This is a genomic window from Rhizobium favelukesii, from assembly GCF_000577275.2.
Lineage (GTDB): Bacteria > Pseudomonadota > Alphaproteobacteria > Rhizobiales > Rhizobiaceae > Rhizobium > Rhizobium favelukesii.
Window position 1 is genome coordinate 2527035 of sequence record NZ_HG916852.1, and the last position, 56793, is coordinate 2583827.

General features: G+C 59.9%; 51 protein-coding genes, 2 tRNA genes and 5 pseudogenes (1 of these 58 cut by a window edge). 23 read left to right on the forward strand and 35 right to left on the reverse strand.

What is annotated here, in order from left to right; translation table 11 throughout:
• Positions 1–58, forward strand: partial view of an IS4 family transposase gene (locus tag LPU83_RS51120; RefSeq protein ID WP_197901934.1) — the 3' portion only. 1280 nt of this gene lie to the left of the window's left edge; the window shows 58 of its 1338 coding nt (coding positions 1281–1338); the start codon falls outside the window, past its left edge; the stop codon is at positions 56–58.
• Between the two features lie 37 nt (positions 59–95).
• Here the strand turns inward: LPU83_RS51120 and clpA are convergent.
• From clpA to LPU83_RS51155, 7 genes and pseudogenes are all read right to left on the reverse strand, one after another.
• Positions 96–2596: pseudogene (gene clpA, locus LPU83_RS51125) on the reverse strand (ATP-dependent Clp protease ATP-binding subunit ClpA).
• Between the two features lie 10 nt (positions 2597–2606).
• On the reverse strand, positions 2607–2960 hold the full coding sequence (gene clpS, locus LPU83_RS51130) for an ATP-dependent Clp protease adapter ClpS (RefSeq protein WP_007790346.1): 354 nt from the start codon (positions 2958–2960) through the stop codon (positions 2607–2609).
• A 260-nt stretch (positions 2961–3220) separates the two neighbouring features.
• Complete coding sequence (locus LPU83_RS51135; RefSeq protein WP_024318036.1) at positions 3221–3592, reverse strand: phasin family protein; 372 nt, start codon at positions 3590–3592, stop codon at positions 3221–3223.
• 231 nt (positions 3593–3823) lie between these two features.
• A complete protein-coding gene (locus tag LPU83_RS51140) occupies positions 3824–4246 on the reverse strand; it encodes a DUF3597 domain-containing protein (RefSeq protein ID WP_024318035.1) in 423 nt (140 codons plus the stop codon).
• Positions 4247–4501: 255 nt separating this feature from the next.
• On the reverse strand, positions 4502–4705 hold the full coding sequence (locus tag LPU83_RS51145) for a DUF3126 family protein (protein ID WP_007532353.1): 204 nt from the start codon (positions 4703–4705) through the stop codon (positions 4502–4504).
• Between the two features lie 130 nt (positions 4706–4835).
• Complete coding sequence (gene cysE / locus LPU83_RS51150; protein ID WP_037069840.1) at positions 4836–5669, reverse strand: serine O-acetyltransferase; 834 nt, start codon at positions 5667–5669, stop codon at positions 4836–4838.
• Between the two features lie 120 nt (positions 5670–5789).
• Positions 5790–6572, reverse strand: coding sequence for an alpha/beta fold hydrolase (locus tag LPU83_RS51155; RefSeq protein WP_024318033.1), 783 nt, complete (start codon positions 6570–6572; stop codon positions 5790–5792).
• A 155-nt stretch (positions 6573–6727) separates the two neighbouring features.
• On the opposite strand from LPU83_RS51155, the gene LPU83_RS51160 reads away from it, so the two are divergent.
• Complete coding sequence (locus LPU83_RS51160) at positions 6728–6973, forward strand: zinc-finger domain-containing protein (RefSeq protein ID WP_007790335.1); 246 nt, start codon at positions 6728–6730, stop codon at positions 6971–6973.
• Between the two features lie 24 nt (positions 6974–6997).
• Positions 6998–8149 (forward strand): FAD-dependent monooxygenase, encoded by a 1152-nt coding sequence (locus LPU83_RS51165; RefSeq protein ID WP_024318032.1) that lies wholly within the window; start codon positions 6998–7000, stop codon positions 8147–8149.
• On the opposite strand, the gene LPU83_RS51170 is transcribed toward LPU83_RS51165, so the two are convergent.
• On the reverse strand, positions 8150–9340 hold the full coding sequence (locus LPU83_RS51170) for a cystathionine beta-lyase (RefSeq protein WP_024318031.1): 1191 nt from the start codon (positions 9338–9340) through the stop codon (positions 8150–8152).
• 367 nt (positions 9341–9707) lie between these two features.
• Here LPU83_RS51170 and LPU83_RS51175 point away from each other — a divergent pair, with 367 nt between their 5' ends.
• The 4 genes from LPU83_RS51175 to LPU83_RS51190 all read left to right on the forward strand — a co-directional run bounded on the left by LPU83_RS51175 (position 9708) and on the right by LPU83_RS51190 (position 13976).
• Positions 9708–10733, forward strand: coding sequence for an amino acid ABC transporter substrate-binding protein (locus LPU83_RS51175; RefSeq protein WP_024318030.1), 1026 nt, complete (start codon positions 9708–9710; stop codon positions 10731–10733).
• Positions 10734–10823: 90 nt separating this feature from the next.
• A complete protein-coding gene (locus LPU83_RS51180) occupies positions 10824–12026 on the forward strand; it encodes an amino acid ABC transporter permease (protein ID WP_024318029.1) in 1203 nt (400 codons plus the stop codon).
• Between the two features lies 1 nt (position 12027).
• Positions 12028–13182, forward strand: a complete 1155-nt coding sequence (locus tag LPU83_RS51185; protein ID WP_024318028.1) for an amino acid ABC transporter permease — start codon at positions 12028–12030, stop codon at positions 13180–13182.
• 20 nt (positions 13183–13202) lie between these two features.
• Entirely contained in the window at positions 13203–13976 is a 774-nt protein-coding gene (locus tag LPU83_RS51190; protein ID WP_024318027.1) for an amino acid ABC transporter ATP-binding protein, read from the forward strand.
• Positions 13977–14140: 164 nt separating this feature from the next.
• Here the strand turns inward: LPU83_RS51190 and LPU83_RS51195 are convergent, their stop codons facing one another.
• Entirely contained in the window at positions 14141–14575 is a 435-nt protein-coding gene (locus LPU83_RS51195; protein WP_024318026.1) for a hypothetical protein, read from the reverse strand.
• A 227-nt stretch (positions 14576–14802) separates the two neighbouring features.
• On the opposite strand from LPU83_RS51195, the gene LPU83_RS51200 reads away from it, so the two are divergent.
• Both LPU83_RS51200 and LPU83_RS51205 read left to right on the forward strand, forming a co-directional pair.
• Complete coding sequence (locus LPU83_RS51200; RefSeq protein WP_024318025.1) at positions 14803–15864, forward strand: class I SAM-dependent methyltransferase; 1062 nt, start codon at positions 14803–14805, stop codon at positions 15862–15864.
• A 240-nt stretch (positions 15865–16104) separates the two neighbouring features.
• Positions 16105–16179, forward strand: a tRNA-Glu gene (locus LPU83_RS51205).
• Positions 16180–16313: 134 nt separating this feature from the next.
• Here the strand turns inward: LPU83_RS51205 and LPU83_RS75835 are convergent.
• Complete coding sequence (locus tag LPU83_RS75835) at positions 16314–16652, reverse strand: HNH endonuclease (protein WP_374046215.1); 339 nt, start codon at positions 16650–16652, stop codon at positions 16314–16316.
• A 45-nt stretch (positions 16653–16697) separates the two neighbouring features.
• On the opposite strand from LPU83_RS75835, the gene LPU83_RS51215 reads away from it, so the two are divergent.
• Both LPU83_RS51215 and LPU83_RS51220 read left to right on the forward strand, forming a co-directional pair.
• Positions 16698–18680, forward strand: coding sequence for an NHL repeat-containing protein (locus LPU83_RS51215; protein WP_037070321.1), 1983 nt, complete (start codon positions 16698–16700; stop codon positions 18678–18680).
• A 90-nt stretch (positions 18681–18770) separates the two neighbouring features.
• A complete protein-coding gene (locus LPU83_RS51220; RefSeq protein WP_037069846.1) occupies positions 18771–20630 on the forward strand; it encodes a mechanosensitive ion channel family protein in 1860 nt (619 codons plus the stop codon).
• Here LPU83_RS51220 and LPU83_RS51225 read toward each other — a convergent pair.
• The 4 genes from LPU83_RS51225 to LPU83_RS51240 form a co-directional block, all read right to left on the reverse strand.
• Complete coding sequence (locus LPU83_RS51225) at positions 20627–20776, reverse strand: hypothetical protein (protein WP_231052285.1); 150 nt, start codon at positions 20774–20776, stop codon at positions 20627–20629. The two genes, LPU83_RS51220 and LPU83_RS51225, sit on opposite strands and share 4 nt — an antisense overlap.
• Positions 20777–21552: 776 nt before the next feature.
• A complete protein-coding gene (locus tag LPU83_RS51230) occupies positions 21553–22884 on the reverse strand; it encodes an NAD(P)/FAD-dependent oxidoreductase (RefSeq protein WP_024318021.1) in 1332 nt (443 codons plus the stop codon).
• Positions 22885–22993: 109 nt separating this feature from the next.
• On the reverse strand, positions 22994–24220 hold the full coding sequence (locus LPU83_RS51235; protein WP_024318020.1) for an adenylate/guanylate cyclase domain-containing protein: 1227 nt from the start codon (positions 24218–24220) through the stop codon (positions 22994–22996).
• A 121-nt stretch (positions 24221–24341) separates the two neighbouring features.
• Positions 24342–25106 (reverse strand): TIM barrel protein, encoded by a 765-nt coding sequence (locus tag LPU83_RS51240; protein WP_024318019.1) that lies wholly within the window; start codon positions 25104–25106, stop codon positions 24342–24344.
• Positions 25107–25324: 218 nt separating this feature from the next.
• Here LPU83_RS51240 and LPU83_RS51245 point away from each other — a divergent pair, with 218 nt between their 5' ends.
• Positions 25325–26266: a lytic transglycosylase domain-containing protein gene (locus LPU83_RS51245; RefSeq protein WP_024318018.1), complete on the forward strand. Its 942-nt coding sequence runs from the start codon at positions 25325–25327 to the stop codon at positions 26264–26266.
• A 322-nt stretch (positions 26267–26588) separates the two neighbouring features.
• Here LPU83_RS51245 and LPU83_RS74160 read toward each other — a convergent pair.
• The 4 genes and pseudogenes from LPU83_RS74160 to LPU83_RS51270 form a co-directional block, all read right to left on the reverse strand.
• Positions 26589–26826 (reverse strand): annotated as a pseudogene (locus tag LPU83_RS74160) (hypothetical protein).
• A gap of 100 nt (positions 26827–26926) precedes the next feature.
• Entirely contained in the window at positions 26927–27448 is a 522-nt protein-coding gene (locus tag LPU83_RS51260; RefSeq protein WP_024318017.1) for a DUF992 domain-containing protein, read from the reverse strand.
• Positions 27449–27673: 225 nt separating this feature from the next.
• Positions 27674–28603, reverse strand: a complete 930-nt coding sequence (locus LPU83_RS51265) for a sugar ABC transporter substrate-binding protein (protein ID WP_024318016.1) — start codon at positions 28601–28603, stop codon at positions 27674–27676.
• 237 nt (positions 28604–28840) lie between these two features.
• Positions 28841–29875 carry a sterol desaturase family protein gene (locus LPU83_RS51270; RefSeq protein ID WP_024318015.1) on the reverse strand — a complete coding sequence of 345 codons (1035 nt, stop codon included), beginning with the start codon at positions 29873–29875 and terminating at the stop codon, positions 28841–28843.
• Positions 29876–30015: 140 nt separating this feature from the next.
• Here LPU83_RS51270 and LPU83_RS51275 point away from each other — a divergent pair, with 140 nt between their 5' ends.
• From LPU83_RS51275 to LPU83_RS51300, 6 genes are all read left to right on the forward strand, one after another.
• Positions 30016–31023: a LacI family DNA-binding transcriptional regulator gene (locus LPU83_RS51275; RefSeq protein ID WP_024318014.1), complete on the forward strand. Its 1008-nt coding sequence runs from the start codon at positions 30016–30018 to the stop codon at positions 31021–31023.
• A gap of 96 nt (positions 31024–31119) precedes the next feature.
• Positions 31120–31956 (forward strand): sugar phosphate isomerase/epimerase family protein, encoded by an 837-nt coding sequence (locus LPU83_RS51280; RefSeq protein ID WP_024318013.1) that lies wholly within the window; start codon positions 31120–31122, stop codon positions 31954–31956.
• A gap of 29 nt (positions 31957–31985) precedes the next feature.
• Positions 31986–33113, forward strand: coding sequence for an S-(hydroxymethyl)glutathione dehydrogenase/class III alcohol dehydrogenase (locus tag LPU83_RS51285; RefSeq protein ID WP_024312687.1), 1128 nt, complete (start codon positions 31986–31988; stop codon positions 33111–33113).
• Between the two features lie 493 nt (positions 33114–33606).
• Positions 33607–33921 (forward strand): MocE family 2Fe-2S type ferredoxin, encoded by a 315-nt coding sequence (locus LPU83_RS51290; protein ID WP_024319060.1) that lies wholly within the window; start codon positions 33607–33609, stop codon positions 33919–33921.
• A 6-nt stretch (positions 33922–33927) separates the two neighbouring features.
• Entirely contained in the window at positions 33928–35151 is a 1224-nt protein-coding gene (locus tag LPU83_RS51295; protein WP_024319059.1) for an NAD(P)/FAD-dependent oxidoreductase, read from the forward strand.
• A 44-nt stretch (positions 35152–35195) separates the two neighbouring features.
• Positions 35196–36332 carry a Gfo/Idh/MocA family oxidoreductase gene (locus LPU83_RS51300; RefSeq protein ID WP_051166791.1) on the forward strand — a complete coding sequence of 379 codons (1137 nt, stop codon included), beginning with the start codon at positions 35196–35198 and terminating at the stop codon, positions 36330–36332.
• Between the two features lie 484 nt (positions 36333–36816).
• On the opposite strand, the gene LPU83_RS51305 is transcribed toward LPU83_RS51300, so the two are convergent.
• From LPU83_RS51305 to LPU83_RS51315, 3 genes are all read right to left on the reverse strand, one after another.
• A complete protein-coding gene (locus tag LPU83_RS51305; RefSeq protein WP_024319057.1) occupies positions 36817–37050 on the reverse strand; it encodes a hypothetical protein in 234 nt (77 codons plus the stop codon).
• A 196-nt stretch (positions 37051–37246) separates the two neighbouring features.
• Entirely contained in the window at positions 37247–37855 is a 609-nt protein-coding gene (locus LPU83_RS75165; protein WP_309475157.1) for a BA14K family protein, read from the reverse strand.
• A gap of 189 nt (positions 37856–38044) precedes the next feature.
• The gene (locus LPU83_RS51315) at positions 38045–38302 is read right to left on the reverse strand and encodes a hypothetical protein (protein WP_141652641.1); all 258 of its coding nucleotides are present in this window, start codon (positions 38300–38302) and stop codon (positions 38045–38047) included.
• Positions 38303–38476: 174 nt separating this feature from the next.
• On the opposite strand from LPU83_RS51315, the gene LPU83_RS73065 reads away from it, so the two are divergent.
• On the forward strand, positions 38477–38617 hold the full coding sequence (locus tag LPU83_RS73065) for a hypothetical protein (RefSeq protein ID WP_167546208.1): 141 nt from the start codon (positions 38477–38479) through the stop codon (positions 38615–38617).
• A 154-nt stretch (positions 38618–38771) separates the two neighbouring features.
• Here the strand turns inward: LPU83_RS73065 and LPU83_RS51320 are convergent, their stop codons facing one another.
• Both LPU83_RS51320 and LPU83_RS51325 read right to left on the reverse strand, forming a co-directional pair.
• Positions 38772–39986: an IS701 family transposase gene (locus tag LPU83_RS51320; protein ID WP_082321218.1), complete on the reverse strand. Its 1215-nt coding sequence runs from the start codon at positions 39984–39986 to the stop codon at positions 38772–38774.
• A gap of 879 nt (positions 39987–40865) precedes the next feature.
• Positions 40866–41207: pseudogene (locus LPU83_RS51325) on the reverse strand (DNA cytosine methyltransferase); the annotation flags it as partial.
• Positions 41208–41576: 369 nt separating this feature from the next.
• Between LPU83_RS51325 and LPU83_RS74170 the strand changes: the two are divergent.
• Positions 41577–42290, forward strand: a complete 714-nt coding sequence (locus tag LPU83_RS74170; protein ID WP_231052284.1) for a hypothetical protein — start codon at positions 41577–41579, stop codon at positions 42288–42290.
• A gap of 425 nt (positions 42291–42715) precedes the next feature.
• Here LPU83_RS74170 and LPU83_RS51335 read toward each other — a convergent pair.
• The 7 genes and pseudogenes from LPU83_RS51335 to LPU83_RS51365 all read right to left on the reverse strand — a co-directional run bounded on the left by LPU83_RS51335 (position 42716) and on the right by LPU83_RS51365 (position 49516).
• Positions 42716–42791 (reverse strand) — tRNA-Lys (locus LPU83_RS51335).
• A gap of 124 nt (positions 42792–42915) precedes the next feature.
• Positions 42916–43827 (reverse strand): PhzF family phenazine biosynthesis protein, encoded by a 912-nt coding sequence (locus tag LPU83_RS51340; RefSeq protein ID WP_024313529.1) that lies wholly within the window; start codon positions 43825–43827, stop codon positions 42916–42918.
• 66 nt (positions 43828–43893) lie between these two features.
• Complete coding sequence (locus LPU83_RS51345; RefSeq protein ID WP_112334079.1) at positions 43894–44640, reverse strand: NUDIX hydrolase; 747 nt, start codon at positions 44638–44640, stop codon at positions 43894–43896.
• Positions 44637–45746 carry an endonuclease/exonuclease/phosphatase family protein gene (locus LPU83_RS51350; RefSeq protein ID WP_024313531.1) on the reverse strand — a complete coding sequence of 370 codons (1110 nt, stop codon included), beginning with the start codon at positions 45744–45746 and terminating at the stop codon, positions 44637–44639. Before LPU83_RS51350 ends, LPU83_RS51345 begins: the two co-directional genes overlap by 4 nt.
• Positions 45747–45814: 68 nt before the next feature.
• The gene (locus LPU83_RS51355) at positions 45815–46843 is read right to left on the reverse strand and encodes an ABC transporter ATP-binding protein (protein WP_024313532.1); all 1029 of its coding nucleotides are present in this window, start codon (positions 46841–46843) and stop codon (positions 45815–45817) included.
• Positions 46831–48521: pseudogene (locus tag LPU83_RS51360) on the reverse strand (ABC transporter permease). The gene LPU83_RS51355 and the pseudogene LPU83_RS51360 overlap by 13 nt, the downstream one beginning before the upstream one ends.
• Before the next feature lie 17 nt (positions 48522–48538).
• On the reverse strand, positions 48539–49516 hold the full coding sequence (locus tag LPU83_RS51365) for an ABC transporter substrate-binding protein (protein ID WP_024313533.1): 978 nt from the start codon (positions 49514–49516) through the stop codon (positions 48539–48541).
• Between the two features lie 162 nt (positions 49517–49678).
• Between LPU83_RS51365 and LPU83_RS51370 the strand changes: the two genes are divergently transcribed.
• The gene (locus LPU83_RS51370) at positions 49679–50737 is read left to right on the forward strand and encodes an aldo/keto reductase (protein ID WP_024313534.1); all 1059 of its coding nucleotides are present in this window, start codon (positions 49679–49681) and stop codon (positions 50735–50737) included.
• A gap of 25 nt (positions 50738–50762) precedes the next feature.
• Here the strand turns inward: LPU83_RS51370 and LPU83_RS51375 are convergent, their stop codons facing one another.
• Positions 50763–51983: an aminotransferase-like domain-containing protein gene (locus LPU83_RS51375; RefSeq protein WP_024313535.1), complete on the reverse strand. Its 1221-nt coding sequence runs from the start codon at positions 51981–51983 to the stop codon at positions 50763–50765.
• A gap of 196 nt (positions 51984–52179) precedes the next feature.
• Positions 52180–52632 carry a YidB family protein gene (locus tag LPU83_RS51380; RefSeq protein ID WP_024313536.1) on the reverse strand — a complete coding sequence of 151 codons (453 nt, stop codon included), beginning with the start codon at positions 52630–52632 and terminating at the stop codon, positions 52180–52182.
• Between the two features lie 152 nt (positions 52633–52784).
• On the opposite strand from LPU83_RS51380, the gene LPU83_RS51385 reads away from it, so the two are divergent.
• Together LPU83_RS51385 and LPU83_RS51390 are read left to right on the forward strand one after the other, a co-directional pair.
• A complete protein-coding gene (locus tag LPU83_RS51385) occupies positions 52785–53042 on the forward strand; it encodes a GlsB/YeaQ/YmgE family stress response membrane protein (RefSeq protein ID WP_024313537.1) in 258 nt (85 codons plus the stop codon).
• Positions 53043–53133: 91 nt separating this feature from the next.
• Positions 53134–53721 (forward strand): class I SAM-dependent methyltransferase, encoded by a 588-nt coding sequence (locus LPU83_RS51390; protein ID WP_024313538.1) that lies wholly within the window; start codon positions 53134–53136, stop codon positions 53719–53721.
• Positions 53722–53769: 48 nt separating this feature from the next.
• On the opposite strand, the gene ilvC is transcribed toward LPU83_RS51390, so the two are convergent.
• The 3 genes and pseudogenes from ilvC to LPU83_RS51405 form a co-directional block, all read right to left on the reverse strand.
• A complete protein-coding gene (ilvC, locus tag LPU83_RS51395; RefSeq protein WP_024313539.1) occupies positions 53770–54789 on the reverse strand; it encodes a ketol-acid reductoisomerase in 1020 nt (339 codons plus the stop codon).
• Positions 54790–54834: 45 nt separating this feature from the next.
• Positions 54835–55500: pseudogene (locus LPU83_RS51400) on the reverse strand (TetR/AcrR family transcriptional regulator).
• A 138-nt stretch (positions 55501–55638) separates the two neighbouring features.
• Positions 55639–56544 carry an AraC family transcriptional regulator gene (locus LPU83_RS51405; protein ID WP_024313541.1) on the reverse strand — a complete coding sequence of 302 codons (906 nt, stop codon included), beginning with the start codon at positions 56542–56544 and terminating at the stop codon, positions 55639–55641.
• Positions 56545–56793: the final 249 nt, after the last annotated feature.

Consider the following 56793-nt stretch of genomic DNA (forward strand, 5'->3'; position numbering starts at 1 on the left):
TGTCGTCAAAAAACTGCCTGCCAGATACCCGATAAGAGCCGTAAGCAAACCTAAGTGAACTGCATTAGGCCGTTGCAGCCGCCTTTTTGGTCGCTTTACTTCTTTGGAACCCGTGGAACCGCACTGCCCTTCTTGGGCGGGCTCTTCACCTCGGATTCGACGACTGCCTTTGCCTTCCTGGCCGTTGTCTTCTTCGGGCGAGCCTTCGTCTTCAGCTCGCCGTCATCCTCATCGTCGGCCTCGGGATGCGCGACTTCGGCTTCCGGCTTCGGCTTGATCGGCGCGCTATCCGACACGGCTTCGAGGATGATGCCGGGCTTGCCGTCTTCCTTCGGACCGACCGTGACGTTGACGACGCCGCCCTTGCGCAGCTTGCCAAAGAGGATTTCGTTAGCAAGCGGCTTCTTGATGACGTCCTGGATGACACGGGCAAGCGGCGGGCGCCCATCTTGTCGTCGTAACCCTTTTCAGCCAGCCAGGCGATGGCATCTTCGTGCAGGTCGAAGGTGACATTCCGTTCGGAAAGCTGTGCTTCGAGTTGCATGATGAACTTCTGCACGACCTTGTGGATGACTTCCGTCGGGAGCGCCGCGAACGGGATGATCGCGTCGAGGCGATTGCGGAACTCGGGCGTGAACAGGCGGGTCAACGCCTCCTCGTCCTCGCCCGTGCGCTTGGACGAACCGAAGCCGATCGCCGCCTTGGCCATCTCCGACGCACCCGCGTTGGTCGTCATGATCAGGATGACGTTGCGGAAGTCGATCTTCTTGCCGTTGTGGTCCGTGAGCGTGCCGTGGTCCATCACCTGCAACAGAATGTTGTAGATGTCAGGATGAGCCTTCTCGATCTCGTCGAGCAGCACAACGCAATGTGGATGCTGGTCGACGCCATCGGTCAGGAGACCGCCCTGGTCGAAGCCCACGTAGCCAGGAGGTGCACCGAGCAGGCGCGATACCGTGTGCCGCTCCATGTATTCCGACATATCGAAGCGCAGGAGTTCGACGCCGAGAGACGACGCCAGTTGCTTCGCAACCTCGGTTTTGCCAACGCCGGTCGGGCCGGAGAAAACGTAGGATCCGATCGGCTTGTTCGGTTCGCGCAAGCCCGCGCGAGCGAGCTTGATCGCGGTCGACAGCGCTTCGATCGCGTTGTCTTGACCGTAAACCACGGAGCGCAATTCCTGCTCCAGATTGGCAAGAACAGCTTCGTCGTCCTTCGACACCGTCTTCGCCGGGATACGCGCCATCGTCGCGACCGTCGCTTCGATCTCCTTCTCGGTGATCAGCTTGCGGCGCTTGGAGGGCGGCAGCAGCATCTGGGCAGCACCGGTCTCATCGATGACGTCGATCGCCTTGTCCGGCAGTTTGCGGTCCGAAATGTAGCGAGCCGACAGCTCGACGGCGGTCTTGATCGCTTCGTTCGAATAGCGCAGGTGATGGTACTCTTCGAAGTAGGGCTTCAGACCCTTCATGATCTCGATCGCATCGTCGATCGACGGTTCGTTGACGTCGATCTTCTGGAAGCGGCGAACCAGAGCACGGTCCTTCTCGAAGAACTGGCGGTATTCCTTATAGGTGGTTGAACCGATGCAGCGGATCGCGCCCGAGGAGAGAGCCGGCTTCAAGAGGTTGGAGGCATCCATTGCCCCGCCCGACGTCGCACCCGCACCGATGACGGTATGGATCTCGTCGATGAACAGCACAGCACCCGGATATTCTTCCAGTTCCTTGACCACCTGCTTCAGACGTTCTTCGAAATCGCCGCGATAGCGCGTGCCGGCCAGCAGCGTGCCCATATCCAGCGAGAATATCGTGGCATCGGCCAATGCTTCCGGCACCTTGCCCTCAACGATTCGCTTGGCAAGGCCTTCGGCAATCGCCGTCTTGCCGACGCCGGGATCGCCGACGTAGAGCGGGTTGTTCTTCGAACGGCGGCACAGGACCTGGATGGTGCGGTTGACCTCAGCCTGACGGCCGATCAGCGGATCGATCTTGCCGCCCTTGGCCTTCTCGTTGAGGTTCACGCAGTAAGCCTTCAGAGCGTCCTGCTGCTTTTTAGGACCGCCCTCCTCCTGCTCGCCGCTGCCACGCGCCGTTGGCTTGCTCTCGGATTCGCCGTCATCGGCGCCGCGCGGCGGACGCGATTCGGATGCGCCTGGACGTTTGCCGATCCCGTGGGAGATATAATTGACGGCATCGTAGCGGGTCATCTCCTGCTCCTGCAGGAAGTAAGCAGCATGGCTCTCACGTTCGGCGAAAATGGCAACGAGGACGTTAGCCCCTGTTACCTCCTCACGACCGGATGACTGCACATGGATCACCGCTCGCTGGATAACGCGCTGGAAGCCGGAGGTCGGCTTGGAGTCCTCGTCATAGCCGGTGACCAAATTGGAGAGTTCGTTATCGACATATTCAACAAGCGTTTTGCGCAGCGCGTCGAGGTCGACATTGCAGGCCCCCATAACCGCGGCCGCATCGGCATCGTCAATCAGGGCGAGCAGCAGATGCTCGAGCGTGGCATATTCATGATGCCGCTCGTTGGCAAAGGTCAGTGCCTGATGGAGCGCCTTCTCAAGACTAGGCGAAAATGTTGGCACGTTCAGATCCTCACTTCTTTTCCATGACGCATTGCAGCGGATGCTGGTGCTGTCGGGCGAAGTCCATCACCTGGCTCACCTTCGTCTCCGCTACCTCGTATGTAAATATTCCACATTCACCGACACCATGGTTGTGGACGTGGAGCATGATGCGGGTGGCACTTTCACGATCCTTCTGAAAAAAACGCTCAAGGATATGAATGACAAATTCCATCGGAGTATAGTCGTCATTCAAGAGGAGCACGCGGTAGAGATTGGGCTTCTTGGTCTTCGGCTTCGTGCGTGTGATGACCGAGGTTCCGCGATTTCCGTTGTCCCCGTTCCTTTCGCTGTCGTTTTGCATCCGGATCGGCGCTGCGATCATTTTCTTTCATTCCTCGATCGGTCCAGCGGGGCCTGGGAGGAGTGTTTCCCGCCGAATATTCGAAATACTAACTTAGTTCATCCTGGAGCGATTTTAAGCCCCTCGTTTCACACTGCAATCACAATTCGGCCGGTCTTGACGCAAAGACACAGAAACTGGCGATGGGCAGCCGACAGGCATCGTGAAAAAAGAAAAGACCGGCCGCAGATGCGTAGCCGGTCCTCGATTTTCAAGAGCTATGCGGCCTGTGCCGCGTATCTTTACGCCGCGGCTGGCGCAACAACTGCAGCCGCTTTCGTCGCCTTTGCGGCCGCTGCGGCAACAGGCGCTTCATATGGTTTGTAAGCGCTTTTGGCGAGATCGGAATACATTTCGCCGAGCTTGGTGGCTTCGGTCACGAAGGCTTCGTATGCGGTTTTCACATAGTTGCTCTGCAACTCGAACGCAGCTTCGAAGCTGCGCGCCCCCGAGAGGCTTTCAAAATGCGTGACCGTATCCTGGAACGACTTCTTGGAATATTCCACCGCCTCGGCGGCGATCGCCTGGAAACCCTTGGCAGTATCCGAGTAGCTCTTCAGCATCGTATCCATGGCTTCCTTGCTCTTCCGGTTGGCTTCATCGAAGTTCAACATGACCATCATCCTCCTTGGCCTCTGCGGCAGGTGAAGCGTAGCTGCAATGCACAAATAGTCAAGCGTCATTGTGCATTGCAAAACAATCTATGATTGCGTCCTCGAACCCCGCTTTTTGGACGGCGCAGGGCGGCGATATTTCGATATTTGATTTCACTAAAATATATCAGAAGCGCCGCAACCAGAAGCTTTGCTAAAAATGTCGCCGCGGCGCTACCGCCACTGAGCCGGTCAGTCGAGGAGGTCGGCCGGAACCTTTCCGCCGTTCTCGGCAAGGCGCTTCATCAGAGCCTTGTGCAGGAACATGTTCATCGTGGCGGTGTCGTGCGTGTCGCCGGTAAAACCAAGCTCGGCGGCAAGTTCCTTGCGCTCCGCAAGGCTCGCATCCATGCCGACTGCCTTCATCAGATCCACGATCGAGCGGCGCCAATCCAACTTCTGTCCACTCTTCTTCACCGCTGCGTCTAGCAGTGGCACGATGTCGATCGCGGCCGCGCCCGGCGAGGCAGCTGACGGTGTCGGCTGTGGTGTGGCTGCCGGCGCTGCGCTTGGCGCTGCTGCGGTCGGCGATGGCGCCGGCGTGGCAGACGGAGTGACCGGAGCGGCGACGGCCTCACCAAAAATCGCGTGCTTGATCTTGTCGAAAATACCCATTCTCGGCATCCTCCTTTGGCGCTAGAGCACATGCTCAGCGGAGGAGATGGAGCATTCGGCGGAGCGGTCCAGAGAAGGCGGCCTATTTTTCCGCTAAAGATTGCTCTGCCAAAAGAAACAATCGGAGGTTTGCAAGATCAAGGCTTGAGCCGCGTTCCAGCTCGATTGTTTGGGCTGCCTTGACAGGCCAGCAGCTCGCGGACGCGAGCCGAGGCAGACGGGCGGCGAAAAGGCACGCCGCCCGTCAATCACGGATCAAAGATCGACGTCTAGGATCGCCATCGAGAAATTATAGGAGCGGTCGCCGTCCTCGTCATCGATATAGACGACACCCAGAAATTCTTCGCCGAGATAGACTTCCGCGGAATCGTTCTTGCGCGGGCGTGCCTTGACGATCACCTGCGGGTTGAACGTGCGCTTGAAATAGGCGTCGAGCTTCTTGATTTCTTCGGGCTTCACACTGCATCTCCTGAGCGGTCTCGGTTGGCCGCTTTTTGCATGGGAAAGACGGCGCTGTAAAGGCACGGGGACAGACGCATGAACGCTAATCCCCGCCGATATGTCCCATGCTGTTAAGGCAACGAGCGGCTCAGATATCTGCGCCGATCACCTGATCCATTATTCGCGACGGTTCCGAACACCCTGCTTCTCCGACCACCTTGGCCGGCACGCCCGCCACAGTCGTCTTGGGCGGCACCGCCTTCAGCACGACAGAACCAGCGGCAACGCGCGAGCAATAGCCGATCTCGATGTTGCCGAGAATCTTGGCGCCGGCGCCGATCAGGACGCCGCTGCCGATCTTGGGATGCCGGTCGGAGCCTTCCTTGCCGGTGCCGCCTAGCGTGACGCCGTGCAGGATCGACACGTTATCACCGATGACGGCGGTTTCACCAACGACCAGCCCGGTTGCATGATCGAGGAAGATGCCCCTGCCGATACGCGCTGCGGGATTGATGTCGGTCTGGAAAACGCTCGACGATCTGCTCTGCAGATATAGCGCCAGATCGCGCCGGCCGCGGTTCAGCAGCCAGTGCGCCAGGCGGTGTGTCTGCAGCGCGTGGAATCCCTTGAAATAGAGCACGGCTTCCATGAAGCGCAGGCATGCGGGGTCGCGATCATAAATTGCCTGGATATCGACGCGCAGAATGGCACTCCACTCTGGCCAATCCTCGAGCATCTGATCGAAGGTCTGGCGCAGCAGGATTGCCTGCATGTCCGGATGGTCGAGACGTTCACAGATGCGGTAGATCACGCACTCCTCGAGTGACCGATAGTTGAGCACGGTCGAGTAGAGAAATGCGGCCAGCACCGGATCATTTTCTGCGGCAGCACGCGCTTCCTCGCGCAGGCTGTCCCAGATCGGATCCATCACCTTGAGAGGATTGCCCGTCTCAAGAGAGCGAATATCTGTCTTTGCGACCATGAAAGGTCTCCTCGTATGCCGTAGGATCGGCTCTATATAGGGCAAAAACCTGTTAACATAAATGGGTGGTCAGGGAATCGTTTCTGCGCCGTCCCGAACCGCCGCGACAAAGCCAAGTCACTATCCGGCGACTTCGGCGTAGAACTCCAGCACCGCCGTCTTGAAGATCCGGTCTCCGACAGCCAGCATGTGATCGCGACCGGGAATATCGAGCGCCCGTGCACGGGGCATCAGTGCTGCAAGCTCCTGGGCTGAACCCGCAATGTCGTCCTTCGTTCCAACGCCGATCAAGGTTGGAGCGTCGATCTTGGCCATATCGGACCGTGCGACGAGATCACGCGACCCCTTGATACAGGCAGCGAGCGCGTCGCGGTCGCTTTTCGTCTGATCGGCAAAAGCACGAAACATGCGTGCGCGATCATGGGTGACGTCTTCGAGGGAAGCCGTCAGCAAGGCATCCGCAATGGGATCCCAATCGCCGACGCCATCCGTCATGCCGATCCCAAGACCGCCGAGCACCAGCGAGCGGACGCGGTCGGGATGGGCAAGTGCCGCGAACACGGAAATGCGGGCTCCCATCGAATAGCCCATGATGTTGGCTTCCGGAATTCCCAGGTGATCGAGGAGCGCAACCGCATCGCTCGCCATATGCCAAGGACGATAGGCCTCGGCGTCGCGCGGCTTGTCGCTCGCACCGTGTCCCCGGTTATCTATGGCGATGACCCGATAACCCGCATCGCCCAATGTCTTCAGCCAGCCCGGATGAACCCAGTTTACGTTGGCGCTGGAGGCAAATCCGTGGATCAGCACCACCGGCACCCCCGACGGATCACCTTCGTCAAAGAAGGCGAGCTTCAGACCGTCATGCGTGAAGCTGGAAAAGGCGGGCGTATTCAAGTTCATCGGACTGTCCTTTTTTTCCGGACCATATTTTATAGGCCGCCGAACTGAAACCCTCGCGGTTGCAAAAACTGTGCGTCCCGCCTCTCTTTGGCTCTACACATTTGTAGTGAACGACTATAAGGTCCGCGCACGTTACAAAGCATTCGGAGACGAACATGGCCGGCCACAACATTCCCCACTTCCAGAACGACGGCGGACACCGCGTTATCGAAGTCGGCGTGAAGGAATTCATGTGCACCGGCGCCTCCGTTCCGTTCGATCATCCGCACATCTTCATCGACATGGGCGACGAGAACGAGAAGGTCTGCTCATACTGCTCGACCCTTTACCGCTTTAACGGTGCGCTGAAGGCAAACCAGACCAATCCCGCTGGTTGCGTCTTCCACGTCAAGGCTGCCTGACCCCAAATCGAGATCGGACAGCCTATGCCGGCTGAACATGCCGCCATTGTCGGCGCGGGCGTAGCGGGCCTTACAGCTGCGCTTGCGCTGGCGAAGCGTGGCATCAGTTCCGAAATTTTCGAGCAGGCGCCTGATCTGACCGAGGTCGGGGCCGGTCTGCAGATTTCGCCGAACGCTTCACGCATTCTGGCCGAGCTTGGCATCCTCGAGCGCCTGGCCGAAGCCTGGCTCGAGCCAGAATCCATTCGGCTGATGTCCGGAACCACGCTGCGTCAGCTCGCGGCCATTCCAGCCGGCGGATTTGCACGTGCCCGGTGGGGGGCTCCCTACGGCGTCCTGCATCGCTCCACGCTACAGCGAACATTGCTTGACGCCGTCGCCAAAGAGCCGCTCTGCCAACTGCATCTTGGAGCGCAGATCAAGGGTCGGGTATTGTCGAACCTATCACGCCGAAAGGATCTTCTGGTTGGCGCCGACGGCGTCTGGTCGCAGGTTCGCGAAAGCATCGAAGGCAGCCCCTCGCCCCGGTTCTCCGGCAATATCGCCTACCGCTTCACGGTTGGCGCCGCAAACGCGCCCACATTTCTTGAACGCAATGGCGTCTCGGCGTTCCTTGGTCCGTCGGCGCATCTCGTCTGCTATCCGCTCAGGGAAACCGACAGTTTCAATATGGTGGCGATCACGGCCGGCAATGGCGCGCCGCATGCCTGGATCACGCAGCCGACGCAAGCCCAGCGTCAGCAGCTGCTTTCGCGTTTTTCTCGGTGGCACCCTGCCATGACAGAGCTTTTCGGCAAGGCCGAAGACATGACCTTCTGGCCGCTCTACGAAACGACAAACGGCCGCTGGCAGGACGGCCGCGACTGCGTGCTTATCGGCGACGCAGCGCACGCAATGATGCCTTTTGCGGCCCAAGGTGCCGCGATGGCGATCGAGGATGCCTGTGAGCTCGCGATGTTCGTTGCGACGCGCCCGGTCGCCGAAGCTCTACCGTTGTTCGAAGCGCGCCGCACCCCGAGGATAGCGCGACTGCGCCAGCGCGGCGCGTTCAACCAGTTTGCCTATCACGCCCGCGGACCGATACGCATCGGCCGTGACGTCGTCCTAGCGCTGCGAGCGCCGCAAAGTCTCGCGGCGGATCTCGACTGGATTTACGGCTACCGCGCCGGCACCTGATCAGACGGCGTTGGCGGCTGCAAAGCCGCGCTCGATATCTGCCTTGATATCGACGACGTCCTCAAGCCCGATCTGCAGACGGATGACCGGCCCTTCGGCTGGCGCCTTGCAAATGCGGCGATCGTTCAGGTTGACGTGAACGGCGAGGCTTTCGAAACCGCCCCACGACCAACCGAGGCCGAAGATCTGCAGCGCGTCGAGGAAGGCGTGCGCCTTCGCCTTGAACTTTTCCGGGGCGTCGACGGCAAGCACGAAGGAGAAGATGCCGCTCGCGCCCTTGAAGTCGCGCTTCCATAATTCGTGCGACGGGAAGCTCGGTAACGCCGGATGCAGCACTGTCGCGACCTCCTCCCTGTCCTCAAGCCACTTGGCGATCGTGAGCGCGCTTTCATAGTGGCGCTCCAGGCGTACACCCATGGTGCGCAGCCCGCGCAGGATCTGATAGGCGTCGTCGGGCGCGCCACAAATGCCAAGCGTGATGTTCGCTTCTTGAAGCTGCGGCCAGTGTTTGGCGTTTGCCGAGACCGTCCCCATCAGGATATCGGAGTGCCCGGACGGATATTTGGTGGCGGCGTGAATGGAGATGTCGGCGCCGAAGTCGAGCGGCTTGAAGTAGACCGGCGTCGCCCAGGTGTTATCCATCGTCACCACCGCACCGTGCTTGTGCGCGATTGCGGCAATCGCCGGAATATCCTGCATTTCGAAGGTATTCGAGCCTGGCGCTTCCGTATGGACGAGCTTGGTGTTCGGCTTGATCAGCGCTTCGATAGCCGCGCCCACCAGCGGATCGTAGTAATCGACCTCAACGCCGAGGCGCTTCAGCATCGTATCGCAGAAATGCCTGGTCGGCCCATAAACCGAATCGACGATCAAAGCGTGGTCGCCGGCCGAGAGGAATGCCAGGAACGGAACGGTAACCGCAGCGAGGCCCGACGGCACGAGAATCGTTCCGGCCGACCCTTCCAGGGCATCGATTGCCTCACAAAGGGCATCCGTCGTCGGGGTACCGCGCGTTGCGTACGTATACTTCTGGCCACGGGTTTCCATTGCTCGCGCGTTCGGGAAGAGGACCGTGGAGGCATGGACAACGGGCGGGTTGACGAAACCGTGGAATTCGGCCGGGTCGTTGCCGAGGTGGGAAAGGCGCGTGTTGATGCCAGCGTTGTGAAGCGGGCCTTCTCTGTCTTTCATGTTGGAAATGCCTTTGGCGGAGGGATGCAGTCGGCAACTTTTGAACCGAGCGAAACCATCGGTCAACCCCGAAGCAGGACCGGGCAACGCATCCCTGCCATGCAGGTTATTCAGATATATCAGTGATTTTGCGCGATTTTTTTCGGCAAAAGGCCGCCATTTCGATAGCCATCTGCCTCTTTTGCGCGCCGCGAATAGGGAATTGCCGAAATATCACGCAATCTTTCAACGCGACACTTGACCATAGTGACATTTGCGACTGTGATAGCACCACTCGCGCCGGGAGGGTGTCGGGTCATCTGGGAGGTTTGCTTGCTTCGGCGAACGCTCCCACAAAAAGATAAGACAAAGGAAAAGGTTGGGAAAAATGAAGATTAAGCTTCTGTCCGCCGCGATCGGCGCAGCAGTTTTCGGGCTTGGCGCCTCGGCAGCGTCTGCCACTACGCTCGAAGACGTAAAGGCAAAGGGTTTCGTTCAGTGCGGCGTCAACACAGGCCTTCTCGGTTTCGCGCAGCCTGACGCTTCCGGCAATTGGGCCGGCTTCGACGTCGACTTCTGCAAGGCAGTTGCTTCGGCCGTTTTCGGCGACCCGACCAAGGTAAAATACACGCCGCTGTCGGCCAAGGACCGTTTCCCGGCGCTGAAGTCGGGCGAAATCGACGTCCTGTCTCGTAACACCACGTGGTCAATCAACCGCGACACGGCGCAGGGCTTCAACTTCCGCCCGGTCACGTATTATGACGGCCAGGGCTTCATGGTTCGCAAGAGCCTGAACGTGAAGTCGGCGCTCGAATTGTCCGGCGCGGCCGTTTGCGTGCAATCCGGCACGACGACGGAATTGAACCTTGCCGATTATTTCAAGTCGAACAACCTCCAGTACAATCCGGTCGTTTTCGAGAAGCTTGACGAAGTCAACGCCGCCTACGACGCCGGCCGTTGCGACGTCTATACCACCGACCAGTCCGGCCTCTACTCGCTGCGTCTGACGCTGAAGAACCCCGACGAGCACATAGTCCTTCCGGAGATTATTTCCAAAGAGCCGCTGGGCCCGGCCGTTCGTCAGGGTGACGACCAGTGGTTCGACATCGTGTCGTGGACGGCTTATGCGCTCGTGAACGCCGAAGAGTTTGGCATCACGCAGGCAAACGTCGACGAGATGAAGAACTCGGCAAATCCCGACATCAAACGCTTCCTTGGCACGGAAGCCGATACGAAAATTGGCACCGACATGGGGCTCACCAATGAATGGGCCTACAACATCATCAAGGGCGTCGGCAACTATGGCGAAGTCTTCGAACGCAACGTCGGCCAGGGCAGCCCGCTCAAGATCGAGCGCGGCCTGAACGCGCTGTGGAACAAGGGCGGTATACAGTACGCCCCGCCGGTCCGTTGATCGACTGACGAAGGTGTGGGGAGGCGGTTTCCGCCTTCCCATCATAAAGAGAAAAGCCCGAAAACGGGCTCATAGGGGATTAGGCTCGGCATGACGCAAGAGGCTGTGCACACATCACATGTGCAAAGCACTGGCTGGAGTTTCCAGTCGGTGATCTACGACCCGAGGCTTCGGGGCATTTTCTTCCAAGTCCTGACCGTCGCGGTCATCGTCGGATTCGTGTGGTGGATTGCCCACAACACAGCTGAGAATTTGACCCGCTCCGGTACCGCCTCCGGCTTCGGTTTCCTGAACGGGCGCGCAGGCTTCGACATCGGCCAGTCGCTGATCGGCTATTCCAGCGACGCCACCTATCGCCGCGCGCTGCTGGTTGGCTTTCTCAATACCCTTCTGGTAGCAGTTACCGGCATTATTACGGCAACGATCATCGGTTTCATCGTCGGCATCGGCCGCCTGTCGCATAACTGGCTGATTGCCAAGCTGTGCACGGTGTATGTCGAGGTCTTCCGCAACATCCCGCCCCTGCTCGTCATCTTCTTCTGGTATCAGGGCGTTCTTGCCGTTCTGCCAGGGCCGCGCGATTCGCTGCATCTACCGCTGAACATGTTCCTCAACAATCGCGGACTCGCATTCCCCAAGCCGATCTTCGGTGAAGGTATGTGGGCGGTTGGCGCGGCATTCCTGGTCGGGATCGTGGCATCCGCGATTATCGCGCACTGGGCGCACAAGCGTCAGGCAGCCACGGGCAAGCAATTCCATACCATCTGGGTTTCCACCGGTATGATTGTCGGCCTGCCGATCCTGATATTCCTCCTTTCCGGCCTGCCGCTGTCGTTCGACGTACCGGTCGCCGGCAAGTTCAATCTTACCGGCGGCTCCGTCGTCGGACCGGAATTCATGTCGCTGTTTCTAGCGCTGTCCTTCTATACGGCGGCCTTTATTGCCGAAATCGTTCGCGCCGGCATTCGTGGCGTGCCGAAGGGCCAGTCCGAAGCAGCAGGTGCACTTGGCCTGCACCCGGCGAGCGTCACGCGCCTCGTCGTGGTTCCGCAGGCTTTGCGCATCATCATTCCGCCGCTCACCAGCCAATACCTGAACCTGACCAAGAACTCGTCGCTCGCCATCGCCATCGGCTTCGCGGATCTCGTTGCCGTCGGCGGCACAATCCTCAACCAGACAGGTCAGGCGATCGAAATCGTGTTTATCTGGGCGGTCATCTATCTCACCCTCAGCATTCTCACATCGCTCGTGATGAATTGGTTCAACGCCAAGATGGCTCTGGTGGAGAGATAAGATGCCGACTTCCAACCAACCCTTCGTCAGAACCAACTTCCTCGACGCCGAACCTGCACCGCGCAGCGAAAGTGGCCCGCTGGCCTGGATTCGCAAGAACCTGCTGGCAACTCCCAAGGACATCGTGCTGACGGTTCTCGCCGTTGCCCTCCTCGCCTGGGCGTTGCCGCACATGATTAACTGGCTGTTCATTCAAGCCGTCTGGACCGGAACAGATCGCACGTTCTGCGCAACGGCCGTTCAGGGAGGCACTCAGCCCGACGGCTGGAGCGGCGCCTGCTGGGCATTCGTCGATGCGAAGTTCGACCAGTTCGTGTTCGGTCGATATCCCCTCGACGAGCGCTGGCGCCCGACGATCGTCGGGATCTTGTTCGTGCTCCTGCTGGTGCCAATGCTCATACCCAAGGCGCCGTTCAAGGGCACCAACGCGATCCTGCTTTTCATCGTCCTGCCGCTTCTTGCCTTCTGGCTGCTTTACGGCGGCTTTGGCCTTGAGATCGTCGACACGCCGCTCTGGGGCGGCCTGATGGTGACGCTGGTGCTTTCGTTCGTCGGCATTGCCGTGTCGCTGCCGTTCGGCATCATCCTGGCGCTTGGTCGCCGCTCAAACATGCCTGTCATCAAGATGGTCTGCGTCGCCTTCATCGAGATCATCCGCGGCATACCGCTGATCACGGTGCTCTTCATGGCGAGCGTGATGCTGCCGCTGTTTCTGCCTACCGGATACACGATCGACAAACTGCTGCGCGCCCTGATCGGTGTTGCGATCTTTGCGTCTGCCTATATGGCCGAGGTCATCCGCGGCGGTCTGCAGGCGATCCCGAAGGGCCAGTCCGAAGGCGCCGACTCACTCGGGCTCGGCTACTGGCAGAAGATGCGCCTCATCATCCTGCCGCAGGCGATCAAGCTGGTCATCCCCGGCATCGTCAACACCTTCATCGGCATGTTCAAGGACACGTCGCTGGTATCGATCATCGGCATGTTCGATCTGCTTGGCATTGTCCGGTTCAACTTTACCGACGCCAACTGGGCAAGCGCAGTGACGCCCTTGACAGGGCTGATTTTCGCAGGCTTCGTTTTTTGGCTGTTCTGCTTCGGCATGTCGCGTTATTCAGGCTTTATGGAACGCTATCTCGATACCGGCCACAAACGATAAAAGATTAAGGGAACGAACGCATGGCTGAGGCTCAACCAAAGAAGATGACCGTTTCGGCAACCGATGTTGCTGTCGACATCATCGGCATGAACAAGTGGTACGGCGATTTTCACGTGCTGCGCGACATTAGTCTGAAGGTGATGCGTGGCGAACGCATCGTCATTGCCGGCCCCTCGGGCTCCGGAAAGTCGACAATGATCCGCTGCATCAACCGTCTGGAGGAACACCAGAAGGGCCAGATCATCGTCGATGGCGTCGAACTCACCAACGACCTGAAGAAGATCGATGAAGTGCGCCGCGAAGTCGGTATGGTCTTCCAGCACTTCAACCTCTTCCCGCATTTGACCATTCTGGAAAACTGCACGCTGGCACCGATCTGGGTGCGCAAGATGCCGAAGAAGCAGGCGGAAGAGATCGCCATGCACTTCCTGAAGCGCGTCAAGATCCCGGAGCAGGCCCATAAGTATCCGGGCCAGCTCTCGGGCGGTCAGCAGCAGCGCGTGGCGATCGCCCGTTCGCTCTGCATGAACCCGAAGATCATGCTTTTCGACGAGCCGACCTCGGCGCTCGACCCCGAAATGATCAAGGAAGTCCTGGAGACCATGGTCGGACTGGCCGAGGAAGGTATGACCATGCTCTGCGTGACGCACGAAATGGGTTTTGCCCGTCAGGTCGCCAACCGCGTCATCTTCATGGACCAGGGCCAGATCGTCGAACAGAATTCGCCGGCCGAATTCTTCGACAATCCGCAGCACGAGCGCACCAAGCTCTTCCTCAGCCAGATTTTGCACTAGGCCGATTGGAGCACCGAATTCAAGGGCCGTCGGACTTCCGGCGGCCTTTTTGTTTAGAGCACTTCTGGCCGACCAGTTTGAGCACATCGCCACCGTAGCGCGTAAAACAAAAGGCCCCAATAACGGACCCAATAACGGGGCCTTTCGAGATGCGCAACGGTCCATCAGCTCTTCAGCTTGGCATTGCAGAGGCTATAAAAGCCGCCACCCTTCTGAATCCATTTCAGGCCATTGAGCGTGTTGGCGTCCTTGTTCTGATGGTAGGAGTCGACGCAAGTGTGCATCCGGCCCTTGCCAGGTGTTTCCTTCGCATACTTCGGTGCAACGGCTGTCGGGAACGAAACGCCCTTGGGCGCCGTCATCGTCGGCTTTGCCGGCTCTTCGCCGCTATTGAGCGTAACATCCGGCTCGGCCGTCGCATCCGGGCCGCATTGCGCCTTGCGGAAGTCATTCCACTTCATGTCCTTCGCAGAGCCGTCAGCCTGCGCCGACTTATACTTCGCGCTGCATTCCTTCATGCTCAGCGCCGAGGACGGCGTTGCAAACGCCAGCGCCCCGAGCAGGGAAACGGATGCAAGAATAGTGAAATGCTTGATCATGATCTTTCCTCCAAGCCTCCAGGGCGATCGAACTATCAATCCGACCCATTTTCTTGTCAACGCGACAATTGGCGCAACCAACACGTTAAATATGTCCATTGATCGCCCTGCATTTGCAAACGGAAAATGTATCACCGCAATGCCATCCTGTCGCCTTCGCGGCAAACGCTGACGGTGATATAGTCCACCGGGGCTGGTCCTTTCCTGCATTCTCGATGGAGGAAGACATGCGCGAACCTGACATGCAGAAAGTGGATGCACTCGTCGGTCGGTTGATCGGCGACGTAGGCGCGGCCGTATCCGGAGCGCTGGTGGTGCTTGGCGATGACCTCGGCCTGTTCAAGGCCATGGCCGACGGAAAGCCACGCAACTCGTCTGATGTATCGAAGGAAACCGGCATAAAGGAGCGGTACATCAGGGAATGGCTGTCCGCGCTCGCGGCCGCCGACTACCTCAGCTATGACGAGAAAACCGATCGCTTTCACCTGACGCCGGAGCAGGCAATGGTTTTTGCCGAGGAGGACAGCCCTGCCTTCTTCGCTGGCGCTTTTCAGGTCGTGCAGGCCTTGTGGATGGACGAACCCAAGGTGGCCGACGCCTTCCGTACCGGGAAGGGCGTGGGATGGCACGAGCATAGCACTTGTCTGTTCCGAGGTACGGAGCGCTTCTTCCGCACTGGTTACAACAACAATCTCGTTGCCGACTGGATTCCGGCACTGCAGGGCGTCGAAGCCCGCCTGAAGGCCGGCGCGAAAGTCGCCGATGTCGGCTGTGGCCATGGCGCTTCGACGATCTTGATGGCTCAAGCATACCCAGCTTCGAAGTTCTTCGGCTTCGACTATCACGCGCCGTCGATCGAGCGGGCAAAGGCCGCGGCCAAGGAAGCCGGTGTTTCCGACCGCGTCACGTTCCAACAGGCTCCGGCGGCTGGCTTCCCTGAAGGGAGTTACGACCTCATCGCCATGTTCGACTGCCTGCACGACATGGGAGATCCGGTCGGCGCCGGCAAGCATGTGAAGGAATCGCTTTCGGCTGACGGTACCTGGCTGATCGTCGAGCCCTTCGCCCATGACTGCCTGAAGGACAACCTCAATCCGGTGGGCCGTGTCTACTACGGCGCATCGACGATGATCTGCACACCGGCCTCGCTCTCTCAGGAGGTCGGGCTGGCGCTCGGCGCGCAAGCCGGCGAGACCAAGCTGAGGAAAGTCGCCCTCGATGCCGGCTTCAAGCATTTCCGCCGCGCCACCGAAACACCTTTCAACATGGTCTTCGAGGTGCGCGCCTGAGGAAAATTGCGACATTGGCGACGTGGCAGGCTCCGGCCGGCCACGTCCGCTGAAACTTTCCACATGGCCGCGAACAGCGTGTGGCACAAGAAATAACATAGTGATATCAAAACGATAATCATAGCACTTCGAACGCCATAAGCGCGAAGCAAAGAAAAAATCGCGCCATTGTGATTTTTTCTTGTTTTGCCGCTTGCGGGATTCAAAGTGCCTGACTATAAGGGCGCCACCACGAAGGAAGCGCCCTTCGTCTATCGGTTAGGACACCAGATTTTCATTCTGGGAAGAGGGGTTCGACTCCCCTAGGGCGTACCAAATTACTAATATAAATCAAATACGTAGAGATGATCTACATTAGCCGGGTAATAGCCGTCACCCTGGGGCACGCCGGGGGCACATGAAATGGCCGGCGCATTTTCTTGGGGCAAGGAACGCGCCGCAAATGAGAGCTAAACCTCCTGAGGATCTGGCACCATTTTTGTCTTCTCCTTGCCGGTAGTGCGCGGATAGTCGACCAATCTTCCAATGCTGCCTATTACCGAACGCCGCAGGCGACCACGGTCTGGGTCATAGTGCAGCTGGCGGTGGCAGTTCGGGCAGCAACCAACCGCGTTGTCGGCTGTATCGGGACCGCCTTCTGCCAGAGGTCGCACGTGGTGGACTTCCAGGTAGGGCTCGCCGCCTTCACGATCGAATGGTGCCGGCCGTCTGCAAACCTCGCGCGGCCTCCTGCCCCAAAGGGCAATATGCGCACGCCAATTCTCCAGACTATGATGAGGAGCAAGCACATCCTTCGCGGAATGGTTGGTTCGCGCGAACGGGAGGTCCTCGAAATGATCAGAGTACGTTGGGTGGCAGCGTCTGTGGCCGCACTTGCTGTGTGTTCGCTCTCGCAAGCCAGTTTTGCAGACGACCTTGCCGGCGCGGTGAGGCTCGGCGGGCAGGCCGTTTCCGGAGCCAAGGTGATACTATGGCGCACAGCCGGCAACGCGGCGCCTTCGTCGCTCGCCGAGGCATCGACAGACGCGAGCGGCGCGTTCGAGATGCCGGGCTTTCCTGAAGGCAAGGCTGGCGGCGTCTACTATCTGACAACCAGAACAGGGCCAAGCGACGCGGTGGCCCTGCTGTCCGTGCTGGGCGAGAAAGCGCCTCCGGCGGTCGTGGTCAACGAACTGACGACGGTCGCGTCAGTGTTCACCAACGCGCGCTTTATTAACGGAACCGCGATCAGCGGCAACGACGTAGGGTTGCGGATCGCGGCGGGCAACGTGCCGAACCTCGTCGATCCTTCGACCGGAACCTGGGGCAAGGTGGTCTTGAACCCGTTGAACAGTTCCCAGACGGCGACGCTGGCGAAACTGAACACCCTGGGAAATCTGATCACCGCCTTCGCGACCACGGCCGACGCAGCGTGGAGGACCGAATTCCTGAAAACCGCGACAGCAGACGGCGCGGCGGCGCCGACGGACACCTTGCAGGCAATGGCCGGTATCGCCCGCCGGCCCTGGGTCAACACAACGGCGCTCTACGGCCTGTTTGACGCAGCCTACCCACAGCCGAAGGACGGCGCGCGGCGTGACGCGCCCCTTCTGCCCTATCTCTTTCATGCGCCGTCGGATTTCGCCCTGTCGCTCTGGTTCGATGGTGGCGGGGCGCTCGCCGCAGGCAAACAGTCGATTGACGCTGATGGCAATATCTGGAGCGGTGTCAACTGGATGCCCGGCTCGCAATCCGGCGTTGCCGCCAATATCGGCGGAGGCACAGCGAAGTACGCCCCTGACGGCACCGCGCTGTCGCCCGCCATCACCGGGTTCACCGGCATGGGGCTCGATGGCGTCGGCTGGGGCACCGGGGTATCGGAGGACAAGGTCTGGATCGGTGGTCTCAACGGGACGATCCTGCTCATGGGCCTCGATGGAAAACCGATCGGTCAGGAAAGCGATTTCCCAATGGCTGGCCAGCTCGGCGGCCTCATGGGGAGCGGCTTCTCCGAGAACGGCGACGTCTGGATGGCCGACGGCACGCGGAACCGCCTGCTGCACTTTCCCGGCGGTCGTGTGGCGGACGGGCGCATCGTCGAGGTACCCGGATTGAAATCCCCCTTCGGCGTCGCGATCGACGCTCAGAATCGGGTGTGGGTCAGTAACTCGCAGTCCAACACAGTCGTTCGGTTCGGTGTCGATGATCCGTCGAAGATCGAGAGATTCACGGTCGGCGGCAGCGTCCGCGGCGTGGCACTCGGTTCGAAGGGCAACCTATGGGCTGCCAGCAACGAGCCGCCGGAGTTTCCGCCGGAAAAAATCCCGGACGGCGTCCCGATCATGGTGCAGTTTGAGATCGCATTGAAGCACATGCTGACCGTGCTTGAGGAGAACCCGAAGTTGAAAACCGGCGTGCTCAATATGATCACGTCCGATGGCACCCAATCTACCTCGAAAGGATACGGTGACGGCGTCGTGAGCGTGCCGTGGGGCGTCTCGATCGACGGCGCCGACGACGTCTGGTTCGGCAACTTCTGGGGCCGCGGGGTTGGGCTGATGGCCGGGACCGATCCGAAGAGTCACGCGGCGGGGACGAAGACAGGCGATGTCATCCACATATTCCAGAGCGGCGCTATCCAGATGATCACCGACGTCGGCATCGACCCAGCGGGCAATGACTGGGCGGCACACAATTGGAACGACCTCGATGCAGTCGTCGCCAAGGATCCGACCGATCCGATCTTGACCAAGGGCGGCGGGCAGGGCGTCGTGGTCCTCTACGGTGTCGCCGCCCCCGTGAGGACGCCCCTGCTTGGTATGGTACGAAAGCCATAAGCATCAGCACACCGAGGCGTACCCGTCCCAACCGGGTGCGCCCGGCATCCGTGAAGGCATCAACATCGCCTCAAAAGCGGGACGGGGAATATGACCAAAGAGCTACCGGCCGGCGTGGACCTCAGTGCTGCGATATCGGACATTGAGCGGTCTGTCGACGGTTTTGCGGTGGGCCTCTATGCGCGGCTTTCTGCGTGGTTGGAAGTGCCTCCCGAGTTCGCGGCCTTGCGGGGGGCACTAGCGGACGCTTCGACGTCACTTCTCCTCCTTTCTTTCGAAATCATTCTGGTGACGGTGCTAACAGCCGGCACATTTCTTGTGGTCACTCGGCAAGTGAAGATTAGGAGTGCAGCGAGAGGTGCGTGGCAACGTTTCTTCTTCAGGGCGGCGGCTGCAGTCGCGGCCCTTGCCATTGGTTTTGCCATCGCGAGGTTGCTTGCCGATCCGGGGCTGCCCTTGACGACGCTTCGAGTCTGGACGGTCATCACAGTTATCGGCAGTGCCATTTTATTTCTGATGAAAGCCATTTTGATGGCATCCCGCCGCCCGGAATGCCGCGGCCGCTCCTTTCATATGTCGGCGCTGGCTCGTGACCTGCAACTGGTGATCGCTTGGACGATGATGGGGTTCGGGCTCCTTTTGACGTTGCAGCTTTGGCGGAGCGGCCCCGGCCTTATTGACCTAACCCGCACGTTCTTGGTTGGAATTCCCGCCTTTCTTCTATTTTCAAGAGCGGTTTGGCGGCACAAACGGGCGATGGCCAGTGCCGTTGCTGGGCCGGGTCCGAGGAGCCGTTGGCGCACCCGCCTTGCCAAATCATGGCCGGGAATAGTTATCGGATTCCTCGGCATCACATTTCTCAGCAGCCAGATCGCCCTCACATTGGGAGCGCCGCTCCCCGGACCGGCCGTGGCTTTGACGGCCCTCATGCTCTTTCTGACACCGCATCTTGATACAATGATTGCGAGCTGGGCACAGCGAGAGTTGGAATCTCCCAAAATCTCCATTCTCGCGGCCGCCGGGCGACAGACAGCGCGCTTCGCTATTTTAATCGGAGCAGTAGCGATGTTGGGAACAGTGTGGGCAACGCCGCTGGCACTCGGACTGGGCTTCGAATTGCGAAGCGTTGCACGCGAAGCGTTCCAAATAGCAGTGATTTCCCTTGTGGCGGCATTCCTTTGGAACGTGGTCGGAACGTTGAACGCTCGTGCCTTAATTCAAGGGCGTCCAGCACTCGAGGGTGACAACGACAAGCTGGTCGCGCCACGCTCCAGGCTCGGGACGATCGTCCCATTGCTCAGTGTGGTTGGAAAATCCAGCATTCTGATGCTGGCGTTGCTCTCTATCCTCGTGTCACTTGACATCAATGTTTGGCCACTGATCACTGGTCTGAGCGTTTTTGGACTCGCTATTGGATTTGGTTCGCAAACGCTTGTCAAAGACGTGGTGTCCGGCCTCTTCTTCCTGATCGATGACGCATTCCGTTTCGGCGAGTACATCGAAACGTCGGGTGCCAAGGGAACGGTAGAAAAGATTTCGATACGGTCCGTATCGCTGCGCAACTCGCGTGGCTCGATCGCCACGGTGCCCTACGGCCAGATAGGCAAGATTCAGAATTTCAGTCGCGATTGGGCCATCGAGAAGCTGACCTTTCGCGTTGCGTTCGACACTGATGTCGAATTGGTCCGGAAGCTCTTCAAGAAGATTGGCCAGGATATTGCTGCAGACCCGGAGCTTGCCCCTGACCTTATTGAACCGTTCAAGAGTAAAGGGATCGGCGACGTCGAGGATGGGACGCTGATAATCAAAGCCGCGTTCACGGCGAAGCCAGGCAAACAGTCCATGATCCGCCGCGCAGCCTTGACGGCAGTGCAAAACGCATTCCGTGAGAATGGTATTTATGCCGTGCCAAAGCCCCTGACACACCAAGCTGAACCGACAGCTGGTTAGCTGTCGACGATCTCGTAACCGGCTGCCTTGACGAAGGTATCGATAGCCTCGCGCTGACGTCTCTCACTGTCCTTGTCCTGCCCGACATTGGCCGAGCTGGAGGTCCGGAGATAGGCCACCGCCTTTATTCTTCCCTTGCTACTCAAGGTATCGATCCTCCTTGAGCAATTGATACACAAACTATAGGGAACGGATCCCAGCTAAAAGGCGGACGATGTCTGTGAAGGCTTGTATTTTCTCGTTCGGCTATGGCCAGTTCGATCTGGCGCAGGCGCAATTCTGCAATTTCGGCCGCCACCCTGCCTGCACCCTCCGGAACAAACCGCTGTATTAGCGGTCCTACCCTCTCGGCAAGCACGAGCATCAGGTCGATGGACGGCGGGACGGGATTGGCAGGACAGTAGCGCTCGATGCGCCATGCGCATTTCAGCGCGCGGACGGCGGAAGCCCTGTCGCCGCTTGCCTCCGCCTGCTCTGCCAACTGTCTCAGATCGGCAACCAGGCGTTCACGGAGCGCTCCATTGTTCGTGTGAGTGGTCCGCCGATCTTTACAGAATGCTTTTTACAGGGGCAGATCGGGGGCAGTTCACCCTGTCACGGCATGGCTCTTCGTTACAGAATACGGCACAAGAAAGTTAAGTGATTTCAATGGATGAGGCAATTTTGACGCCTCTTTGCACGCCTCGGCACAGGTGCAAAAGAGCTTCTCATTCTGTAAAGAGGGGTTCGATTCCCCTAGGGCGTACCAGACCTCTCAATTGCAGATTGCGCGCCTGATGGCACATGCGCGACACTCCATATTCACATGCGTGATCACACGCTCGTCACGTTTGCGATCCAGGCGCCGTGGCCGTGGCGGGCGCATTCGAGGTGGCGGCAACGCTGGTATAAACAGCGCGGAAGAAGCACTAGCGCAGCGCAATCAGAAGCCGCTGATGAGCTCTACCTTCGAGCCGTCGGTAAAGCGCGAGAATCGGAACGCGCTCAGGTCGACGGCAGGCGCCCGGCCCGTCACGATATCAGCCATCAATCGTCCCGCTGCCGGCCCAATGCCGAAGCCATGCCCGGAAAATCCGGTTGCGATATGAAAGCCGGGAATGGCGTCGACAGCCGAGATGACAGGCACGGCATCCGGCGTGACATCGATGTAGCCGCCCCAACGCTGCGCGATTTCCGCCCTCTCGAACACGGGAAACGCCCTCTTCAGGCCGCCGAGCGCATCCTGCGTCAATCTCTTCGAGGGCACAGGATCGAGAACCCGATGATATTCGAAGGGACTTGCATCATCCATCGACCAGCGTCTCGGAATGCGCAACTCGTCGACGAAGCGACCGGCGAGGCGGAAGGAAAGCGACTTCCACTCCGACCGTAATGCCGGCAGGAAGGCAGCAGCATAGCGAAACGAGGCCGGCACGATGTCGACGATGTTGTGGTGCCCGCAGGCCACGGTATAGCCACCGTCCTGTCGCTTGCGGATCGCGAAATCCTTTGCCCAGATCGTCTGCTCCGGCCCGCCTTCCAGCGGCTTCGTGCGCATCACGCTGTTCAGCACCTTGAGCTGCGGCAGGTCGATCCCGAAGCGTCCGGCAAACAGGCTGGACCATGCCCCGCCCGCCAAAACCACAGCCTTGCAGGCGATTGCCCCGCGCTCCGTTACCACGCCGCTGACGGCTCCCGCCGAGGTTTCGACGCCGCGTACGGCGCATTCCGTCAGAATCGTCGCCCCCTTGTCGCGTGCAGCCTCAGCGATCGCCGGTGCCGCCTTTTGCGGCTCCGCCCGGCCATCGGCTGGTGTGTAGAGCGCTCCCGACATATCTAGCCTGGAGCCGGGAACCACGTCGCCGAATTCACGCGCCGTCAGGATGCGGGATTCGATCTGGTAGCCGTCCAGATTGGTGCGCCAGCGCTCGTGGTCGGCCAGTTCCTTCTCGTTGGCGCAGATGAAGACGATGCCGGCCCGCTTGAACCCGGTTTCGCGCCCCGTGCGCTTGTCGAGCCCCTCCCATATCCTGAGCGACTCGGCCATCAGCGGCACCTCGCGCGGATCACGCATCGAAATCCGCACCCAGCCCCAGTTCCGGCTGGACTGTTCCTTGCCGATCCCGCCCTTCTCGCAGAGTGTCACGCGCAGGCCGCGTTCGGCGAGCTCCAGCGCCGTGGAGCAACCGATGATGCCGCCGCCGATCACGACGACGTCGCACTCTTTCGGAAGTTCCTCGTCGCCATGGACGGGAACGACATACGGACCGGGCATGAAGGATGGTCTCCTGGCAGGGACTCAAAGATCGTTTGACTCCGGTAGCCTACGACCCCGCTACGCGTTTAGAAACCCTGCTCGCGCTTTGTCGGTATACCTGCCGCTCTCACGATTGCTTGAAGGCAAAGACATCGACGGGCTCGCCCAATCCCCGAAGGGGGAATGAGCCGAGGCTTTCCATGCCTTCCTTGCAAGACGCCATCTCGACGAACGCCCTGGAGAAGAGCACCGGACGCTTGATTTCCTTCGTCAGGCTTTCCAGGCGCGAGGCCACGTTGACCGCAGGCCCGATCACCGTGAAATCGAGCCGCCGTCGCGAGCCGATGTTCCCATACATGACGTCGCCGACATGTACGCCAATCCCGTAGCGCAGCACCTCACGGCCATCGCGCCCGTTCTGCTCGTTCAGGGTGGCGACAGCGCCCTCTGCCTCCTTGATTGCCACCAGCAGGTTCCTGCAGGCCATCGGATCGGCCAGCGGGAAGATCGCCAACATGCCGTCGCCCATGAACTTGAGGATCTCGCCGCCATGTTTCTCGATCGGCTCCGACATCGCGTCGAAATAGCCGTTCAGCAGGTCGATCACGTCGTCGCGCGGCCACTGATCCGAGATCGTCGTGAAATCGCGCAGGTCACAGATCAGGATCGCCGCACCGACGGTCGCACCGCTGCCGCGTGTCGTTGCCCCGGCAAGGATCTGTCCGCTGGCATGGGGACCAACGTAGGTTTCCAGCAAAGTCCGCGCGAGAATGTTCTTGATGCGAATCTCGGTGACAAGCGTCAAGGCAGGAAGAACGTCTTTGAGGAAAGCGATATGTTCCTCTGCGAAGCCGCCGGACCGATCGCTGGAGAAGGTCGCAATGTGCCGCTTGCCAAGCGTGTGTTCCATTGGCCAGGCGATATACTCCGTGAGCCCGTCACGTATCAGTTCGTCATAGAACTGATGGTGGCCGTCGCCGTCGCGCATCGTCTCGAGGTTTTTGCGGACCTCGGTCGCGCCGCTGAAAATCTCGTTCACCGGGCTGTTGCGGAACTGCGGTGTGTTCTCGACACCATAGCCAAATGTATCAATCTTGGCCTCTCCCAACCCGGCTTTCCAGAGAATGCGAGCACCGAGCCATTGCGGATGGAGCGTTCTGAAATGCAACGATGCCCGCGCGACAGGCACGCCCTCGTCACGCAGTCGCTGGCACATCTGCACGAATATGTTGTCGATGAAGCGCTCGTCACGCGTTTCATTGACCAGCCAATCGATAATCTTTCGCCGACGCGAGGGCCACGCACCTTCGCTCTGGTCCACGAAATACAAAGGTACGTCCGAAAGGGATTGCATGGTTACGCTCCACAAACACAGTCGCCTCACGATTGAGGGAAGACATTACTCATCCACTACATGGTGCACGACGCGTCAGATTGAAATGGCTGAGACCATCCGAGTATGAATCACGCTGCTCTTAACCGAGCATACGCCGGGTCTCTACAATTGTCGCGGCGCTCGCCGCCAACGGCCGATATTCCAGCCCGATCGCACCGTGGTATCCATGTTCGACGAGCCAATCGATGCGCCGTCTAAGGTCGATATCGCCGCTGCCCGGCTCGTTCCGGCCCGGATGATCGGCGATATGGACGTGGAAAACCCGGTCGATGTCCCCGCCAATCACCTCGGCCGTGGCCTCGCCCATCACGGCGGAATGATAGATATCATAGATGATGCCGATCTCCGGACGCCCCGTCGCCTTTACGATCTCGATGCCTTCAACCGTGGAATGAAGGAAATAGCCAACATGGTCGATCAACGTGTTGAGTGGCTCGAGACCAAGACGCACCCCGCTGCCCTCAAGAATCTCACCAGCGGCGGTCAGGGTTTCGATCAGCGCCGCCTTCTGCTCTTGGCGAGACTTGCCGGGAAGGTCATCGCCCGCCTGCGCAATCAATGTGTGAGCACCGAGGCGTCTGGCCGTTTCAATGGAACTTTTCAGGCCTTTCAGGAACGCGTCCTTATTGGCACGATCGGTGAGGGCAATCATCGGTTCGGCAACAAAACTACTGAGTTCCATGCCGGTTTCCGTCTGCGCCCATTCGATGCTGCCGATATCCTTGTTCGTCCACTTCCAGAATTCGACGGCCTCCGCGCCATGCGTGTGCGCAAGCCGGATCCTGTCCGCAAAATTGTCGGCTTCGGCTGCGAACAGCCATTCGATGCAAGCGGAAAGTCTCATGGCGGCCTCGCTGAATCGGGAGCTCTTTTGCAGACAATAGTCGAGCGGCGGCAACAGGCATATGGCAAAAGCCTTCTATGCTCCGTTTCTGTCTTGACGTCATATTCAGCGTTGCTAACGTGCAGATGCGTATTAATCTCCCAACTACGCCCGTCATAATTGACGGGCGTATCTTTTCCGGCTCGGCACAGAAGTCCACGAATTGCGACAGAGAGACGATGGCTGCAGTGGGCGTATCGTTTAGCAAAGCAGGCTTCGTTACTCTTGTTGCCGGCTTTCTGTCGGCACATCCCGAGATGGCTGTTTCCCAGCCGCCCGCCGCGACATCCCATCGCGTCTGCGTCTATTCGCTCGCGGTACCGAACTCCGGCGAGCGCCTTTGCATCACACGCGAGACATACGGCCGCGATCTCTGCGTCGCGATCGATCACTTCGCACGGGAAAACCACCTACCGGCGGAGTATTTCGCCCGCCTGATCTGGCGGGAAAGCCGCTTCCGGGCGGGCGCCATCAGTCCCAAGGGCGCGCAGGGTATTGCACAGTTCATGCCCGATACGGCCAGGCTGCGCGGGTTGAGGGATAGTTTCGATGTCCTCGAATCCCTCAAGGAATCAGCACGATATCTCGACGAGCTGCGGACACGTTTTGGCAATCTCGGCCTTGCCGCCGCAGCCTACAATGCCGGCGAGCAGGGACTGGCGGTCTATCTCGATACAGGTCTCCTGCCCTTCGAGACGCGCAGCTACGTCCTCGCCATAACCGCGAGTACGATCGAGCAATGGAAGAACGATCCTCCGGGCGATGCCGCGCAGTTTCTGAGCCCGGACAAGCCCTTCATCGATAGCTGCATCGAACTTGCCAGCAAACGCCGGCTGACCGAAACCGCCTCGGTTCAACAGGGCCCGTGGGCACCCTGGGGCGCGCAGCTTGCAGCGCATAGCAACGATGCAGCGGCCCTTCGCCTGTTTTCGGCGGTCGCGCGCCAGCTTCCGACGTCACTTGCGAGCGAAGAGCCGGTCGTCGTACGCGTCCGCGATCGCAGCTTCGGCTTCAGGCCGCGCTATGCGGCCCGTATCGGCAGGCAGACCCGCGCGGAAGCCGACAAGGTCTGCCTGAGCGTCCGCGCCGCCGGAGCGGCCTGCACCGTTTTCAGAAACTGAGGCACGGGTTGCGAACCTGTCGATGGACGGCAACGACAGGCCACTTTTCTCATGCGACGATGAACCTCGGCGCGAGTTTTGCGTTTCTCTTGCGGGAGGAACGCGCCATGCACAGCACGCCAAACAGACAGATCAGAAATCCGGGACCGCGGGGTCGGAGTGTCGCCAATCAAGGCAGACGAAACGGCGCCGATACTGCAGAAGAGCGCAAGCTACACAAACTCCAGGGACGCCATGCCACTGAACACGAAATTCAGCCCAATTCCACCGCTGGGCCGCCAAAACTTCGATAGCGGCAGCCAACCGAGCGCACAGCAGAGTATCAGTCCGTCAGGAAGTCCGGAGCGGTCTGCTGATAGGTCAACTTGAGTGTTCCATCAGGCTGGACCACGTATTTCTAAAATGTGCGATAGCCCCATTTTCCCAAGAACGTGTTCTTGACGACCGTTCCTGGAGGATGAGTGTGCGACGCGCCCATAGGTCAGGCTTCCCGGCATGGGCTCAAGCGGCGGCGCAGTCGCGTTGCAGCCGGAAAGCACCATTGCAGCGAATTGCGGCATATCTCACGGTTCCCTCCACTGCCGAACCCCAAAAAGCTGGCCGCGCGAGAATGCGGCCAGACTTATGCACGATCGCCAAACGATTGCCGGCGAGACATCCTTAGCCCTGCGGCGTCAACGTCATGGACGTCCCGGTTGCAGCAACGTTGAGGCCGAGCTGGCCGGTCACGCTCAGCGTCTGCAAGTGGACCGAGCCACTGGTGCCGCCAACGAGGATGTTGGCACCGACACCGGCAACGAGCGTCGCTTCAGCCGATGCGCCTTGGTAGAGGCCGCCCAGCGAGCCATGATGGTATCCCGTGGTCGGTGCAAACACCGCCCACACAATCCGGCCGCGCGTGGTAAACCCGACATCGACGCCCAACTTACGGATCGCACCTGTGTACCGATCCTGCGCCTCGCTGCCCGAGGTCGGGCTAAACACGCAATCGACCGATTTTGCCGAACCGAGGACGTAACCAACACCGCCACCGATATCGCAAGTCAGGATCCCGATCTTGACACCGTCACGCGCGTCGGCCTCAGGCGCTTGGTAGGTGGTCACCAAATCGGCCGCGATAACACTCGAGGCCAGGGCTTGCACCAGGGATGCGGCAGCAACAACGGTCGCGATCTTCTTCATCATTTTCTCCTTGTATTGGCCGGAGATAGATAGCGTATCGCTGCGGTTTACCAATGCCGTTGATGCATGGCTGCCCTTCGTATCTTGCAGCATGACGCTGTCTGAAAGCAATTCGTGCCGCCGCGACTGGCACCAGGCGCCTGTCCGGGCTGCCGAAACAGCGCGATCACGGCGAAGCCCAAGGCGCCGCCGTGATCCGTGAGCCCGATCGTGAGGCGACCCGAGCTAGTTGAGGTTTTCGAACTGAGCCATGTTCCGCTGGGTAACGAGCTGGAACGGGATCCAGACCTCACGATCCAGTTTCTCGCCCCTCGCCGCCTTGACTGCTGCGTCAATCGATCCCTTGCCCTGCCCTTTCGCGTCCTGGAACACGGTGACCTTGAGGTCTCCAGCCTTCATTGCCTGCAGGGCCTCGGGCGTGGCGTCGATGCCGGCGACGAGGATCTTGTCGGTCGATGCACCTGAATTCTTGAGTGCGGCAATCGCGCCCAGCGCCATTTCGTCGTTGTTGGCGATGACCGCATCGAATTCCAAACCCGACGTCAGCCAATTCGAGACCAGGTCGGCACCGTTCACTCGGCTCCAGCTTCCGACTTGCTCCTGAACCACTTTGAGGCCGCTGCATTCGGGTGTCTTGATGACGTCGTGCACATCCTGCGTCCGCTGACGGGCTGCCTGGCTGGTCAAGTCACCGATCATGATAACGACATTTCCCTTGCCGCCGAGCATCCGACAGACTTCCTTGGTCTGCAGGGTCCCGGATTCGATTTCGTTGGAGCCGACAAAGGCCTGCTGCTTGCCGAGCGTCGACAGATCGGTGGGCTGCACGTTCACGTAGATGAGGGGAATGCCGGCCTCTTCGGCAACCTTGCTGAGCGCGGGTGTGCCATCTGAATCGACGGGATCGACGATGATCGCGGATACGCCGCTGGTCGCAAAGTTGCGGACCTGATCGAGCTGCTTGTTGACGTCAGTCGTCGCGTCCTCGATCTGCAATTCCACCCCGATCGACTTGGCATAGGCGTCCATGCCGTTGACGATCAGCGTTTGGAAGTTATTCGACAGCGTGCCCATTGAAACGCCAATGCGTTCAGCAGCATGAGTTTGAGTTGAAAGCACCAGTGCGAGTGCGCTGGCGCTCAAGAATTTAAGCATGTTCTCCTCCCAGAGATGGTGCGGCACCCGATGTCCGCATCAAGACGGTAGCCGCGCTCAAACTCCTCGTCCGCGAAAATAATGATGAAAAAACCTCATCTTGGGAGCCGCGCCGGTCCTCCGGCCAGCAAAAAGCCAGGCTGTATTTGGACATGCAAAACCCCCGAAGGTTGATGTCCAACTTTCGGGGGTCAGTTCATATAGCCGGGCTTTTTGCTCAGGAGGAGGATCGAACTTTCAACTTGCCTGCTGCCGTCCGCGCGCCTTCTTTTCCTGGCGCCGGCGTGCCTGTTCCATAAACCGCTTGTCCATCCGCTCCTGCGCCTCGGCCGAGCCGTCGTGGAAAGTGCCGAACCACTTGTCGAGCGGGATCACGCCGTCAGCGTAGTTGCATTCGAAGTACTTGTGATGGAGGTAGTGGTCGTAAGCGTGGGTGTCGATCGCGCTGTCCTCGCCAAAGACGATCTTGTCGAAGCCGGCATGTCCGGGGGCCGGAGCAAGGCCGGCATGCGCAAGATGAAAGATCGCATGGACGGGGTTGGACGGCACGACCCAGTGGATCAGCACACCCGAAAAATAAAGCAGGTGTTCGACAGGATGCATTGCCAGACCGGACCAGGGGCCAGGATTGACGTTGTTGTGATGCAGCTTGTGGATGGCATGGTAGAGCGGCGGCCAGTGGATCAGACGATGAACCAGGTAGAAATGCAGGTCCCGAAACGTCGGGATCGAAAACATCACGATGGCACAGTAGACCGGATGGTCCGCGAACGAGACATAGGGAATGATACCGTTGGCGAAAGCCCAGAGCGTCAGCACTTCGAAAGCCGTCCAGATCGGCACGGCGCTGGCGAAGGTCCAGATGACGTTGTCGATGGTTTGATTTCCGAACAGAAACGCGTCGTTGCCGACCGACGGCCATTTCGCGTTGTATTTGAAGCTCGTCCCCTGCTTGCGTTGCATGTAAAGCCGCAGATGGAACATCCCGAAGAAGACGAGCACGAGGGCGGCGTTGCGGATCACAAGGTAGGCGATCCAGCCGACCGAAAAGCTCTTCATCGTCTCGAGCGACGGCGTCGCATACAGCCAGAGCAATGTCCCGATGACCGCATAGAGCACGTTCCAGGGCATCAGATATCCCGGATAGCCAAAGACCCACTTCAAAAATCGGATCGGCTGCACCGGCCACACAAATACAGGCGGGTAGGAAAGCAGTTTGAACGGCGCCCAGTCGCCACGCTTGTTGCGCTTGCCGAAAAGTGTATCGTCCATTGCCACTCCTCCGTATCGAATATTCCTTAAAATACCGAAGCAGCTCATGTCAGCCCACACATTGCTTGAGGTGTTTTCATCATTTTGCAACTATACTCATGTGCTGCCGCCGACCGATAGTTCGGCGGGAGGAGCCAAACATGTCCAAAGTGACTTTGAAGGACGTCGCCAGAGAGGCGAAGCTCGGATTAGCAACCGTCGAACGTGTCATCAATGGCCGAGGCGGGGTTACGGAGAAGACCATCGAAAAGGTCATTCGAGCGGCCAAGAAGCTGGAGTACGGGACGCGCCAGTCGCATTTCAACCGCGGCGCAATCCGCATAGAGGTCATCCTGGTCCGCCCCGAAACGAGCTTCTTTGCACGGCTGAACCAAGCCTTCGAACGGATCGCCGCATCACTGGACAAGAACGTCATACTGCACCGGACCTTCGTCAAGGAGAGTGATCCTGTCGGGATGGCTCGACACGTTGCCAATCCGGCTTTCCGGCGTTCCGGACTGATCATCTGTGCGCCTGATGACGCAAGGGTCAGCGCCAGTCTTCGCAAGGTGAGCGCCGCTGGCGTAAAAGTGGTTCAAATCGTTGCCTGTTGCGATCCGGATATTCCGTTCGTCGGAATTGACGACTACGCCGCCGGTCGTTGTGCGGCCTATTACATGACCGGCATGCTCGGCGCGGGACATGGCAGACTCGTTGCGCTCTGTCATAGCGGAGCCTACGCAAACCACCGCCAGCGCATCAAAGGATTTTCCGACTATATCGCCGAGAAAGGTTCTACCCAGCATTCCTTCACGCTGGTAATGTTTGGTCATGACGACGATCTTCAATCGGCTGAACTGTTGAACGAGGCGCTTCGCTGCAACCAAGATATTATCGGTGTCTATTCGGCAGGCGGCGGCGACGAAGGCGTGGCCATCGTCTTGCAACAATGGGCAAAGCAGAAAGATGTCTTCTGGGTCGGCCACGAGCTAACGGACAAGAAGAAGCGCCATCTGCAATCTGGCCTCATGGACATATGCATCGACCAGACGCCCGAAGTTCAGGCGCGCCGTTCCGTCGACATGATCCTGCGTAAGCTCGACATTGTCAGCACCGAGATCATTATCGATCCCGTGCGCTTCATGACGATCAACGCCCAGAACGTCTAGCCGTCATCGTGTTTGATCAGAACACCTCAAGGAACACACTCGCCAAGACCGCAATTTCGTGCTGTCTAGCCCCCAACCGAACCTGTGGAGGCGCCGATGCAGTCCCTGTCCGTCTTCCAGTCTCTCTGGGCAATGGAGCGCCGCAGCGCCATCCAGCCGGAACTCTCGCTTGAAGAGAGCATCGAGCGGATTGCGGAGACAGGTTTCGACGGTGTGAGCGCCCATTGGTTCGACCGCGGCTACGTCAGGCGCTTGCACTCGCTGCTAAGGTCACATGGACTGAAGGCTGAGGGTCAATGCTTCCCGAAGAGCGTGGACGATCTCAAGCCCGTGCTGGAGAACGCTGCCGAATACGATGTTGCCCACATATGTCTGCAACCCGACGTCCGGCTTCGCCGCATCGAGGACTGTCTTCCGTTGCTCGAGGGCTGGCAGCGACTGAGTGATGAGGCGAAGATTCCGGCCTATATCGAGACGCATCGCGACCGGATGACGACCGACCTCTTCTTCACGCTCGATCTCTTGGATCAACGTCCCGGTCTCCGGCTGCTCGGCGATCTTTCACACTTTCTTGTCGGGCGCGAATTTGCCTGGCCGGTATCGGCCGAGCACCATGCCATGATCCAGCGCATCCTCGACAGCTCGTGGTCCTTCCATGGACGTGTCGCCTCGCGCGAACAGGTGCAGATAGAAATCTCGTTCCCTCACCATCAGCCATGGGTCGATCTCTTCATGGACTGGTGGGACTATGGCTTTCGGAGCTGGCGCCGCCGGGCCGGGCCCGATGATACACTCGCCTTTACCTGTGAACTCGGCCCAAAGCCCTACGCCATCACCGGCCGTGACGGCGAAGACACCACCGACCGGTGGGAGGAAGCACTGCTGCTGAAGGAGCGGGTGACAGAACTCTGGGCACGCACCGCTGACAATTGACCGTAAGTAACGATCTGGGAGGAATACAAATGGACGTTCGCGCCGCCGTTGCCGTACAAGCTGGCAAACCGCTCGAAGTGATGACCGTGCAGCTGGAGGGACCGCGGGCCGGCGAAGTGCTGGTCGAGGTCAAGGCGACCGGCATCTGCCACACCGACGACTTCACGTTGTCGGGCGCCGATCCGGAAGGTCTGTTTCCGGCAATCCTCGGCCATGAGGGCGCCGGCATCGTCGTCGATGTCGGTCCCGGCGTCACGTCGGTGAAGAAGGGCGACCATGTCATTCCGCTCTATACGCCGGAATGCCGCGAATGCCCGTCCTGCCTGTCGCGCAAGACCAATCTGTGCACCGCGATCCGCGCCACCCAGGGCCAGGGCCTGATGCCGGATGGCACCTCGCGCTTCTCGATCGGCAAGGACAAGATCCATCACTACATGGGCTGCTCGACCTTCGCCAACTACACGGTGCTGCCGGAGATTGCCGTTGCCAAGGTCAATCCCGACGCCCCCTTCGACAAGATCTGCTACATCGGCTGCGGCGTGACGACCGGCATCGGCGCGGTGATCAACACCGCCAAGGTCGAGATCGGCGCGACCGCCATCGTCTTCGGCCTCGGCGGCATCGGCCTCAACGTCATCCAGGGACTTCGCCTTGCCGGTGCCGACATGATCATCGGCGTCGATCTCAACAACGACAAGAAGGAATGGGGCGAGCGCTTCGGCATGACGCATTTCGTCAATCCCAAGGAGGTCGGCGACGACATCGTGCCCTACCTCGTCAACATGACAAAGCGCGGTGCCGACCAGATCGGCGGCGCCGACTACACCTTCGACTGCACCGGCAACACCAAGGTCATGCGCCAGGCGCTGGAAGCCAGCCACCGCGGCTGGGGCAAGTCGGTCGTCATCGGCGTTGCCGGCGCTGGCCAGGAGATCTCCACCCGGCCGTTCCAGCTGGTCACCGGCCGCAGCTGGATGGGCACGGCCTTCGGTGGCGCCCGCGGCCGCACCGACGTGCCCAAGATCGTCGATTGGTACATGCAGGGCAAGATCGAGATCGATCCGATGATCACCCACACGATGCCGCTCGAAGACATCAACAAGGGCTTCGAGCTCATGCATTCCGGCGAAAGCATCCGAAGCGTGGTACTTTATTGAGGACCGACCTGGGTTCGGTATCGTTTGTACAGGGCTGAATCACACCCGAGAAGACCTGCCCATACCCGGCATGAACGCGCCGGCCACAAGGGCGCGCGCCCGCGATAACAGTCACGATCCACGTATGTGGGCGGCCGTTTGGCTGGAGACAGTCTCTGGCGGGCGGTCGCTCCCGTGGCAACGGCGGCGCGCCGTCCTCTGGATTATCGGCTGTAGGCTGGCTCGCCATGAGAGAGGACGTTTTTTTCATCACGAGCCGATCCCTTTCCGCGCTCGTCCTGAAGCCGCCCTCCGATGCCCCGCGGTGGTCCAACCTCTCGGGCGTTCTATCGGGCCCGCTCAGATGCTCACCACTGACAGCTTTGCGGATTGCCTTCGGGATATGTACCGAGGCACGCTGCCAGCGTCTGAGGTTTTTTGATCATTTTTTCTGCCGCGCCGGCCTGCGTTTTGGCCTAGCCTCAATCAAGCAATAAAAGCTTGGGAGGATCGGATGAGCGCGTGGATTAAGGCCTGTGGAATCGATGACATCGACAATGAGGACGTGATCCGTTTCGATCACGAAGACAAGTCCTTCGCCATATACAGGAGCCCCGATGACAGCTTCTACGCGACCGATGGGATGTGCTCCCACGAAAAGGTTCATCTCGCCGACGGGTTGGTGACAGAGAACATCATCGAGTGTCCAAAGCACAACGGCAGGTTTGACTACCGCACCGGCGAGGCACGCGGAGCACCCGTGTGCGTCAATCTCAGGACCTACCGAACGAAGGTGGAAGACGGCAGCGTCTATCTTGGCTTGGAGTGACGCGCGATGGAGGAATTTGTCATCGTCGGAGGGGGCCAGTGTGGCGCCAGAGCAGCGCTCGCACTGCGCGATCAGGGATTTGATGGTCGCGTCACCTTGATCGGAGAGGAACGGCACCTTCCCTACGAGCGTCCGCCCTTGTCAAAAGAGCATCTGATGTCTTCGGCGGGTATCGAGCCTCCTTTCATCGTCAGCAGTACCGTCCTCGCAGAGCGATCGATCGCGATGCTGACCGGCGATGCGGCTGTCAGACTGGACCGTGAAAGCCACTCCGTGCAATTGGCGAGCGGACGCCGCGTTTCCTATGACAAATTGCTGCTCGCGACAGGTTCGTCCCCTCGACGGCTCTCCTCCGTGGAAGGCATGGACCATGTTTTCTATTTGCGCACGCATGACGACGCGCAGCGCCTGTCGCAACGTCTTGTCGCCGGAGGGCACCTGGCGATCATCGGCGCCGGCTTCATTGGTTTGGAGCTGGCGGCAGCGGCCAGGAAAAGGGGCCTCGAGGTCACGGTCATCGAAGCGCTGCCGCGCATCTTGATGCGGGCGGTACCGGAGGAAATCGCAGCCAACGTTCATGCGCTCCACGAGGCGCATGGCGTACGCATCCTTTGCGGTACAAGCGTCGGACAAGTCGCAGCGCATGCGGCGGGCGTCACCCTCTCCGTGAACGGCGGCGAAATTCTCGACGCGACGAGCCTGGTCGTCGGGATCGGCGCCGAACCCCGGTGCGAACTCGCGCGTCAGGCAGGGCTCTCGGTCGAGAACGGCATTGCCGTCGACGTCGCACTCCAAACCAACGATCCGGCAATCTTCGCCGCCGGGGATTGCTGCTCGTTTCCCTACGAAGGCAAGAGGATCCGTCTGGAAGCATGGCGCAACGCGCAGGATCAGGGTGTGCACGCGTCGGCCAATATGCTGGGCGCGAAAAAGCCCTACGAGATCATTCCCTGGTTCTGGTCGGACCAATACGATTTCTCGCTGCAAATCGAAGGCTTAGCCAATGAAGCGACAAGCACGATCATTCGGCAGATCGACGAGGAGACGGTGATCCTGTTCCATCTCGCCGACGATCATCGGCTGCTGGCGGCGAGCGGTTGGGGACGCGGCAATCGGATTGCCCGGGACATCAAGATTGCCGAGATGTTGATCACACAGCGCGCCAAACCCGCGCCAGACGCGTTGTCATCGCCTGCAGTGAGCTTGAAATCTCTCCTGTCGCGGTCATAGACTTGCCCGGGAGGCAGGGTGGCGATTTTCGAATGGGAGGGTCAATGAAAGAGATCAGGATCGGTATCATCGGAACCGGCGTTATGGGTGCCGATCACGCGGCTATTCTTGCCGAGGGCGTTGCGAATGCCAGGCTGGTTGCCGTTCAGGATTTCGATCGCAGTCGAGCCGAAACGATTGCCGCATCCCTTGGTGTACGGGCCATTGCGGACGCGGACACACTGATCGGCGATCCCGACATCGATGCCGTGATGGTCTGCTCACCAGACGGCACCCATGGGTCGCTAGCGTTGAAGGCAATTGCCGCCCGAAAGCCCGTCCTCGTCGAAAAACCGCTGGCAGGAAGCCTGGAGGATGCCGAGGCAATCGTTCGAGCCGAAGTCGCAGCTGGCCGTCGTCTCGTGCAGGTTGGTTTCATGCGGCGTTTCGATGCAGGCTACAGGGAGATGGAACAGGCGCTTGCCTCCGGCGAACTCGGGCGACCGCTGTTCTTGCACTGTGTTCACCGAAACGCCGTCGGGCCGGATTACCTCACATCCGAATTGGTGATTGCCAATTCCGCCGGCCACGAGTTCGACATCGCGCGGTACCTTCTTGACGACGAGATCACCTCGGCGATCGTCGCCAGCCCTCCGGCAACTCGAAACGCCCCGAACAGGCAGCCGCAGTTCATTCTGCTGCAGACCGGATCGGGTGTGGTGGTCGACATCGAGGTCTTCACCGACGCGCAGTACGGATACGACGTGCGGGCTGAACTTGTCTGCGAGGATGGAACCGTTGCTCTCGACCCAAGCCCGGCGACGACGCTGCGCGCCAAAGGCCACGACGGATTCCGAACGCCTGCCGATTGGCGGCCACGGTTCCGGCAGGCCTATCGTGCGCAGTTGGAAGCCTGGACGGCAGGCATTCTCACACAGAAGCCATCAGGCTCAAGCGCATGGGACGGCCATATGGCGATGCTGGTGACAAAGGCTGCCTTCAGGCCTGGAAGACGGGCACCCGCGCCGCCGTTGAAATCCCCCAAAAGCCGCCCCTGTATCGGTGAGACGGAAACCTGGCGGAGAAATCAGCTGGCCGCCAGGACTCAAGGACGGAATGGCGTGCCAGCCATGAAGGAACGAGAAGAGCCCGCTTCACACGCGAGGCTGGTCTCTATCGGCAAACCGTTCTGTACCGAGTGATGTAGTGATTATGGCTTCGATGCTGGTAAGGCACCGTCCAGCACACGTCGCGGTAGGCGTAGCGTTGGCGGTCATAGTTACGGTACCTTGGGCCGTATCGGTAATAGCGCGGTGGTGGCGGATCGTCATAGTACCTCGGGCCGCCGGAACCGAACTCGAAATATACACCTTGCGCGTCGGCAGGAGCACTCATCAGTACTGCTGCGAGGCCGGCCACTGCGAGAATCAACCGTTTCATGGTCAGTCTCCTTTCTCTGGAGATTCAACGCCCCAGGCCCGTGTATGGTTCACGCGTTTGGGGTCCTATAGGACCTAAGTCCTACAAGTGACACCCCTCCCGATGGAACAACCGCAGAAGAAAAAGCCCCGCGGTGTTGACGGGGCTCAATATCGTGACATCTCAACAACGTGCCTAGCGAAGGCGACACGACCTGGATAAAACCGCCGCTGGTTCGCTTCTGTTCCTGACCGTTGTTCGTATTGTCTACGCAGGTCGATGTGTGAGCCCGCGCGCCACGTCGATCAGCGCGCGCAACTGCTTCTCGTCCTGGACTCCCTGCCGATAGAACTCGATGATGATTGAGGCAATCCGCTCGGACTCATCCGAGGAGGCTTCGATCCCCTGTTCGTTGCGGATGTGATCAAGCACGCGGTGGCAGACCGACAGATCCTTGGAATGCAACGGTTCGTCGCGGCGGCTGTAGCGCTTTTGAGACATGGTGGATCCTCCCTCCGGAGGCAGAAAGGAGCCCCGCAGGACGCGGGGCAAATGACAGGGACATTTGGAAAGGCCAAGGCGCAGTGTGCGAATCGCCTTGGAACTGTGTCTAGAACGCGGCTACAGGCTGTTGGTTCCCATAGTGTAGCGTCTCCCTGCAGGGAAATGTCCCTCGCTCAAGCTCCACGGAATAGTCTCATCGGCTAGCAGTCTCGGCACTCGCGTCCCCGGGAAATGGCGAGATGCATTCGCGCCTCGGACCGCTATATGGCTGGTATGTATTATCGTTCACCCGATAAGAGGCATAACGCGCAGAACACCACGCGGCGTGGCCCGCGCTCCCACTCACCGACCCCGTGACTTCCATGGATGGAGCGGCGAATGGAGACACGCAGGTGCGAATTTGGCCGCTGTAGGCGCGATAGGTGTCACCGGCCGGATCGCAGGACCGGTACCGAGACACGCACCATTCTCCGTGCTCACGCCGTAGCGACGCCTCGGCGGCATCTGACGATACGCCATCGGACGCGGAATTGGCCGCAAGGTTCGCCCTGGACTTGGGCGCTGTCGGTTTAATGGGATAGGCTGCCGAGACAAGGGCCTCGACCCGTTCGAATTTCTGGCTCCTGGGATCCACCGGCTCGGGAACCGAGGTCCAAAGGTCCGGTGCATCCAGGTTTGCAAAGTGCTGCCCTTCAGGCATGGCGAGAATGTAGGTAGCGGCCGCGGCTCCGATGAAACAGGCCCCAACCACCGTGACGGCACCAAACAGCATCGTCGCAATCGTTTTCAGAACAGCCTCCATGCGCTCATCGCTACCTCCCGCCCGACTTACAAGGCCTCTCAACCGAACTCGTCGTGATGCATTGTGGCGAGGAGCCCCCGATATGCCCACACGACCGCGATCAGCCAGAAACCCGCTTCAACGAACTTTGTTCCTCATCCGCATCGTTCCGACGATAGCCCGGCAACGCCCGCTGCGGGGCCGAGCCATCTAGGCGAAGGCATCGCCGCCCTGCGAGGGCTCACCTTGGCCGCTCGTGGTCGAATTGGAGTTCGTGTCGGCACTCGAGTCGCTCGAAGACGAGCCGCCGCCCTGGGTGGCCGCGCCGTTTGACGCCTTTGTCTTCGTTGTCGATCCTGCATCGCCGGAACCGGTCTCCGATCCATTCTGACCGCTGGTCGAGCCATCCGAAGGCGTCATGGCCTTACCGGAAACCCTCTCCTGTCGACGATCCGCGCGAGCCGTCATCAGCGGGCTTCTGAGAGGATGTACCGTCCTGGCGTCCGGCCGACCATCCATGGCGGGCTGGTGACTTGCCTCGAATTGGTTACGTCCAGTCCGCTTGCGATTGCCGATAGTTTGAGGGACAATTCGCGCTCTGGCCCTAGAGGCCTGTGCAGTCTCCGATGACAGGAAAATGCCATGCCTCTGAAGCACCTCTTCGCCGCAGCAATATTACTCTTGACGCTTTCAGGATGCGCAACCACCGGCGCAGAGAACAATACCTACGCAACCCCGGCAGGGATTGGCCCGGTCCGCGGCGGCAACAACAGCTTCTACTAGCATTACAGTTGCATTTTAGTTTTGAGATGAGCTCGTCGAGCGGCCGCCTGATGGGCGCGTCTCCAGCATGACCATGCGATGACGTAGGCGGGGTTTATGCGACGCTGGGCGAGTCTGATGGCGATGCGCCGGACTTCCTGGATAGACCAGCGGATCAAATCCTGATGGTCGGCATCCGCGGTCTTTTTGGGGGCGTCGCGTCATTGGCGCGGTACCGGATCACCGCCATCATGGCGAAGGCAAGCATGACGAGGGAGACGTGGCGATGCCAGCCATGCCATGACCGGGTTTCATTGTGATCGAGTCCGAGCTCGTTCTTGGCGGTCTCGAAGCTGTCTTCGATCGCCCAGCGATGGCCTTCAACGGAAACGAGCGTCTGGATGTCCGTCCCGGCCAGGCACCATGTGGTGAAGAATGCGAGATCACCGTCGCTGATATTGCGCCGGATCAGGAGGCCACGGGTCCAAAGCCCTGATGTCGTCTCGTTGTATTCGTCGGCATCGAGATCGGCGAGTTCACAGTAGGCCCAGTCATGAAGCCGCGCGCCTTTGGTGCCCTCACCGGCGGAAAGACGCTGCCATGCACTTGAATCGAGATCACGGGCGATCTCCTGCGCTGTGCCGGCGACCGGAGGCTTACCCGACCAGGAGCCGAAATGGTGGTCCGATTTAACCCCAAGAACGTAGCCTTTGCAGGCTCGACGCAGGGTCCCTTCAACGTCCCCGACGCCATAGACCGCATCTGCGGCCACCCATGAAAACGGCACATCGGCTGCCAGCGCACGCCGTATCATCTCGACAGCCAGGCCTGGCTTGGTAGCGAAGGCTGTAGCCTGAGGAACATGAGCTGCTGCCAGCCTTGCCGGATCGCCGGTCCAGCTTTTGGGCAAGTACAGGGCCCGATCGATAAAGGCATGACCGCGAACGGACACATAGGCGGCGAACACACCGATCTGGCAGTTCGTTATCTTGCCAGCCGAACCTGTATATTGACGTGCAACACCGCACGATGTCTTGCCCTGCTTGAGGAAGCCCGTCTCGTCGATGACCAGGACCGCATCATCCGTGGCGAGGTTTTCTACGACATACTCTCGCACGATGTCGCGAAGTGCGTCCGCGTCCCAGCGCCCGCGCCCCAGAATGGCTTGTTGCCGCCACGGGCCGGGATCACCGGCCGCCTCAGCACGCATCCAACCTGTCTTACGCCGCTCGTCACCCAGCAAGCCGTCCAGGAAAAGGTTCGCAGAGGCTGCAACTCGCTCCTGCGTAAACAGTCTGCGCATGCGAGCCTTCACGTCGCGCAACGATGATGCCCAAAGCTCAAGCGTCGTCTCGATTGATGCACCTGTCATCCATGACCTCCGAATCATGGAGACCCATAGATTCAGACCACAGATAGATATGCAACTGTAATGCTAGTTCAGTCTTGAGGCGTTGCCTCGAATTGTTGCCGGGTTACCCTCCCGGCTCGACCGCTGTCCCAAGGCCCAAAGCCGTGGTCTCTCAGATCGGCGGGCAGCCGCGGGCGATATTGCATTTACCTCGGATCTTAAAAGCTGCATGAGCCGTCGCCTCTGGCCTTGAAGCCATCTGCGCAGGCGATGTTCAAAGGTTCGTTCAGCGAGCGGGCCCCCGGCCCACCGGGGGTACATGACGAACTGATTGCGGCGAGCAAGAGAAAAGCGAAAGCGGCTATTGGCTTGTGCAAGCGGATCATGGGAACTCTCCAAATTGAGCATCCTAAAAGGCCTGACCGCCGAAACCTTCCGATCCCAAATAAATCGGTGTCAGTTCCGGGTTCGGACCTGCTGAAACAGCTAAGCGGCGGTAGCATCCCATGTCCCCAACAGGTCACGTTGTTCAAGCGCTGCGCAGAAAGGTCAAGGGACAGCCCATGACAGGATGAAACTATACTCGCCTGTTGGAAAGAGAAGAGGCGAGAATCCATGTTTTTGAAGGATATGTACGACGAACCGCTTGAGCGAACTTGGTCTTGCCTCGAACTTTGAGCTCGTCGATCACTGTAGGGCGAACCACTCGGAGAGACCTAGCCAGATGTTATCAGACCTTTATGCCGTCTGATTTCGGCGAGCTTGTCTCTGCTTGCGACGTTCGTTCTGCTCTGCGGCCCAGGAGAAGTCATGAGCCTCGATGTCAGCGGCCGAAATGAAAGCCCCGGGAGCCATCCCCCTTTCGGAACCAGGCGACGAAGCCGCCGGGAACGGGGTGAGCGCCGATCGAGAACTCGTTCATTCGGCTGCCTCCTGGTACTGGACGAGGTGCTGGCAATTTGCTCCGACGATTGCGGCGGCGACCGGCGGACATACCGAGTTGCCCACGCACGACACCTGGACGTTCTTCGGGAATGGCCGGCCGTTGAGGTCGCTGTCGATCCTGTAGTCTGCCGGGAAGCCTTGAGCGTTGTAGAGCTCGCGCGGGGTGAGCATCCGCATACCGATGTCGACGATGACGAACTCCGAGCTACCGATGGTGAGCGTCACGAACTCTCGTTCATCCCAGAAGCCGTATGAGCGCATGAAGTCAGCGAGACGACGGGCGCTATCAACCTGATCCTCAGTGAAAGAAGGAGCATCGGCAGTTGGCCGCCGCGTATGACAGCAGAGCTCGCCGCTGGGTATTGGGGGGAAAAACACGTCGAAGACTTCCTCGATCGCGTCGGGACCACCTACGCGGCGCCACGAGTGGTTGACACGACCCGCCGTAAGTTTTGGTATCGGGATGATCTAGACCGCGCGATGAACATCGGCGTGGCTGAAACCGCATCCGGCATAGGAGCTAGATTCCGTGAAAAGATCAGGGAAAAGCGGAACAGTCGATCTGCCTAAGCACGTTCACCGCGTGACGAAGCGCCGGAGGAACGGCGCTGAGGCTGTCTATACCTTCTACACCCGCTTCAGAACACGAAGGCCGCCTGGCCTTCAATCGCGCTGCCAGAACCGTTGGAGCGGGAGTTTCAGACCAGAGCGGCTATATGCGAAGCGCTGGAGCGCGATGACAGAGGTTTCCTGCTTGATGGGAAGCGCCTACCCAACCCGATAGATCGAGACTTCTGGCCAGCGGCGGAGAAGGCGTTCGAAGCGCTCCTGAAGCGCGGCCGTGATGGCATCAAAGACTTCAAGACAATGGTCGGGGCCTTCCAGGATGAAGGCAAGCCGTTCTGGTCGAGCCTCGCGGCATCAACGCAGCGCGGCTACAAGGCATCGGGAAAGATGATCGTGGAGATGGTCGGCGATGACCTGCCCGCCGATCTGACGACCGTCGAAGCCCAGCCGATGATCGACGAGCTTGGCGAGACACCAGCAACTGCCAACCAGTTCCGCGCCTTCTTGTCCCGCCTGATGGCTTGGGGAGTGCCCCGCGGTTACTGCACCGCGAACCCTGTCGAGCACACCGAGAAGATCCCAGGTGGCGAGCCGTGGGTACCGTGGCCGAACTGGGCTTTCGAGATCCTCTTCGAGCACGCGCATTCCACATGCAGATTATCGCCATGTCCGCCTTCTTCAAGGCCAGCGCCAAGGCGACGTTATCGCCATGCTGAAGCCCAAGGCCGGAGAAACGACTATCGCCGTCAAAGCACAGAAAACAAAGAAGACGGTTTGGATCCCGATCCACTCCGCCTATCGGAAATGGATCGATCGCGTCCCGTCGAATGACAGCGTTGCTGCACGCCGGATCGCGCACGAAGTTCTACAAGACCGCCGACGGCTTCCGCACTGAATGGCAGAAGATGATGAACGAAGACGCGTTCAGGCGCTTCCGCGAAGAGTGAATTGTCTTCCACGGACGGCGCAAAAACGCGGTGATAAATCTGCTGGAAGTGGGGTGCACAGAGAACCAGGTGGGGGCGATCTGCAACATGTCTGCGCAGATGGTTCAGCACTACGGGAGGGAGGTTGCGCTACGCAGTTTGGCGCGTGATGCGATGAAGCTCATGGAGAGCCCGCTGGAGCGAAATTGAGCCCGCCGCATTCCGGAACAGGGACGGAACATGAATTGGAAACCGTTTCCAATTTCTTGGAAACTGGACAGCCGAAAACGTCTGAGTCATTCCATATTGTGTAATGATTTCAAGAGGTTTTGGTGGGTGATGTAGGGCTCGAACCTACGACCCGCTGATTAAGAGTCAGCTGCTCTACCAACTGAGCTAATCACCCGTAACCGCCGTGTTGCGCGGTGTGAGGGGGCGTATAAACAGGATCGTTCGGCTTGTCTAGCGCCTGCCTGAAAATTCTTTGGTTAAATGCGAAGATTTTTGCGCATGGCTGAAATGCAATGAAATCAAAGGTCCAGCGTTCCGCTTGCAATACGCACCGCCTGCCCGCCAATCCGGGCATTCGAGATCGCTCCGCCTTCGACATCCATATGCAGGTGGATGAAGGACGGTCTGCCCATTTCCACGCCCTGCTCGATCATCACCCCGTGGTGCCCGTCCGTCAGGCGGTCGAAATGGTGAATGGCACCGGATAGCGCGGCCACTGCCGACCCGGTGGCCGGGTCTTCAACGATCCCCATGCCGCTCTTAAACATCCGCGCGTGGAACTTTGCGACATGGTTCACTCCGCCCCGACAATAGATGTAGGCCGAGGCAAGTGCGCCGTCGACGAAGGGAACGGTCGCTTCCCAAAGTTGCGGGTCGAAATCCATGCGCTGCGCGGCGCCGACGTCGTGAACGGGAACCATGAGGAAGGGCACCCCCGCACTCCAAAGCGACGGAACGTGATTTTCAAAGCCGATCTCCATTGTCTTCAGCGACAGCGCATTGGCAATTCCAAGCTTGTCGAGGGGCATGGCGATCTGCTGCGACTTCCGCGGCAGGTCGAACTCGGCAAAGCTCGCCTCACCCTCCCGCAGCCGAACGGCACAACGCACCGGCCCGACATTTTCCTCCAGCACCGAAACGAGATCGATGGTTGAGTTGCCGTGCGCCCGCTCGGCCAGAGCGATCGCCGTTCCGACCGTCGGGTGTCCTGCAAAGGGCAACTCGCGACCGGGGGTGAAGATGCGGATTTTCGCCGTGTAGGCGGGGTTGCCCGAGGGCTGAACGAAGACCGTTTCCGACAGGTTCGTTTCCTTGGCGATCGCGTGCATCGCGTCATCGCGCAAGTCGTCGCCATCGAAGACGACGGCAAGCGGGTTTCCGGCGAGCTTGCGGTCGGTGAACACGTCGTAGACGCTGTAGCTGCGCGCCACATCGGCCTCCCCTGTCTCGGTCCTCGTGTCGCCAACCTGCCCGACCGGAAGACCGAGTGCAAGGCGTTAAGCGCCCTGCTTCTCTCTGAAGTACCAGTCGATGACGGGGAGCATCGCAATATTGTACGGGTAAGCCTTGGGATCGGCCGACCGAATCGCGATGGCGCCGGCAATCTCCTTGTCATCGGCAACCAGCATGTGTGCGTGGATCCTCTCAATCATCTCTTCGGCGGTCAGGCCGAAGCGGAAGAGACGCAGCACCGTTACGGTGCGCCTGACATGGCTCGCATAGTACCGATCGCCCGCCTGGGCAACGTTGAGGTCAAGCCCCGTCTCCTCCATCACCTCGCGACGCATGTTGCCTTCGACGTCGCAGCGGTCGCCGGAAACGTCCTCGGGCTCCAGCGAGCCGGCGGCGAAATACACCTGGCCGGGATTGGCTGTATGGCTCCCCATGCGGATCGCCACCAACGCGCCGTCGGATGCCTCGAGAACGGGATAGGCAAACAGATGGATGCCGCCGTGCCGGCTCGCCTGACGGCGCCACCACATAAATGTCGAAAACGGTATGACGTGGCCTTCGCCGGCGATACCGCTGTCGGTCAGCGCCAGCCGCCTCTGAAAGACCATCCGGCCGTCGAACAACGCCGGGTTCGCGGCGGTTTCCCGTTCCCAATTTTCCCGGATCGCCTCGCCCTGCTCGAGATAGAAGGGGTGGTCACCCGACAGGACGCGGAGGTCCAGGCCAGCAATCGGGAATACGGTCTGCTCCGGCGGCCAGCCGGCGAAATCTTCTGAAAAATGAACGTTCATATCAGATCCAATGTCATGACAACGGGGCAATGGTCGGAAGCTTTCGGTCGATCCCAGCCCGTGCGGGGATAACGCTCGACCTCCTGACCAGGTGGGAAGACCGTCCGGTAGGGCTGTCCATGCCGAACGATCTCCGGTATGCGGCTGGCGTTCGTCCTAGCAAGTGCGGCGGACAGCCAGATGTAATCGAGCTGACACAGCCATTGTTCTTCGGGTCCGCGGGCGTGGTAGAGCGTCCAGCGATCGAGTGGATCGCGGCGGCGGACGACGTTCTCCGTAAAGCCGTCATGGCTGAAGACATCGAGTGCGCTGACACTCTCGTCCCGATGCTCGAAACCGAATCCGGTGCGGCGGCGCCCGATGACATCGACGCGCTCCTGATAGTCGTTCATATCGCCGCAGATGACGAACCGCTTGTCTTCGATGCGACCGCCGAATCGATCCTCGATGATGCGGCGCACCGCCAACGCTTCTGCCCGCCGCACCGGCATCGTGCCGAGCCTGCTGTCGACGCCTTCCGTGCGCGGTCCGTCCATCGATTTGAAATGGACGACATAGAGCGATAGCGGGACACCACCAATCAGCAGATCGAACTCCAGGCAATCGCGCTTGAAGATCTTGTCGTCGATGCGGTTGGTAGGCGCCAGTTGATCGTTGAAGAGCCCGAGATCGCGATAGGTGAGCATGGCATGGCTCCTGATCTGCTTGAGCTCGATCTTCTGGCCGTCACGCGTCTCTTCCCGCATCAAAACAGCGACGTCGATGCCGCGACTGTCATTACCCTCGACGAGATATTTCTGCCGGTAGCCGTTGCCGACCATCCGGAACAGATAGCCATACTCGAAGGCCTGCAGCGCCTCCATATTATCGACCTCCTGCAGGCACAGAATGTCGGCATCGGCGTCTGCGATCGCCAGGGCCGTCATCTGCCGCGTATCGTCGGTCGAGGAAATCACCCGCGCCTGTTCGAGCTGCTGGTAGACGCCTTCGCTACGCACCTCGAAAAGCTTGATCACGCGGTCCTGCCGCAGCTGGTTGCGGAAGCCCGTGAAGTCGAAGCGCGTCATGAGATTTTCGACGTTGAAAGTAGCAAGGCGAAGCGACATCGAGCATTTCCAATTGACGTTGCGCCATTAGTAGTGGCTAAGGCCCGCTTCGCAAAGACGTTTCGAAATCAGAGGCGCCAGGCGGCCCGGGCCATCACCCGCACACTCTCGCCAACATCCAGCCGCTCCCGGCTGAACGCCCGAAGCACCTGCCCGTCGCCGAGCAACAGCTTCACGGCATAGCGCTCGCCCTCGTAGAGGATGGATTCGACGCGTGCTGCAATGCCCTCACCCGTGATAAGGACATCCTCCTGGCGCAGCAGCACGTCCACCTTCGGCCGATCACCGACTTCGTGCGACAACAAAGGTTCGAGAGCGCACCAATCGAGCAGCCTGATGTCACCAACCGGAGACGGAAGCGAGAGAATTGCGCCGCGACCGATCAAACCGCCGACCACCCGACCCTCCGGCCGGGCGTAGATTTCCGCTGGCAGTGCAGCCTGCAGAAGGCGGCCTTCGGACATGACCGCAACGTCGGTTGCGAGTGCCATCGCCTCGCTCTGATCGTGCGTGACATAGATCATCGTCGCACCCGAGCGCTGGTGGAACTCGCGAAATGTTTCCTCCATCTCCTGCTTCAGGTGGTGGTCGAGATTGGCGAGCGGCTCGTCGAGCAGCACGACATCAGGTGAGGACACGAGGCAGCGCGCCAGTGCCACCCGCTGTCGCTGGCCACCGGACAGATCGGCGGGACGGCGCTCGGCATGATTGGCCAGTCTTACGGTCGCCAGCGCCTCGCGGACCTTCTGCTTGTAAGCCTCGCCGGAGATACCGCGCACCTTCAAGGGATAGCCGACATTGTCCGCGACACTCATGTGCGGCCAAAGTGCATAGGACTGAAACACCATCGCCATGTTGCGCCGTTCCGGCGGCAGCGACCGGGAGGCGTCTGCAAGCAGCCGCTCCCCGAGATGGATGGAGCCATTCGTCGGCGCTTCGAAACCGGCGATCATGCGCAGCACCGTTGTCTTGCCGCAGCCCGAAGGCCCGAGCAGTGCCAGAAAGCCGCCATGCCTCACCTTCAGGGAAAAGTCGGTAACGGCCGCACGGCCGGTGCCGAAATCCTTGGCGAGGTGGTTGAGGATCAGTTCCGCCACGGCACGACCCCTTTCGGCAAGCGTTTTGCCAACAGTTCCAGAAGCAGCATCATGCCGACGACCATGAGGACGACGAGCACGGAAAGCGCCGATGCCAGATCGGAGCTGCCGCTATCGTCGAGATTGTAGATTGCCACGCCAAGCGTCTGTGTCCCGGCAGACCATAGGAGCGCAGAGATGGTGAGCTCATTGCAGGCGATCAGGAAGACCAGAATGACCGATGCTCCCGCCGCGGGGGCGATCAACGGCACGATGATATCGACGAGCCGCCGGAAGAAGCCCGCCCCCGATAGTCTTGCTGCTTCCTCCAGTGCCGAATCCAGCTGATGGAACGCACTGACGACAGGCTTTAGGCTTACGGCAAAAAAGCTCGAAAAATACGCGATCAAGATGATCCAGATCGTCCCGTAAAGTGTCACGTGCAGGATGGGAAGCGGCGCGGCAAACACGAGAATGAAGGACACGGCCATAACGATGCCGGGCAGCGAATAAGGGATCTCGATGAGGCTGGAAACAATCCGGCTCAGCAGGTCTTGGCGTCGCGCCAACGCGTAAGCCGAAAGCACGGTCACCACAAGGAGACACAATGCCGTCCCAGACGCGAGAGACAGGGAGTTCACGAACGCCGTGCGCGTTACCGCTTGCCGGAAAAGGATTTCATAGAAGGCGCTCGCCGACATCGTCTTGAAGGTCAGCGGCACGCCATAGGCCGGCACGAGCGCACCGGCCAGGAGAGCGAAGAATGGTGCAGCCAGCATGAAGAAAAGGCAAAGCCATAACAGCGGCTGCAAAAGGAACTTCCAGCCTCCCAATTCGAAGGCCACGGTCGCGCCGGAAAGCCCAAGCACGCGATAGTCGCGTCCACGCAAGGCGCGGTCCTGAATGGCAAGCCCGACCACTGAAATGATGGCGATGATCGCTGAAAACAGTGCCACGTCGCCGAAAGTCCGGCTGGTGAAGGCGGAGAACTTGGTGAAGATCAGCGTCGGAAGCGTATAGATCGAGGCCGGTATACCGAGGATTGCCGGAATGCCGAAATTGCCGGTGCAGGAAACGAACGAGATTGCTGCTCCGGCAATGATCCCCGGCAGCGAAAGCGGCAGGATGATATCGCGGAAGACCCGAAGACTGCTGGCTCCGGCCAGTCGCGCCGCCTCGACGCCATCGCGCGGGAGCGCCATCAGGCCAGCACGGAGAGCGAGATAGACGAGCGGCGCATGCTGCACGCCGTAGAGAAGCGAAATCCCGCCGACCGAATAGAGCGGCTGCGGCGACCCGAGTGGAGGCGCAATGTGCAACGCCTTCAGGAGCGAACTGGAGGGCCCGGACATCTGCACCCAGGCGAGCGCCGTCACCTGCGGCTCATCATCGGCAGGACGAACAGGAAACTCAGCGCGCCCTTGCCGCAAATATCCGTCAGCGTCAGCAGGAACGCGAAGGCGCAGCCGACGGCAAGCGAGATCAGCGTGCCGAGCACCGCCGTCACGAGGGTGTAGTAGGTTGCCGACCAGAGCGCCGGATCGCCCAGCACCGCGCCGACGCCACCGTTTGCAAGCGCGGCAAGGCCTGTTGTCGCCAGCCGCGCCACCGGCAGCACGCTGAGGATCAGCACGATGATAACAATAAAAGGAAACAGCCAGACGGGCTGGCTGTTTCCAGGACGAACATATCCGCGCATCTGCTTTCCGGCGGCGATCAGTTCGAGCCGTAGATGCCGGAGAAGGTCTTGAGGTCCTGATCGGTGCTCGTCAGCGCCTCGGCCGCATTGATCGGCAGCACCTTGATGCTGTCGCGGGCCGGAAAGCCCTCCGGCAGCTTCATGCCATTGCGGGCCGGGATATAGCCGAGTTTCAGGAAGCCTTGCTGTCCCTTTTGCGAGAGCACGTAGTCGACGAATTTCTTGGCTGCATCGGCATTCTTCGAGCTGGCGAGAATGCCGACCGGCTCCGTCACTGCGGAGACGCCTTCCGTCGGGAAGACGAACTCGACCGGCGCGCCCTTGGCTTTTTCGCGGATCGGCATGTAATCGACAATCATGCCGAAGGCCTTCTCGCCTGAAGCAACTGACTTGAGGACCCCACCATTGCCGCCGGCAGCAGTCGCGCCATTGCCAGCGAGATCCTTGTAGAAGTCCCAGCCGAGGCTATCGACGCCGGCAAGCGTCTGCGCATGAATGAGGGCAGCGCCCGACGTCAACGGGCTCGCCATGGTCACGAGGCCTTTGGCTTGCGCCTTCGTCAGATCCTTCCAGCTCGTCGGCTTGAACGCGGCAGAGGTGTTGTAGACGATACCGGTGGTGATCAGTTTCGTCGAATAATAGTAGCCGTCGGCGTCGTAGAGAGCCGCGTCATAGCTTGCAGCCTCCGGCGACTTATACGCGAGCAGCTTTCCGGCTTCCTTGAGGCGCTCGAGCGTTACCGTGTCGGCGATCAGCAGAACGTCGGCGACGGGATTGCCAGCCTCGATTTCCGCCTGCAGCTTCGCCATGATCTTCGGAGTGCCATCGCGCACCCAGTCCACTTTGACCTCGGGATTGGCGGCCACGAAGCCGTCCACGGTCGCCTGTGCATCTTCGTTCGGCTGGCTCGTGTAAAGCACAAGATTGGCGGCAGAGGCCGGCATTGCAAGCAAGCTCGCGGCAAGCAGCGTGGCGGCGGAAACGATCGTCTTCATGATGGATCCTCGATGATGGGAGAACCGTTCCTTAGCCATCGCGGATAACATGATTGTGACAGTCGGCTTCGGCACGAGCACGCCGACCTCTGCCCTTGACCCGCCTGCTCCGCCCCTATCTTCTACCGCACGTTCTGACATGTTCATTTTGGAGGAAGGCATATGGAATACCGGCTTCTCGGCCGTTCTGGTCTCAAGATTTCGACCGTGACGATGGGCACGATGACGTTCGGTGGCCAGGGCTGGGCGAAAATGGTTGGCGATCTCGGGGTTGCCGAAGCGCGCAGGCTTGTCGATATGTGCATCGACGCCGGCGTCAACCTGATCGATACGGCCGACGTCTACTCGCAGGGCGCCTGCGAAGAAATTCTCGGCGAGATCATCGGCGGGCCGCGCAAGAACGGCGTTCTGGTCGCCACCAAGGCACGCTTTCGCATGGGAGACGGCCCGAACGATACCGGCTCTTCGCGCTATCATCTCATCAGCGCCTGCGAAGCCAGCCTGCGGCGCCTGAAGACTGACGTCATTGATCTCTATCAGCTTCACGAATGGGATGGGCAGACGCCGCTGGAAGAAACCTTGGAGGCGCTCGACACGCTCGTGCGCCAGGGCAAGGTCCGCTATGTCGGCTGCTCGAATTTCTCAGGCTGGCACATCATGAAGGCGCTCGGCGTCAGTGAGAGAGAAAAGCGGGAGCGGTTCGTCAGCCAGCAGATCCACTACACGCTCGAAGCGCGCGATGCGGAATATGAACTGCTGCCCATCAGCGTCGACCAGGGGCTCGGCGTGCTGGTCTGGAGCCCGCTCGCCGCCGGCCTTCTTTCCGGCAAGCACCGCCGCAACCAGGCCGCGCCCGAAGGCTCGCGTCAGTTTGCCGGCTGGACCGAGCCGCCGATCCGTGACGAAAACCGCCTCTGGAATATCGTGGAAACGCTGGTAGCGATCGCCGACGAGCGCGGCGTGTCGGCAGCCCAGGTGGCGCTTGCCTGGCTGATCGGCCGCAAGGCGGTGACCTCGGTGATCATCGGTGGCCGGACCGAAGCCCAGTTCAAGGACAATTTGGCTGCCGCCCAGCTGAAGCTGACCGAGGACGAGCGCAAGCGCCTCGACGCCGTCAGCCTGCCGCCGGTGCTTTATCCGTATTGGCACCAGCTCAACACGGCAAGCGACCGGCTGAGTGAGGCCGATCTGGAATTGTTCGGCCCGCACTTGAATCGTTAGTTGTTCCTGAAAAGTCGGCGGCCGATCAGCCGCCGGTTTCGCCAGCGATCAGCGCGCCAAGGCGGCTGATCCCCTCCTCGATCATCTGCTCGTTCGCGCAGGAGAAGCTGACGCGGAATGTATTCTCGCCCGAACCGTCGGCGAAAAATGCCTTGCCGGGGACGAACGCGACCTTGGCCGTTTCCAGCGACTTGGCGAGCAGCTTCGCGCCGTCCATACCCTTCGGCAGCGTCACCCAGATGAACATGCCGCCTTCGGGCTTCGTCCAGCTCGTGCCGGCAGGCATATATTTCTCCAGCGCCGCCAGCATGACGTTGCGGCGATGGCTGTAGACCGACCTGATCTTGGCGACCTGCGCGTCAAAGCCGCGCTCCGCGACGTGCGCGATCGCCATCTGATTGATCGTCGAGGAATGCAAGTCAGCCGCCTGCTTCATCAGCACGAGCTTGCGGATGACCAGAGCATTAGCAACGATGAAGCCGACACGCAGGCCCGGCGCCAGCGTCTTGGAGAAGCTGCCGCAGTAAATGGTGCGCGTGTCGTTGATATTCCCCTTCTTGGCAATTTCCGTCGCCAGGATCGGTGCGATCGGCGTCCCATCGTAACGCAGCGACTGATAGGCTGCGTCTTCGATGACCGCGATATCGAGCTCCTCTGCCAGGGCGAGAACCTTCTCTCGTCCGGCTTGATCGACAGTCTCGCCCGTCGGATTGGCAAAATCGGCGGAGAGATAAGCGAACTTCACCTTCCCACCCGCAGCTGACGCCTGCGCCCTAAAGGAGTCTGGCGTGCGATTGCCGTTCGGCGTCAGCTGATCATAGGTCGGCTCGTAAGCATTGAAAGCCTGCAAGGCACCGAGATACGTCGGCCAGGTGACCAGCGCCGTGTCGTTCGGCGAGAGGAAGAGCTTGCCGAGATAATCCAGACCCTGCTGCGAGCCGGAAACGATGAAGACGTTATCGAGGTCGCAAGGGATGCCGATGGCAGCCATCTGCTTGATCAGCCATTCGCGGAGCGGCTTGTAGCCTTCGCTGACGGAATACTGCAGCGCCGAGTTCACGGCCGAACTGTTGAAGATATCGGCGTAAGCGGCCTTGAATTCCTTATCGGGGAAAAGTGCCGGATCCGGAATGCCGCCGGCAAAGGAAATGATGTCAGGGCGGTCAAGAAGCTTCAGAAGCTCGCGAATCTCCGATGCACGCATCCGTGAAGAACGCGTCGCGAATATGCTTTCCCAATTCAACATGGGCATTTCCTCGCAATTTTTTGTCTTTAGGCGACAGAACCACGCAACAAATGATAAGTCAACATTACTGACCTATTTGTTTGTCACGGTGACAAGTCTGCGCGCCTTTTAGTCCCAAAAATCTGCGACAGCGACTGGAAAACGTTACAGAAAGGCCCCGTTCCCGGAAGAAACAGGGCCTTCTTGTCTAGCAAGATCACGAACGGAAAAGCGTTGCGATCTGCTCTTGTGTCGGTAGCTGGCCCCGCGGCGTCAGTTTGTCGACCACGCCAGGCAAGACGTTCGACAGTTGGTTCAGCAGCTCTTGCTCACTGATTCCCGCCTGCCGTGCGAGATCACTGATCGTCTTGGAACCGAGCGCATCATTGAGATTGCCCGGTGCGATCGGCTTGTTCTGCCCGGGCTGGACCCACGAGTCGACCGTATCGCCCTGCCCGGCTTCCGTCAGCTTGCCGAGAAGACCACCGAGCCCACCGAGAAGTCCGCCGTCGCCGGTCTGCGGATTGGCCTGCGGATTGGCCTGCTGAGTGGCTGGATCCGCCTGGCTGCCGCCGGCACCGAGAAGCTTTCCCACCAGCAACGCGCCAAGAGCAATCATGATCGGCTTCGATATATTTCCGCCTGGAACGGCGTCATCAAAGATACCCATGCCATCCTCCTTTTCGGTTTCTTCATTTCATTGAACAACAACTGTACAATGAAAGCATAAGGTTCTCGCGAACCTTGAATTCCCCGACCAGCTATTTAGCTTGAACGGGAAGATGGCCTGAATATTCAACCAATCAAGGAGGGGAATGGCAGATGTCAGTAATCGGTTGGATTATCCTTGGACTGATCGCAGGATTCATCGGAAGCAAGATCGTCAACAAGTCAGGCGCGGGCATGCTGATGGATATCGTCCTCGGCGTCGTCGGAGCAATCGTCGGCGGCGTCATCTTCAGTTTCTTCGGTGCCTCCGGCGTGACGGGCTTGAACATCTACAGCCTCGTCGTCGCCGTCATCGGTGCCGTTATCGTTCTCTGGCTCTACCACGCCGTCAGCGGACGACGCTCCATCTAGTTCGCTATTCTTCATCGAGCGAATGTGGCCTGCCTCAAAGGCGGCGGCTTTACGCGTGTAACTCCGGTCTTGGCTCATCGGGCAAACGATCATGGCGGACGAGAGTACATCTTCATTCTACAACGACAACGCGGCCACCTACGCTTCGCGGCAGCGTCTTTTGCCGATTCGACGGCTGGACGCCTTTTTGTCGCTGCTGCCTCCGGGCGCAGCCATCCTTGATTTGGGGTGCGGGGGCGGCCAAGACAGCGCCTACATGCTGTCGAAAGGCTTCGATGTGACACCGACAGACGGGTCGCCGGCAGTCGCGAAACAGGCGGAGATCCTTCTCGGACATCCCGTCGAGGTCGTGCGCTTCGAGGATTTGGACGAGGAAGAAGCCTTCGACGGCGTATGGGCCGAGGCCAGCCTGTTGCATGTCCCGCGAGCAGCACTTCCCGAGGTGCTGGAACGGATCCGCACGGCGCTGCGGCCTGGTGGCACCTTCCACGCCACGTTCAAGGCAGGCGAAGCGGAAGGACACGACGGCTTCGGTCGCTACTACAACTATCCGTCGGCGGAATTGCTCTCGGAAATGCTGAGCAATGGCGGCTGGCACAACATCGTCATCACCGAAGGCGACGGCAGCGGCTACGACGGCAAGCCAACCCGCTGGCTCGCCGTGCGGACGCAAAAATAAAGGCCGGAGCTTTCGCCCCGGCCCGCTGAAGCAGTAGTTCGAAACCGCTTAGTTGACGCTCTTGTCGACCAGCTTGTTCTTGCCGATCCACGGCATCATGCCGCGAAGCTTGGCGCCGACTTCTTCGATCTGATGGCTATCGTTCATGCGACGAATACCCTTGAAGCGCGAGCCGCCAGCCCGGTATTCCTGCATCCAATCGGACGTGAACTTGCCGGTCTGGATGTCGTGCAGAACGCGCTTCATTTCAGCCTTGGTTTCAGCGGTGATGATACGCGGGCCGGTGACGTATTCGCCCCACTCAGCGGTGTTGGAGATCGAGTAGTTCATGTTGGCGATACCGCCTTCATAGATCAGGTCGACGATGAGTTTCACTTCGTGCAGGCACTCGAAATAGGCCATTTCCGGCGCGTAACCGGCTTCGACCAGTGTTTCGAAGCCAGCGCGGATGAGTTCGACGAGACCACCGCAGAGAACGACCTGCTCGCCGAAGAGGTCGGTTTCGCACTCTTCGCGGAAGTTGGTTTCGATGATGCCCGAACGGCCGCCGCCAACGCCGCAGGCGTAGGAGAGAGCGAGTTCAAGTGCATTGCCGGAAGCGTTCTGGTGAACGGCAACGAGGCAGGGAACGCCGCCGCCCTTCTGGTATTCGCCGCGAACCGTGTGGCCCGGGCCCTTCGGCGCGATCATGACGACATCGAGCGAAGCCTTCGGCTCGATCAGGCCGAAGTGAACGTTGAGGCCGTGTGCAAAGGCGATTGCAGCACCGTCACGGATGTTGCTGGCGATGTCGGCCTTGTAGATGTCGGCCTGCAACTCGTCCGGGGTCGCCATCATGATGAGGTCGCCCCACTTGGCAGCGTCGGCAACGGTCATGACCTTGAAGCCGTCGGCTTCTGCCTTCTTGATGGTGGCCGAACCGGCCTTGAGCGCGATCGCAACGTTGGCGGCACCGCTGTCCTTGAGGTTCAGCGCGTGCGCACGGCCCTGCGAACCGTAGCCGACGATGACGACGTTCTTGGACTTGATGAGGTTGATATCGGCATCACGATCGTAATAGACGCGCATTGTTCTTTCCTTCCCTTTGCTGGTCCTGTGACTTGTAAGAGGGGATCAGCCGACGAGCGGCATCTCCGCCAAAACCTTCTCCGTGCCGTAAAGGCGCAGGAAGGCGCAAACCGCCCTCTCCGCCTGACGCGCGGTATCCTTGAGACCCGGCTCGCCGAGCAGCATGCGAACATGCAGATCGGAAACGATCAGGCCATAAAGCGTGTGATATGCCTCGTCGGCATCATTAAAGCGTAGCAGCCCGGCACGCTTGCCGGAATCGATAAGCCCCATGGCGCGGCGATCGATCTGGCGGCGGCCCCGCTCCAGAAGCAACTTGCCGAGCTTGGAGCCGTCGCGATGCGACTGGCCGATGGCGAGGCGGTTCAGCGCCAGCGAAACGTCGCCGGCGAGAACCTCCAGCAGATCCTATGAGAAGATGACGAGGTGATCGTGCAGGCTCACCGACGTCAGTCGCTCGCCGTTGCGCTCGAACGTGCGCACCTTGCTCGCCTGGTAGGCGATCATCGCCGACAGCAGCCCGTCGCGGTCGCCGAACCACTTGTAGAGGCTTTCCTTAGAGCAGTTCGCCGCGCGCGCGACGCCGGATGTCGTCAGCGCCTTCTCGCCGCCGTCGACGAGCAACCGCAGCGCCTGCTCCAGAACGGCGTTTTGGCGCGGCGAAAACTCGCTGGGCTCCAAATTATCGACGGACACGGTCTCACTCCCGATTAGTACCGTACGGTACGGTTCGCGGGCTTTATGCTGCAAAGCTTAGGGCGCGTCAAGCGGCATCTTACGAAAATTCCCGCCTCGTTTCGAGCCGTCGATTTCCGTCGTCAAGACCGGTCCGACGCGGCAATTGCTTGGTCAGGCACCGTCAACGGGCTCGCGCGCGGCCTCGACGTCTCTCAGTGGGGACAGGCCATAGACGCGGCTGTACTCCCGGCTGAACTGCGACGGGCTCTGGTAGCCGACGCGATGGCCTGCCGTCCCGGCATCCAGCCTCTCGATCAGCATCAAGCGCCGCGCCTCATGCAGCCGCAGCTGTTTCTGGTACTGTACTGGCGTCATCGCAGTAATCGACTTGAAATGATGATGGAAGGACGACACGCTCATGCTGACCTGGTCGGCGAGGTCCTCGATGCGCAGTGGCCGGGCAAAGTTCTGCCGCAACCAGGCAATGGCGCGGGCGATGCGGTTGCCATGGCTGTCGGCGACCGCAATGTTGATGAGCCGGCCACCGTCCGGACCGGTAAGGACCCGATATAGGATCTCCTGCTCGATCAGCGGTGCCATCGCCGCAATGTCCTTTGGACTATCGAGCAAACGCAGGAGCCGCACCGCCGCATCCAGGAGTTCGGCTGTCGCTATGTTTACGACAATCCCGCGCCCGCCTACGGGTGCTGTCGGGCGCGGGAGATCAGTGCGGCTCAGAAGATCGAGAACCTTCTCGCTGTTGACGGCGAGTGTCAGGCAGAAATGTGGAACCTCTGGGCTCGCCTCCACGACGCGCCATGTCACCGGCAGGTCGAGCGATGTCAGAAGATAGTCGCCAGCGCCGTAGTTGATGACATCGGTGCCGAGGCGAAGGCTCTTGGCGCCTTGGATAACGAGGGCGATGCAAGGTCGGTAGCTGCCATGGCACGGCGCGCTCGGAGTGTGTCGGCGGCTGATCCCCAGGCTCTCGATGGCGGTGCGGAACTCACCCTCTCCGTCCGCGTGACGCGCGGCAATGGAAGCGATTTCCTGATAAGGATTGAACGGCAAGGTCATGTAGAACTCGTTCTGAGATAGCAGGTTCACTTTATCTAAGCTTCACGGCAGCATCCTACAAACCCGTAGTCGCACTATTCGGTCTCCGGAAGCAAAGGAGATTAGTCGTCATGACGGGAATGGATCGCTAGGGGCAGCTCGACGTCAAAATCGGCCGTTGCAGCATTCGCGATACTTCCTATTCTGCCAGGCTGCAAAACATCATGCGGACGTCGCGCTTTGGTCCGGTATCTTGCGCAACGACTTTGA

Coding starts and splice junctions, on each gene's coding strand:
- LPU83_RS51345 (WP_112334079.1), bottom strand. CDS start 44,640: ATGAACGTTCATTTTTCAGAAGATTTCGCCGGCTGGCCGCCGGAGCAG.
- LPU83_RS51300 (WP_051166791.1), top strand. CDS start 35,196: ATGAAAGAGATCAGGATCGGTATCATCGGAACCGGCGTTATGGGTGCC.
- LPU83_RS51200 (WP_024318025.1), top strand. CDS start 14,803: ATGCGCGAACCTGACATGCAGAAAGTGGATGCACTCGTCGGTCGGTTG.
- clpS (WP_007790346.1), bottom strand. CDS start 2,960: ATGATCGCAGCGCCGATCCGGATGCAAAACGACAGCGAAAGGAACGGG.
- LPU83_RS51280 (WP_024318013.1), top strand. CDS start 31,120: ATGCAGTCCCTGTCCGTCTTCCAGTCTCTCTGGGCAATGGAGCGCCGC.
- LPU83_RS51270 (WP_024318015.1), bottom strand. CDS start 29,875: ATGGACGATACACTTTTCGGCAAGCGCAACAAGCGTGGCGACTGGGCG.
- LPU83_RS51195 (WP_024318026.1), bottom strand. CDS start 14,575: ATGATCAAGCATTTCACTATTCTTGCATCCGTTTCCCTGCTCGGGGCG.
- LPU83_RS51380 (WP_024313536.1), bottom strand. CDS start 52,632: ATGGGTATCTTTGATGACGCCGTTCCAGGCGGAAATATATCGAAGCCG.
- LPU83_RS51365 (WP_024313533.1), bottom strand. CDS start 49,516: ATGAAGACGATCGTTTCCGCCGCCACGCTGCTTGCCGCGAGCTTGCTT.
- LPU83_RS51175 (WP_024318030.1), top strand. CDS start 9,708: ATGAAGATTAAGCTTCTGTCCGCCGCGATCGGCGCAGCAGTTTTCGGG.
- LPU83_RS51275 (WP_024318014.1), top strand. CDS start 30,016: ATGTCCAAAGTGACTTTGAAGGACGTCGCCAGAGAGGCGAAGCTCGGA.
- LPU83_RS51265 (WP_024318016.1), bottom strand. CDS start 28,603: ATGCTTAAATTCTTGAGCGCCAGCGCACTCGCACTGGTGCTTTCAACT.
- LPU83_RS51260 (WP_024318017.1), bottom strand. CDS start 27,448: ATGAAGAAGATCGCGACCGTTGTTGCTGCCGCATCCCTGGTGCAAGCC.
- LPU83_RS51215 (WP_037070321.1), top strand. CDS start 16,698: ATGATCAGAGTACGTTGGGTGGCAGCGTCTGTGGCCGCACTTGCTGTG.
- LPU83_RS51385 (WP_024313537.1), top strand. CDS start 52,785: ATGTCAGTAATCGGTTGGATTATCCTTGGACTGATCGCAGGATTCATC.
- LPU83_RS51290 (WP_024319060.1), top strand. CDS start 33,607: ATGAGCGCGTGGATTAAGGCCTGTGGAATCGATGACATCGACAATGAG.
- LPU83_RS51285 (WP_024312687.1), top strand. CDS start 31,986: ATGGACGTTCGCGCCGCCGTTGCCGTACAAGCTGGCAAACCGCTCGAA.
- LPU83_RS51160 (WP_007790335.1), top strand. CDS start 6,728: ATGGCCGGCCACAACATTCCCCACTTCCAGAACGACGGCGGACACCGC.
- LPU83_RS73065 (WP_167546208.1), top strand. CDS start 38,477: ATGCCTCTGAAGCACCTCTTCGCCGCAGCAATATTACTCTTGACGCTT.
- LPU83_RS51295 (WP_024319059.1), top strand. CDS start 33,928: ATGGAGGAATTTGTCATCGTCGGAGGGGGCCAGTGTGGCGCCAGAGCA.
- LPU83_RS51245 (WP_024318018.1), top strand. CDS start 25,325: ATGGCTGCAGTGGGCGTATCGTTTAGCAAAGCAGGCTTCGTTACTCTT.
- LPU83_RS51180 (WP_024318029.1), top strand. CDS start 10,824: ATGACGCAAGAGGCTGTGCACACATCACATGTGCAAAGCACTGGCTGG.
- LPU83_RS51390 (WP_024313538.1), top strand. CDS start 53,134: ATGGCGGACGAGAGTACATCTTCATTCTACAACGACAACGCGGCCACC.
- LPU83_RS51320 (WP_082321218.1), bottom strand. CDS start 39,986: ATGATTCGGAGGTCATGGATGACAGGTGCATCAATCGAGACGACGCTT.
- LPU83_RS51375 (WP_024313535.1), bottom strand. CDS start 51,983: ATGTTGAATTGGGAAAGCATATTCGCGACGCGTTCTTCACGGATGCGT.
- LPU83_RS51155 (WP_024318033.1), bottom strand. CDS start 6,572: ATGAACTTGAATACGCCCGCCTTTTCCAGCTTCACGCATGACGGTCTG.
- LPU83_RS51140 (WP_024318035.1), bottom strand. CDS start 4,246: ATGGGTATTTTCGACAAGATCAAGCACGCGATTTTTGGTGAGGCCGTC.
- LPU83_RS51170 (WP_024318031.1), bottom strand. CDS start 9,340: ATGAAAGACAGAGAAGGCCCGCTTCACAACGCTGGCATCAACACGCGC.
- LPU83_RS51190 (WP_024318027.1), top strand. CDS start 13,203: ATGGCTGAGGCTCAACCAAAGAAGATGACCGTTTCGGCAACCGATGTT.
- LPU83_RS51135 (WP_024318036.1), bottom strand. CDS start 3,592: ATGTTGAACTTCGATGAAGCCAACCGGAAGAGCAAGGAAGCCATGGAT.
- LPU83_RS75165 (WP_309475157.1), bottom strand. CDS start 37,855: ATGGAGGCTGTTCTGAAAACGATTGCGACGATGCTGTTTGGTGCCGTC.
- LPU83_RS51370 (WP_024313534.1), top strand. CDS start 49,679: ATGGAATACCGGCTTCTCGGCCGTTCTGGTCTCAAGATTTCGACCGTG.
- LPU83_RS51165 (WP_024318032.1), top strand. CDS start 6,998: ATGCCGGCTGAACATGCCGCCATTGTCGGCGCGGGCGTAGCGGGCCTT.
- ilvC (WP_024313539.1), bottom strand. CDS start 54,789: ATGCGCGTCTATTACGATCGTGATGCCGATATCAACCTCATCAAGTCC.
- LPU83_RS51305 (WP_024319057.1), bottom strand. CDS start 37,050: ATGTCTCAAAAGCGCTACAGCCGCCGCGACGAACCGTTGCATTCCAAG.
- LPU83_RS51315 (WP_141652641.1), bottom strand. CDS start 38,302: ATGACGGCTCGCGCGGATCGTCGACAGGAGAGGGTTTCCGGTAAGGCC.
- LPU83_RS51405 (WP_024313541.1), bottom strand. CDS start 56,544: ATGACCTTGCCGTTCAATCCTTATCAGGAAATCGCTTCCATTGCCGCG.
- LPU83_RS51350 (WP_024313531.1), bottom strand. CDS start 45,746: ATGTCGCTTCGCCTTGCTACTTTCAACGTCGAAAATCTCATGACGCGC.
- LPU83_RS51235 (WP_024318020.1), bottom strand. CDS start 24,220: ATGCAATCCCTTTCGGACGTACCTTTGTATTTCGTGGACCAGAGCGAA.
- LPU83_RS51185 (WP_024318028.1), top strand. CDS start 12,028: ATGCCGACTTCCAACCAACCCTTCGTCAGAACCAACTTCCTCGACGCC.
- LPU83_RS51240 (WP_024318019.1), bottom strand. CDS start 25,106: ATGAGACTTTCCGCTTGCATCGAATGGCTGTTCGCAGCCGAAGCCGAC.
- cysE (WP_037069840.1), bottom strand. CDS start 5,669: ATGGTCGCAAAGACAGATATTCGCTCTCTTGAGACGGGCAATCCTCTC.
- LPU83_RS51230 (WP_024318021.1), bottom strand. CDS start 22,884: ATGCCCGGTCCGTATGTCGTTCCCGTCCATGGCGACGAGGAACTTCCG.
- LPU83_RS51220 (WP_037069846.1), top strand. CDS start 18,771: ATGACCAAAGAGCTACCGGCCGGCGTGGACCTCAGTGCTGCGATATCG.